51 protein-coding genes (1 of these 51 running past the window's edge) are annotated in these 57,671 nt (G+C 58.9%); 31 read left to right on the top strand and 20 right to left on the bottom strand.

From position 1 onward, the window contains the following. A partial coding sequence (locus DWA01_RS05715) for a GlxA family transcriptional regulator (protein ID WP_114284885.1) occupies positions 1 to 686 on the top strand: 686 nt, incomplete at its 5' end. A 32-nt stretch (positions 687 to 718) separates the two neighbouring features. Here DWA01_RS05715 and DWA01_RS05720 read toward each other — a convergent pair. From DWA01_RS05720 to DWA01_RS05730, 3 genes are read right to left on the bottom strand one after another with little or no spacing between them, the layout of a single operon-like run. Continuing rightward, positions 719 to 1,504 (bottom strand): carnitinyl-CoA dehydratase, encoded by a 786-nt coding sequence (locus DWA01_RS05720; protein WP_114284886.1) that lies wholly within the window; start codon positions 1,502 to 1,504, stop codon positions 719 to 721. Next, a complete protein-coding gene (locus DWA01_RS05725) occupies positions 1,497 to 3,548 on the bottom strand; it encodes an acetate--CoA ligase family protein (protein ID WP_114284887.1) in 2,052 nt (683 codons plus the stop codon). The genes DWA01_RS05720 and DWA01_RS05725 overlap by 8 nt, the downstream gene beginning before the upstream one ends. 9 nt (positions 3,549 to 3,557) lie before the next feature. Continuing rightward, positions 3,558 to 4,718: an acyl-CoA dehydrogenase family protein gene (locus DWA01_RS05730; protein ID WP_114284944.1), complete on the bottom strand. Its 1,161-nt coding sequence runs from the start codon at positions 4,716 to 4,718 to the stop codon at positions 3,558 to 3,560. Positions 4,719 to 4,795: 77 nt separating this feature from the next. Between DWA01_RS05730 and DWA01_RS05735 the strand changes: the two genes are divergently transcribed. Next, on the top strand, positions 4,796 to 5,743 hold the full coding sequence (locus DWA01_RS05735) for a GlxA family transcriptional regulator (RefSeq protein WP_114284888.1): 948 nt from the start codon (positions 4,796 to 4,798) through the stop codon (positions 5,741 to 5,743). 40 nt (positions 5,744 to 5,783) lie between these two features. Here the strand turns inward: DWA01_RS05735 and DWA01_RS05740 are convergent, their stop codons facing one another. From DWA01_RS05740 to DWA01_RS05750, 3 genes are all read right to left on the bottom strand, one after another. After that, complete coding sequence (locus tag DWA01_RS05740; protein WP_114284889.1) at positions 5,784 to 7,031, bottom strand: MFS transporter; 1,248 nt, start codon at positions 7,029 to 7,031, stop codon at positions 5,784 to 5,786. A gap of 150 nt (positions 7,032 to 7,181) precedes the next feature. Beyond that, complete coding sequence (locus DWA01_RS05745; RefSeq protein ID WP_114284890.1) at positions 7,182 to 8,123, bottom strand: aminotransferase class IV; 942 nt, start codon at positions 8,121 to 8,123, stop codon at positions 7,182 to 7,184. Positions 8,124 to 8,469: 346 nt separating this feature from the next. Then, entirely contained in the window at positions 8,470 to 9,153 is a 684-nt protein-coding gene (locus tag DWA01_RS05750; RefSeq protein ID WP_114284945.1) for a FadR/GntR family transcriptional regulator, read from the bottom strand. Positions 9,154 to 9,373: 220 nt separating this feature from the next. On the opposite strand from DWA01_RS05750, the gene DWA01_RS05755 reads away from it, so the two are divergent. The 10 genes from DWA01_RS05755 to DWA01_RS05800 all read left to right on the top strand — a co-directional run bounded on the left by DWA01_RS05755 (position 9,374) and on the right by DWA01_RS05800 (position 19,772). Further along, complete coding sequence (locus tag DWA01_RS05755) at positions 9,374 to 10,333, top strand: fumarylacetoacetate hydrolase family protein (protein ID WP_114284891.1); 960 nt, start codon at positions 9,374 to 9,376, stop codon at positions 10,331 to 10,333. A gap of 62 nt (positions 10,334 to 10,395) precedes the next feature. Continuing rightward, positions 10,396 to 11,391 (top strand): ABC transporter substrate-binding protein, encoded by a 996-nt coding sequence (locus DWA01_RS05760; protein ID WP_114284892.1) that lies wholly within the window; start codon positions 10,396 to 10,398, stop codon positions 11,389 to 11,391. A gap of 95 nt (positions 11,392 to 11,486) precedes the next feature. After that, positions 11,487 to 12,299, top strand: a complete 813-nt coding sequence (locus DWA01_RS05765) for an ABC transporter permease (RefSeq protein ID WP_114284893.1) — start codon at positions 11,487 to 11,489, stop codon at positions 12,297 to 12,299. 2 nt (positions 12,300 to 12,301) lie between these two features. Then, on the top strand, positions 12,302 to 13,105 hold the full coding sequence (locus DWA01_RS05770; protein ID WP_114284894.1) for an ABC transporter ATP-binding protein: 804 nt from the start codon (positions 12,302 to 12,304) through the stop codon (positions 13,103 to 13,105). Positions 13,106 to 13,115: 10 nt separating this feature from the next. Next, positions 13,116 to 13,871, top strand: a complete 756-nt coding sequence (locus tag DWA01_RS05775; RefSeq protein ID WP_114284895.1) for an ABC transporter permease — start codon at positions 13,116 to 13,118, stop codon at positions 13,869 to 13,871. Next, positions 13,852 to 14,958 carry an Ldh family oxidoreductase gene (locus DWA01_RS05780; protein ID WP_114284896.1) on the top strand — a complete coding sequence of 369 codons (1,107 nt, stop codon included), beginning with the start codon at positions 13,852 to 13,854 and terminating at the stop codon, positions 14,956 to 14,958. The genes DWA01_RS05775 and DWA01_RS05780 overlap by 20 nt, the downstream gene beginning before the upstream one ends. Positions 14,959 to 15,057: 99 nt before the next feature. Then, positions 15,058 to 15,747: a fumarylacetoacetate hydrolase family protein gene (locus DWA01_RS05785; RefSeq protein WP_419186986.1), complete on the top strand. Its 690-nt coding sequence runs from the start codon at positions 15,058 to 15,060 to the stop codon at positions 15,745 to 15,747. 161 nt (positions 15,748 to 15,908) lie between these two features. Beyond that, positions 15,909 to 17,426 carry an acyl--CoA ligase gene (locus tag DWA01_RS05790; protein ID WP_114284898.1) on the top strand — a complete coding sequence of 506 codons (1,518 nt, stop codon included), beginning with the start codon at positions 15,909 to 15,911 and terminating at the stop codon, positions 17,424 to 17,426. Then, a complete protein-coding gene (locus DWA01_RS05795; RefSeq protein WP_114284899.1) occupies positions 17,423 to 18,406 on the top strand; it encodes a 2-dehydropantoate 2-reductase in 984 nt (327 codons plus the stop codon). Before DWA01_RS05790 ends, DWA01_RS05795 begins: the two co-directional genes overlap by 4 nt. A 379-nt stretch (positions 18,407 to 18,785) precedes the next feature. Next, a complete protein-coding gene (locus DWA01_RS05800) occupies positions 18,786 to 19,772 on the top strand; it encodes a Gfo/Idh/MocA family protein (protein ID WP_114284900.1) in 987 nt (328 codons plus the stop codon). Between the two features lie 321 nt (positions 19,773 to 20,093). Here the strand turns inward: DWA01_RS05800 and DWA01_RS05805 are convergent, their stop codons facing one another. From DWA01_RS05805 to DWA01_RS05835, 7 genes are all read right to left on the bottom strand, one after another. After that, the gene (locus DWA01_RS05805) at positions 20,094 to 21,293 is read right to left on the bottom strand and encodes a multicopper oxidase domain-containing protein (protein WP_114284901.1); all 1,200 of its coding nucleotides are present in this window, start codon (positions 21,291 to 21,293) and stop codon (positions 20,094 to 20,096) included. A 12-nt stretch (positions 21,294 to 21,305) separates the two neighbouring features. After that, entirely contained in the window at positions 21,306 to 22,901 is a 1,596-nt protein-coding gene (locus tag DWA01_RS05810; RefSeq protein WP_160115965.1) for a cytochrome c oxidase subunit I, read from the bottom strand. Continuing rightward, positions 22,901 to 23,530 carry a cytochrome c oxidase subunit II gene (locus DWA01_RS05815; RefSeq protein ID WP_114284903.1) on the bottom strand — a complete coding sequence of 210 codons (630 nt, stop codon included), beginning with the start codon at positions 23,528 to 23,530 and terminating at the stop codon, positions 22,901 to 22,903. Before DWA01_RS05815 ends, DWA01_RS05810 begins: the two co-directional genes overlap by 1 nt. A gap of 284 nt (positions 23,531 to 23,814) precedes the next feature. Further along, complete coding sequence (locus tag DWA01_RS05820) at positions 23,815 to 24,186, bottom strand: hypothetical protein (protein ID WP_136057676.1); 372 nt, start codon at positions 24,184 to 24,186, stop codon at positions 23,815 to 23,817. A gap of 228 nt (positions 24,187 to 24,414) precedes the next feature. Beyond that, the gene (locus DWA01_RS05825) at positions 24,415 to 25,914 is read right to left on the bottom strand and encodes a di-heme oxidoredictase family protein (RefSeq protein ID WP_160115966.1); all 1,500 of its coding nucleotides are present in this window, start codon (positions 25,912 to 25,914) and stop codon (positions 24,415 to 24,417) included. A 340-nt stretch (positions 25,915 to 26,254) separates the two neighbouring features. Continuing rightward, positions 26,255 to 27,268 carry a D-cysteine desulfhydrase family protein gene (locus DWA01_RS05830; protein ID WP_114284906.1) on the bottom strand — a complete coding sequence of 338 codons (1,014 nt, stop codon included), beginning with the start codon at positions 27,266 to 27,268 and terminating at the stop codon, positions 26,255 to 26,257. A gap of 19 nt (positions 27,269 to 27,287) precedes the next feature. Next, positions 27,288 to 28,010: a TSUP family transporter gene (locus DWA01_RS05835; protein ID WP_114284907.1), complete on the bottom strand. Its 723-nt coding sequence runs from the start codon at positions 28,008 to 28,010 to the stop codon at positions 27,288 to 27,290. A gap of 89 nt (positions 28,011 to 28,099) precedes the next feature. Between DWA01_RS05835 and DWA01_RS05840 the strand changes: the two genes are divergently transcribed. From DWA01_RS05840 to DWA01_RS05865, 6 genes are all read left to right on the top strand, one after another. After that, positions 28,100 to 29,011 (top strand): LysR family transcriptional regulator, encoded by a 912-nt coding sequence (locus tag DWA01_RS05840; RefSeq protein ID WP_136057677.1) that lies wholly within the window; start codon positions 28,100 to 28,102, stop codon positions 29,009 to 29,011. Positions 29,012 to 29,378: 367 nt separating this feature from the next. Then, a complete protein-coding gene (locus DWA01_RS05845; RefSeq protein ID WP_114284909.1) occupies positions 29,379 to 30,173 on the top strand; it encodes a cytochrome c oxidase subunit II in 795 nt (264 codons plus the stop codon). A 133-nt stretch (positions 30,174 to 30,306) separates the two neighbouring features. Then, a complete protein-coding gene (locus tag DWA01_RS05850) occupies positions 30,307 to 32,082 on the top strand; it encodes a cbb3-type cytochrome c oxidase subunit I (RefSeq protein ID WP_114284910.1) in 1,776 nt (591 codons plus the stop codon). Further along, a complete protein-coding gene (locus DWA01_RS05855) occupies positions 32,079 to 32,783 on the top strand; it encodes a cytochrome c oxidase subunit 3 (protein ID WP_114284911.1) in 705 nt (234 codons plus the stop codon). Before DWA01_RS05850 ends, DWA01_RS05855 begins: the two co-directional genes overlap by 4 nt. A gap of 12 nt (positions 32,784 to 32,795) precedes the next feature. Beyond that, the gene (locus tag DWA01_RS05860) at positions 32,796 to 33,530 is read left to right on the top strand and encodes a heme-copper oxidase subunit III family protein (protein WP_114284912.1); all 735 of its coding nucleotides are present in this window, start codon (positions 32,796 to 32,798) and stop codon (positions 33,528 to 33,530) included. 9 nt (positions 33,531 to 33,539) lie between these two features. Then, the gene (locus DWA01_RS05865; RefSeq protein WP_114284913.1) at positions 33,540 to 33,917 is read left to right on the top strand and encodes a cytochrome C oxidase subunit IV family protein; all 378 of its coding nucleotides are present in this window, start codon (positions 33,540 to 33,542) and stop codon (positions 33,915 to 33,917) included. A gap of 100 nt (positions 33,918 to 34,017) precedes the next feature. On the opposite strand, the gene DWA01_RS05870 is transcribed toward DWA01_RS05865, so the two are convergent. Then, positions 34,018 to 34,833, bottom strand: a complete 816-nt coding sequence (locus DWA01_RS05870) for a DUF2189 domain-containing protein (protein WP_114284914.1) — start codon at positions 34,831 to 34,833, stop codon at positions 34,018 to 34,020. Positions 34,834 to 35,420: 587 nt separating this feature from the next. Beyond that, complete coding sequence (locus DWA01_RS23070; RefSeq protein WP_160115967.1) at positions 35,421 to 35,564, bottom strand: hypothetical protein; 144 nt, start codon at positions 35,562 to 35,564, stop codon at positions 35,421 to 35,423. 359 nt (positions 35,565 to 35,923) lie between these two features. On the opposite strand from DWA01_RS23070, the gene DWA01_RS05880 reads away from it, so the two are divergent. After that, entirely contained in the window at positions 35,924 to 36,676 is a 753-nt protein-coding gene (locus DWA01_RS05880; protein ID WP_114284916.1) for a DUF2161 domain-containing phosphodiesterase, read from the top strand. On the opposite strand, the gene DWA01_RS05885 is transcribed toward DWA01_RS05880, so the two are convergent. Next, positions 36,652 to 37,206, bottom strand: a complete 555-nt coding sequence (locus tag DWA01_RS05885) for a LuxR C-terminal-related transcriptional regulator (RefSeq protein WP_114284917.1) — start codon at positions 37,204 to 37,206, stop codon at positions 36,652 to 36,654. The genes DWA01_RS05880 and DWA01_RS05885 overlap by 25 nt on opposite strands. 132 nt (positions 37,207 to 37,338) lie before the next feature. Here DWA01_RS05885 and DWA01_RS05890 point away from each other — a divergent pair, with 132 nt between their 5' ends. The 8 genes from DWA01_RS05890 to DWA01_RS05925 all read left to right on the top strand — a co-directional run bounded on the left by DWA01_RS05890 (position 37,339) and on the right by DWA01_RS05925 (position 46,824). Continuing rightward, the gene (locus tag DWA01_RS05890; protein ID WP_336469998.1) at positions 37,339 to 38,601 is read left to right on the top strand and encodes an acetylornithine deacetylase/succinyl-diaminopimelate desuccinylase family protein; all 1,263 of its coding nucleotides are present in this window, start codon (positions 37,339 to 37,341) and stop codon (positions 38,599 to 38,601) included. Positions 38,602 to 38,651: 50 nt separating this feature from the next. Continuing rightward, on the top strand, positions 38,652 to 40,133 hold the full coding sequence (locus DWA01_RS05895; protein WP_200832510.1) for an ABC transporter substrate-binding protein: 1,482 nt from the start codon (positions 38,652 to 38,654) through the stop codon (positions 40,131 to 40,133). A gap of 64 nt (positions 40,134 to 40,197) precedes the next feature. Then, positions 40,198 to 41,145, top strand: coding sequence for an ABC transporter permease (locus DWA01_RS05900; RefSeq protein WP_114284947.1), 948 nt, complete (start codon positions 40,198 to 40,200; stop codon positions 41,143 to 41,145). Beyond that, positions 41,145 to 41,993: an ABC transporter permease gene (locus DWA01_RS05905; protein WP_114284919.1), complete on the top strand. Its 849-nt coding sequence runs from the start codon at positions 41,145 to 41,147 to the stop codon at positions 41,991 to 41,993. The genes DWA01_RS05900 and DWA01_RS05905 overlap by 1 nt, the downstream gene beginning before the upstream one ends. Beyond that, the gene (locus DWA01_RS05910; protein WP_114284920.1) at positions 41,990 to 43,606 is read left to right on the top strand and encodes an ABC transporter ATP-binding protein; all 1,617 of its coding nucleotides are present in this window, start codon (positions 41,990 to 41,992) and stop codon (positions 43,604 to 43,606) included. Before DWA01_RS05905 ends, DWA01_RS05910 begins: the two co-directional genes overlap by 4 nt. Further along, positions 43,596 to 45,050: an aldehyde dehydrogenase family protein gene (locus DWA01_RS05915; RefSeq protein ID WP_114284921.1), complete on the top strand. Its 1,455-nt coding sequence runs from the start codon at positions 43,596 to 43,598 to the stop codon at positions 45,048 to 45,050. The genes DWA01_RS05910 and DWA01_RS05915 overlap by 11 nt, the downstream gene beginning before the upstream one ends. 16 nt (positions 45,051 to 45,066) lie before the next feature. Next, positions 45,067 to 45,813, top strand: coding sequence for an SDR family oxidoreductase (locus tag DWA01_RS05920; RefSeq protein WP_114284948.1), 747 nt, complete (start codon positions 45,067 to 45,069; stop codon positions 45,811 to 45,813). A gap of 9 nt (positions 45,814 to 45,822) precedes the next feature. Then, positions 45,823 to 46,824, top strand: a complete 1,002-nt coding sequence (locus tag DWA01_RS05925; RefSeq protein WP_114284922.1) for a P1 family peptidase — start codon at positions 45,823 to 45,825, stop codon at positions 46,822 to 46,824. A gap of 248 nt (positions 46,825 to 47,072) precedes the next feature. Here the strand turns inward: DWA01_RS05925 and DWA01_RS05930 are convergent, their stop codons facing one another. Then, on the bottom strand, positions 47,073 to 49,109 hold the full coding sequence (locus tag DWA01_RS05930; protein ID WP_114284923.1) for an oxidoreductase: 2,037 nt from the start codon (positions 49,107 to 49,109) through the stop codon (positions 47,073 to 47,075). Between the two features lie 9 nt (positions 49,110 to 49,118). Continuing rightward, positions 49,119 to 50,681 carry a trimethylamine methyltransferase family protein gene (locus DWA01_RS05935; protein ID WP_114284924.1) on the bottom strand — a complete coding sequence of 521 codons (1,563 nt, stop codon included), beginning with the start codon at positions 50,679 to 50,681 and terminating at the stop codon, positions 49,119 to 49,121. A gap of 104 nt (positions 50,682 to 50,785) precedes the next feature. Between DWA01_RS05935 and DWA01_RS05940 the strand changes: the two genes are divergently transcribed. Both DWA01_RS05940 and DWA01_RS05945 read left to right on the top strand, forming a co-directional pair. Next, positions 50,786 to 51,433 (top strand): TetR/AcrR family transcriptional regulator, encoded by a 648-nt coding sequence (locus tag DWA01_RS05940; protein WP_114284925.1) that lies wholly within the window; start codon positions 50,786 to 50,788, stop codon positions 51,431 to 51,433. Continuing rightward, positions 51,426 to 52,214, top strand: coding sequence for a pyrroline-5-carboxylate reductase family protein (locus DWA01_RS05945; RefSeq protein ID WP_114284926.1), 789 nt, complete (start codon positions 51,426 to 51,428; stop codon positions 52,212 to 52,214). The genes DWA01_RS05940 and DWA01_RS05945 overlap by 8 nt, the downstream gene beginning before the upstream one ends. A 67-nt stretch (positions 52,215 to 52,281) precedes the next feature. Here DWA01_RS05945 and DWA01_RS05950 read toward each other — a convergent pair whose 3' ends face one another. After that, positions 52,282 to 52,779 carry a hypothetical protein gene (locus DWA01_RS05950; protein ID WP_114284927.1) on the bottom strand — a complete coding sequence of 166 codons (498 nt, stop codon included), beginning with the start codon at positions 52,777 to 52,779 and terminating at the stop codon, positions 52,282 to 52,284. Continuing rightward, positions 52,779 to 53,504, bottom strand: coding sequence for a response regulator transcription factor (locus tag DWA01_RS23435; protein WP_235008436.1), 726 nt, complete (start codon positions 53,502 to 53,504; stop codon positions 52,779 to 52,781). The genes DWA01_RS05950 and DWA01_RS23435 overlap by 1 nt, the downstream gene beginning before the upstream one ends. 756 nt (positions 53,505 to 54,260) lie before the next feature. On the opposite strand from DWA01_RS23435, the gene DWA01_RS05960 reads away from it, so the two are divergent. After that, the gene (locus tag DWA01_RS05960) at positions 54,261 to 56,030 is read left to right on the top strand and encodes a hypothetical protein (protein WP_114284928.1); all 1,770 of its coding nucleotides are present in this window, start codon (positions 54,261 to 54,263) and stop codon (positions 56,028 to 56,030) included. 111 nt (positions 56,031 to 56,141) lie between these two features. Next, on the top strand, positions 56,142 to 57,671 hold the 5' portion of the coding sequence (locus DWA01_RS05965; RefSeq protein WP_114284929.1) for a prolipoprotein diacylglyceryl transferase. Its footprint extends 1,107 nt past the window's final position; the window shows 1,530 of its 2,637 coding nt (coding positions 1-1,530); it begins with the start codon at positions 56,142 to 56,144; its stop codon lies beyond the right edge, outside the window.

Raw genomic sequence — 57,671 nt, forward strand, 5'->3', positions numbered from 1 at the left:
CACCGCAACATGCGGGAACTCCTCTTCAAATTCCGCCAGCGTCTGCCAGTGCACCGTGGCACTGGCAGACGCTGGCGGAATTTGAAGAGGAGTTCCCGCATGTTGCGGTGTCGCGGGACCGGTTTGTGGTTGATGGTGCCCGGGTCACGACGGGCGGTGCGACTTCGGTGATGGCGCTGATGCTGCATCTGATCCGGCGGGAATTTGGCGAAGCGCTGGCGTTTGATGTGTCCAACCTGTTTCTCTATGACGCCGAAAGTGGCCAAAGGGCTGAGCTGCGGGCCGGGCTGCAGGACGGGCTGCAGGACGGGCGGCGGGAGGGCGCGGCAACGGGGCTGCGTGCGCCGCATTTGCAGCTTGCAGTGGAGCGGATGCGCGACACGGTGGAAGACCCGGTTCCGGTCGCAGAAATCGCCCGCGCGTCGGCGGTGTCCCTGCGCACACTGGAGCGGTTGTTTCAGCGCGAGTTGGGACTCAGCCCGGCGCGCTATTACCTGATGACCCGGCTGAGCGCGGCGCGCAATCTGGCGGAAGAAACCGGGCTGAGCGTGGCTGAGATCGCCGCCCGAACCGGTTTTTCATCGGTTTCCACCCTGTCGCGCGCTTTTAAGGCCCATTTTGCCCATAGCGTGCGGGATCTGCGCGCTGCACGACGGGCTCCGCCGCGCGATGGGGCCCGTCGTTGAAGTGAATTGTCGGCGCAAGTGAACCGGCGGCTTTAGCGGCCCTTCCAGACCGGGTCGCGTTTCTCGGAAAAGGCGCGGGCGCCTTCCAGCTGGTCTTCTGAAGTGTAGAGTTTTTCCACGGTCTCCAGCTGGCTGAGGGTGACTTTGTTCATCGCGTCCTGGAACTTCATGCCCTCGGCTTCGCGCACCACTTCTTTGATGGCGGCAAAGACCAGCGGCGGACCAGATGCCAGTTGCGTGGCCAGATCGCGCGCCGCCTGCATCAGTTTGTCGGCGGGCAGCACCCGGTTGATCAGGCCCCAGCGCGCGGCCTCCTCGGTGTCGAGCCAGCGGCCGGTGAACAGCATCTCCATTGCGATGTGATAGGGGATGCGTTTGGGCAGTTTGATCGAGGCGGCGTCCGCCACGGTGCCGGAGCGGATTTCCGGCAGCGCAAATGTGGCGTGTTCCGCGGCCAGGATAATGTCGCCGGAGAGCGCCAGTTCAAGCCCGCCACCACAGCAAATGCCGTTCACCGCCATGATCACCGGTTTGTTCAGCCCGCGCAGTTCCTGCAGGCCGCCAAAACCGCCGACCCCATAATCGCCATCCACCGCGTCCCCGTCTGCGGCCGCTTTCAGATCCCAGCCGGGGCAGAAGAATTTTTCGCCAGACCCGGTGACAATCGCCACCCGCAGCTCGGGATCATCGCGGAAATCGCGAAAGATATCGCCCATGATCCGGCTGGTGGCGAGATCGATGGCGTTGGCCTTGCCACGTTGCAGTGTTACTTCCAGAATATGGCCGTCTTTCTCGACTTTGAGCGGGGTGTCAGTCATGTTTTTCTCCGATTTTGATCAGCACGTCGGCTGCAATCGCGCGGTCCGGGCCGCACATTAAAGGGTTGATTTCTGCCTCAGCGAGGCGGCCTTGTGTCTGGGTTACGTAGGTCTGCAGCGCCATGATTGTGGCGGTGATTGCGTCCATGTCCGCAGCGGGCGCGCCCCGGTAGCCGTGCAGCAGGGCAGACAGTTTCAGGCTGTTGAGCGCGGCCTGGACCTCTTGTGCACTGGCGGGCACGATCAGGGAGACCGAGTCTGCCAACAGTTCGGTTAGTGTACCGCCGGCGGCGAGCGTCAAGACGTAGCCATGCGCCGGGTCCAGCACCACGCCCACCAGCAGTTCCGCCAACGTGCCGGTGATCATCTCCTCAATCAGGAAACTGTCGCAGGGCATGGAGGCGGCGGCGGCACGTACCGCCGCTGCGGTCGTCAGGTTCAGCGCCACCGCGCCGGCTTCGGTTTTATGGGCAATGCCTTCGCCTTTGAGCACCACCGGAAACCCGATCTTTTCCGCGATTTCCCCTGCCGCTGAGGCGCCGGTAACCCGGGCAGATGCGGGCACGTTCACACCATATTTTTGCAGCGCCGCTTTGCCGTCTGCTTCTGACATTGTTGTGGTGTTCAATACCGGACAGGGCAGCAGTACCGGTTCGGCCAATGGCCTCGTCTGACCGATCCACGCCGCGACAGCAATCGCCTCAATCGATTCTGCTATGCCGGACAGGGGCGCAATGCCCATGCCGACAAGCCGCCGCGCCACGGGTTCCGGCATAGTTTCGGGCAGGGAGGCCAGGATCGCCATCGGCACGCCACGGGCATTTTGTGTGGCCGCAACGGCGTTGATCACCTTGTCCCATTCCCTCGCATTACACCGGTCGGCGCGCGGAAAATCCAGTACCACGCAGCCAAGCGCCAGCGAGGGGTCCATCATCGCGCTGAAGGTGGCGGTCATCGCGGCCTCGTCGCCCCAGATGTAGGTGTTGTAATCCAGCGGGTTGGCGAGCGCCACCATCGGTCCCAGTGCAGCGCGCAGGTCGGTTGTTTGCCGCGTATTCAGCGGCGGATAAGTCACGTTGTGGCCGACAACGCTGTCCGCCATCAGGCTGGCTTCGCCGCCGGAGCAGGACATCGACACGATGCGCGCGGAGGAAAGCGGCCCTGCCACATGCAGCAGTTTCAGCGTTTCCACCAGCGCGGCAATGGAAGTGACCTGACCGATTCCGAGCCGGCGCAGAAGCGCTGTGGCGCCGGCGTCGCTGCCGGCGAGGCTGGCGGTGTGGGAAATGGTTGCCACCTGTGCCTGGCTGGATTTTCCCACCTTCAGTGCCACAATCGGTTTACCCAGGCTGCGCGCGGTGTCTGCAAGCGCTTCAAACGCGCGCAGATCGTCGATGCCCTCAATATGGAGCCCAAGTGCGGTGACACGGTCGTCCTGCAACAGCGCGGTGCCGATTTCCGACAGGCCGGTCTGGGCCTGGTTGCCGGCGGTGACCACATAGGCAATTGGCAGACCGCGTTGCTGCATTGTCAGGTTGATGGCGATGTTGGAGGACTGGGTGACGATGGCGACACCCGATTGGGTGGTGGTGCCGCCGTGCTGATCGGGCCACAACAGAGCGCCGTCCAGATAGTTCACAAAGCCGTAGCAATTCGGCCCGATGATCTTCATGTCCCCGGCGGCGTCCAGCAGTTGATCCTGCAGCGCTGAAGCGCCAGCGTCTTCCTCTTTTGCCTCGAGAAAACCAGACGCAAAACACACCGCGCCACCGGCACCAATGGCGTTCAGATCGCGCACCACCTGAATGGTCGTGTTGCGGTTAACACCGACAAAGGCCGCGTCTGGCGCGCCGGGCAGATCGGCGACGCTGGCAAAGGTTTTGAGCCCGGCGATCTGGTCTTTTGTCGGGTGCACTGGCCAGATTTCGCCCTGATATCCGATTTCGCGGCATTTATCGATCACGTTCACCCCCCAGGGCCCGCCACCAACCACAGCGATGGAGCGGGGGCGGAACAGACGCTGCAATCTGTTGGCGCTTTGCATGTCCACGGATCAGGCTCCCAAAGGCCGCAGCAGGTTGCGGCTGATGATATGACGCTGGATTTCCGAGGTGCCGTCCCAGATCCGTTCCACCCGCGCGTCGCGCCAGAAGCGCTCAATGGGGAAATCATCCATCAGCCCCATGCCGCCAAAGATCTGCAGGGTGGTGTCGGTGACCCGGCCCAGCATTTCGGTGGCATAAAGTTTGGCGGAGGCGATTTCACGGTTGGCGGGCATGTCATTGTCGAGACGCCAGGCGGCGGACAGGGTCAACAGGTCGGCGGCGTCAATTTCGGTGATCATATCGGCGATCTGAAAGCTGACGCCCTGAAATTTGCCAATCGGCTGGCCGAATTGTTTGCGTTCGGCAGCGTAGTTCAGAGCAAAGTCAAAACAGCGCCGCGCCCGGCCCACAGACATCGCGGCCACGGTCAGACGGGTGGCATAGAGCCAGGTATTCATCACCGCAAAACCGCCGTCGACTTCACCCAGGATCTGTTCTTTGGGCAGGCGGCAATTGTCGAAATACAGCGTATAGTTTTTGTAACCTTTGTGGCTGACGGAGTTGTAACCGTCGCGGATTTCAAAGCCGGGTGTGCCCCGGTCTACCAGGAATGTGGTGATGCGTTTTTTCGGACCGCGCGGGGTTTCATCCACGCCGGTGGCGACGAATACTATAAAGAAGTCAGCGTGTTCCGCGCCAGAGATAAAGTGTTTGCTTCCGTTAACCACCCAGTCGTCACCGTCCGGTCTGGCGGTGCATTTCATGCCGCGCACATCAGAGCCCGCGTCGGGTTCAGTCATCGCCAGCGCGTCCATCTTTTCGCCACGCACCGCTGGCAGCAGGTATTTTTCAACCTGTTCGCCCTCGCACGCCATCAGGATATTCTGCGGCCGGCCAAAGAAGTGATTGAGCGCCATGGAGCCGCGCCCCAACTCGCGTTCCACCAGGGCAAAATCCAGATGGCTCAGGCCGGCACCGCCGACACTTTCCGGGAAATTGCAGGCGTAAAAGCCCAGATCAATCGCTTTGCGTTTGATGTCGTCGCCGATTTCCTGCGGCACCTGACCGGTGCGCTCCACCATCGCTTCATGCGGGTAGATTTCATTTTCTACAAAGCTGCGCACGGTCGAGACGATCATCTCTTGTTCTTCGGTCATCCCAAAATGCATTGCATCCTCCAACATAGGTGTTGTTTTGAAGAGAGCAGTGCTTGCCTTTGCCTATCATGCGGAATTAGTCTTGCATCATGCGAAATTGGCACTCATTTTCCGAGCAGACAGAAAATATCGGCATTCTCCTGTTTGACCGGTTTTCAAATCATTGCCTCGCCAATGTGGTTGAGCCGCTGCGCGCGGCCAATGAACTGCTGCGTCGGCCTGCCTATCGCTGGAGCTTCCTTACCATTGAGGGTGGGCTGGTGACTTCGTCCTCCGGGATGCCGGTTTTGCCCGAAGGCAAACTGTCGGATGCCGATGGCGGCAGCTGTTTGTTTGTGCAGCCAAGTTATGAGTACCGCAGGCACGCGACGCCGCAGACCAGCGCGGCGTTGCGCGCGGCCAGCCATAAGTTTAAAAGGCTTGCCGGGCTGGACACCGGCAGCTGGCTTTTGGCCCATGCGGGTCTGCTGGACGGGCAGCGCGCGACGATTCACTGGGATGTTCTGGTGGAATTCGAGGAAGCGTTTCCAAAGGTCGATGTCAGCTCTGAGCGCTATGTTGTTGAGGCGCGCCACCTGTCCTGTGGCGGCGCGATGACCGCGTTTGATATGGTGCTGGAACTGATCGCGCGGCGCCATGGAGAGGCGCTTCGTCTTGAAGTTGCAGCCTTTTTTATGCAGGGCGACAGTGGGCGTGACCATGATCCGATGCGGCGCAGCACCGGGTCTGACCTGGTGGACCGCGCGGTGGCGCTGATGCGGGTTAATCTTGAAACGCCGGTGAGCATGCCCGATCTTGCGCGTCAGACCGGCTGCAGTCAGCGTCAGATGGAGGCGCTGTTCCGCGCCCGGCTGGGGACTTCGCCGAAAGGGGTGTACAAACGGTTGCGGCTGCTTGCTGCACGGCGCTACGCCGAACAGACCCGGTATTCCATTGCCGAAATCGCTGTGCGCTGTGGTTATGTCAGCGCCAGTTCTATGACGCGCGCGTTTGTCGAAGAATTCGGCGCGCCGCCGACGGAGTACCGCAAGAACTAAGGCCTTCACCTGCGGGGGCGGGGGCAGCAAACTGCCAGGGTCAGGGGTCATCTTTTGGCGGCGGGCTGGTTTTCACCCGGGACCGGCGCATCAGCCGGCCAATGATGAATGAGGTGCGCGGAGCATAGATATACCGCGTGCGATTTTCGTGGGTCGGGCGCGCCCGCATCCGGTTGAGGCCAAAGCCAATCAGCACCAGGTGTCCGGCAGCGATCATTATAAACAGCGCGTCCGGGCCATAGCCTTCGATCAGATTTGAGGCCAGGAACGGCGCGCCGATGGCGCCAAGCGCATAAAAGAACATCAGCGCGGCAGACAGTTCCACACGTTCATCATTGCTGGCAAAATCATGGGCATGGGCAGTGGCGACCGAGTAAATCGGGAAGGTGGTAAAACCAAAAAAGCCGGCATTCAGCATCACCAGAGCTGTGGTGCTGCTGCCAACCAGAATGGTTGTGCCGCTGCTGAAAATGGCGGCGATCGACAGCCAGATCAAAACCCAGCGCCGGTCGAATTTGTCGGCAAGCCAGCCGGCCGGATATTGGGCCAGCGCCCCGCCCAGCACAAAGGCGGCGAGAAAATAGGCGATCTGGTTGGTTTCAAGCCCGACCTCCTGGCCATAGACCGGCCCCACCATACGAAAACTGGCCGAGGACAGTGCCGCCACCACAACACCGGCGGCGGCGAGCGGCGAGCGGGTCACTGCCAGCATCGGGCGCAGGCGCGGTGCAGACGGTGTGATGGGCTGGGTGACCTTGGTCAGCGTCAGCGGCAGGATCGCAGCACAGCATAACAGGGCCAGAATGTTGTAGGAGACATAGGACGCCGGCTCCAGAACGCTGATCACCATCTGCGCTGCCAGCGAGGCGCCCATGTCGACAATGCGGTAGGTGCCCATGGCGCGGCCGCGGGATTCATTGGTGACCTTGCCCTGCAGCCAGGATTCAATCACCGTATAACAGCCGGCGACAGACAGGCCGGTGGCAATGCGCATCACCGCCCAGGCCCAGGCGTCGATAACCAGGAAATGCGCCAGAAGACCGATGGCTCCGGCGGCGGTAAAAGCGGCAAACGCGCGGGAATGGCCGACAGAGCCCATCAGGCGCGGTGCCCACCAGCATCCGATAAAGAAGCCAAGGAAATGGGCGGAACCGAGCAGACCGATCTGTGCGGTGGTGAAATTCAGCGCGATGCCGGAAAGCGCATCCAGCGGGCCAACGCCACCTGAAGACAGCTGCAGCAGGATGACGGACAGGAACAGGGCGGAGAACGAGATGATCATGCGCATAATAGTGCCTACAATGCCTGGCGGTGAGAGGCTGGCTTGCGGTTACACGACGTTTTGAGGTCGTTTTCGGGACAGCGGCGTTTTTGTGGCCACAGCCGGTTCGCAGTTGAACTGCGGTGTCCCGGCTGTGATTTTGCGAAGAGCACCAGGTCAGTGGTCCGGATAGGTGACCGGCGAGCGCCACGCGTCACTGTCATGCATCGCCCAGTACAGGTCTTTGATCCGCTGCGATACCGGCCCCGGAATTCCGGAACCTATGGCATTTCCGTTCGCCTTGGTGACGGGCATAACACCGCCCGCGGTCGAGGTGATGAACACTTCATCCGCGTTTTCCAGTTCAACCGGGGTAATGCGCCGCGCAGTACATGTCAGCTGCAGCTGCTGGCACAGGTCAAAAATGGTCTGGCGGGTGATGCCCTGGAGGATGCCGTGGTCCGGTGTGGCGATGGCACCGTCTTTGATGATGAAGATGTTGAACCCGGGGCCTTCGGCGATATTGCCCTCGCTGTCGAGCAGAAGTGCCGTTTCCGCGCCGCGCTCATAAGCGTCATAAAGCCCGCGCACCAGATCAAGCCAATGGTAGTTCTTGATGGTCGGGTCGACAGAGGGCGGCGGGATGCGGACCACATCTGTAATAGCAATATGCAGGCCGCGTTCCAGTTGTTCCGGGTTGGCTACAGAGCCGAAGGGGATTGCAAAAGCAATGAACCGGTTGATCGCATTGCGGGGGTCTCTGCTGAAATCGGGTGCGTTGCCACGGGTGCAGATGAATTCAACATAGGCGTTTTCAAGCCCGGACAGCGCCACGACGTTGTGGAGAATCTCTGCCACCTGCTCTTTGTTGTAGGGGATCGACATGTGCAATTTTTCCAGCCCCTGGAAAAAACGGTCGATATGGGCATCGAGCCTGAAAAACGCGCCTTTCCAGACATGCACCACGTCATAAGTCGCGTCGGAATGCAGAAAACCATAATCCAGCACCGAGATTTTTGCCTCTGACACCGGCAGATACTGGCCATCCGTATAGGCAGTACCCTTGGGGCTGGGGTGCGGGTCGATATAGCGGGGGGAGAGTTCGGGGAATTTGCGCATGACTCGGGTCCAGTCGCGTGGTCTTGGTGTTTCAGCGGCCAGTGTGTGACTGGCGGTCAGCGGCTTGCCCCGGCAGGTGCGGGACGGACGGCCACCGATAACGAAACAGGATGCCAGAGCGCCCCGGATGTCAACATTTTAGCGGTGAAGTTTGGACAGAGGTCTGAAACGGAACCGGGGAAGGGTGTCGACAGATCTGAAATTCAGGCATTGCTGCGCGTTCAAATTGTCCTTTTGCCCTGGTCCCAGGTTGCTGGATTCAGGGTGTGGTCCCGGAGGCGGGGGCAGCGGTGCTGGTTAATTGGCTGGTATTTTCGCGTCTGGCGTCAACATTCCGAAAGGTGTGTCAGTTCTCCATCGCAGAGAATGTCCGGTCGCGTACGGATTTCAGATGGCTGCGCATGTGATCTGCGGCCAGGTCCGGGTTGCGGCCGACGATCGCCTCATAGATGGCTTCGTGTTCGGCAAAACTTCCGTGATCCGCCGGCGGCAGTTGAGTGGACCGCAACTGGCCCCAGACAGTGGAGCGGCGCACAATATTCAGCGTATCAAACAGGCTGATCAACAGCTTGTTGCAGGTGGCGGTGGCAATGGCCTGGTGGAAATTATTGTCCCAGGCCTCATAGACACGCCACTCCCGCGCGGAGTGGCAGCGTTTTTGACAGCGCCGCATTTCGGCAAAGTTGGAGGCGGTGCCATGCACGGCAGCCAGTTTGGCCAGCTGCGGCTCAATCGCCATACGCGCTTCCATCACCTCAGTGGGGCGTGATTGCTCGCTCAGGTATTCCACATCGTTGAGATTGATCACCGGTCTGGGGCCGATGAAAGTGCCGCGGCCGACATGACGCCAGATCTGTCCTTCCGCTTCCAGCAGGGCCAGCGCCTTGCGCAGCTTGCCGCGCGACAGGCCCAGTTCAGAACAGAGCTGACGTTCCGCAGGCAGTCGGGCGTTCAGCGCCAGTTTCTGATCCGCCAGAAAATCGCGCAGAGATTCGAGGGCGGACGGGGTGGAGATTTCCGGGGAACTCATGCTGACCATTTCTCAAATTGGGTAAAATTAGGGGCTTCTATTGGTTAAGCTGTTCATATTTAATCGATGAATACAACAGTAATTGCGAAATTACTTCGAAGATTTGGGTGTAACCAATGCAGTATTGGTTACAGCCTTGTACATCAGGTGACGCGTTGGCGGATGCAGGTCTGTCCGCATGGTCCCTGGTTTGATTTTGGGAAATCCCCAGGGGGGTAAGATGCGGTTTGTGACCTTTAGTTCGGATCAACAGCACTGGCCGGGGCTGGTCATTGATGAATTCAGCCTGTTGAATCTGAAACTGGCATTTGCGATGGCGGCGCGCACAGGCTCTGCTGATACAGCCAGGCCTGCACCCAAAGATCTGCTTGCGGTGATCGCAGGGGGGAGCGATATGCTGACCGCGTGCCGGGAACTTCTGTCGACTGCCAGAGATGGCGGTCTTCCGGCGGCGATCGTCGCGGTTAAAGATGTGACGATCGTTGCGCCTATACCGCGGCCGTTGAAAAACGTGTTCTGTGTCGGCAGCAATTACCGGGCACATGTTTCGGAAGCCAACCGGGCTCAGGCTAAGGCCGACGTTGCGCCAAAGCTGCCGGTGTTTTTCACCAAGCCGCCGACCGCGGTGATTGGGCCGGGCGACAGTGTTCTGCTTGACCCGCTGGTATCAGACAAAATGGATTACGAGGTCGAGCTTGGCGTTGTGATTGGCAAAGCGGGGCGCAATATCCGCGCGGCCGATGCGCTGGATCATATCTTTGGGTTCACCATCATCAACGATGTGACCGCGCGGGATCTGCAACGGGCCCACGGCGGCCAGTACCTCAAGGGCAAAGGGTTGGATACAACCTGTCCGATGGGGCCGCAGATCGTAACAATTGATGAGCTGGGCACTGGCGCGAACCTGCGCATCCGCCTGAGCGTGAATGGTGTGACCCGCCAGGATGACACCACAGAAAACATGATTTTTTCCATCCCAACGCTTTTGGAATCACTGTCACAAGGCCTGACCCTGGAACCCGGAGACCTTTTGGCCACCGGCACGCCCAAGGGCGTCGGCTACGCGATGCAACCGCCCTGTTATCTGCAGGACGGCGACGTGGTGACCTGTGAGATCGAAGGCATTGGCAAACTGTCCAATGTTGTACGCGAAATGGCACTGTCTGCCGCTGTAGTCTGAAGGGAGTAAACCGGGCGAACGCATTACGATCACTAATAAGAATAAAATTTAGGGAGAACGAAATGTTAGGCTTAACCAAGTTAAAAACGGCCGCAGCAGTTGCCGGGGTTCTTATCCTCGCGGCGATGCCAGTTGCTGCACAGGAAAATGGCACGATGCGCGTGGCCTTCGGGGACATTCCCGGCGGTGAGATGGTCAATTTTATGATCGCAGTCGCCCGGGCCGAAGAGCGCGGTGTCAAAGTTGAAGTATCCTATCTGCAATCTGAGGATCTGGCCGCACAGGCCATTGTCAGCGGCCAGGCAGATATCGGTGTCGGCACACCATATGCACTGATCCAAAAAGTAAACGCGCCGATCCGGATGTTCTATCAGCTGTCGATGCTGCGGTTCTATCCGGTTGTAAACGGTGAAAAATATCAGACCTGGAATGACCTTCAGGGCGCTGATGTTGCGGTACACGGACGTGGTTCCGGCACTGAAGCGATTATGAAACTGATGGCCAAGGAAAATGGCGTCACCTATAATTCGGTCAGCTATGTGCCCGGATCGGGTGTACGTGCCGGTGCGCTGCTTCAGGGACGGATCGACGTTTCTATCGTAGATTACGAGCGCAGCCGTCTGCTGGAGCGTGAAGCTCCTGGCAAATTTGTATTCCTGCCACTGCCGGAAATCACCGCCACGGATGAAGCGCTTTACGCCAACCGCGACTGGTTGGAAACCGAGCAGAAAGCCGTGTCGATCCTGGTGGAAGAGCTGATCAAAACCTGGCGTGAAATCAATATGGATCCGAGCGCGGTCGCAACACTGCGTGCGAAATACAACGTTCTGCCCGACATTGAGCAGATTGAAGTAGATGAGCTGGTTCCGGCCTTCACACAGGGTGTGAGCATTGACCTGTATCCAAGCAACGGTGGCAACGCGTCCTCTGTTGTGGAAGATTTCACCTTCTTCACCAGCTCGGGCTCGCTTGATGGCGTTGCCGAAGATCTGGAAGTTGAAGATTACTGGTACCTCGCACCTGTCGAGGCTGCGGTCAAAAAACTGGGCACGATGTAAAACGTCCCAACTCACGAAGGACCCGCGTCTGCACGGCATAACGCCATGAGCAGACGCGGGTTTAACGGGCAGCTAATTTGCCCCAAGGAGGAATAATGCTCGCCGCTACTTCAGTCACTCCACATGCCAAAGGGGAAAAATCCGATCGCTTGTTTGGCATGTCAGATACTTTGTTTTACCGCATCCTTTCCGTACTGATTGTGTTTGGCGTTTGGGAAATCGCCGGGATGATACCGATCAGTATTGCGTTTCCCACTTTCAGTTCAACGATGGCAGCGATGTTCGAAATGATCTTCGACGGCCGTCTGATCTATGCCTATGGCGAGACGCTTAAACCGCTGGGCATGGGGGTCGCTATCTCGGCCTTTTTTGGTGTTACCATCGGGGTCAGTATGGGTCTTAACCGGTTGTCCCAATGGGTGTGGGAACCCATTTTTGTTGTGTTGCAGGCCTCGCCTGTTGCAGCGCTTATTCCGCTGATTACATACGCTTACGGCATTGGTATTACCGCCAAGACCGTCGCTGTGATCATGCTGGCCGCGCCGATCATCGTGCTCAACACCTATAAGGCGGTGCGCAATGCCAACCCGAGCCTGATCCAGATGTGCCGCTCGTTTCAGGGCACACGTCTGCAGGAAATCTGGATTGTGATCGTGCCCAATGCCGCGCCGGTGATCTTTGCCGGTCTGCGTCTTGGTGTGGCTGCCGGCTTCATCGGCGTCATTCTTGCCGAACTGCTGATCACGCCGACCGGGATTGGCGATCTGATCTCCTATCACCGATCCATTGCCGAATACGACTACATGTATGCGGCTGTGTTCACAATTATCGTCTTTTCCGCCGTCATGGTCGGATTTTTGGAAACCGTGGAAATCAAATATTTCCGACCAGAGAAGAAGAAGGTTTAATAATGTCTGATGTTGCCACTGCTGCGCCGCTAAACCCGGCTTCTGCAACGCCTGAGAATATTGTGGAAGTTCGCAATATCTCCAAGTTCTACGGCTCCGTTCATGCTCTGGATAAGATCAATCTGAGCTTTCCAAAGGGGCAGATGACCACCTTGCTGGGGCCAAGTGGCTGCGGCAAAACCACCTTGCTCAAGATCATTGCCGGGCTGCTGGAGCCATCTGACGGCGAAGTTCTGATCAATGGCAAGGTCGTCAATGGGCCGGGTCCGGAACGGGCCTTTGTATTCCAGGATTTTGCTCTGTTGCCCTGGGCCACTGTGCTGCGCAATGTCGCATTTGGCATGGAACTGGCCAAAGTGCCAAAAGCCGAACGCGAAGACAAAGCGCGCCATTATATCAACGAGGTGGGTCTGTCGGGGTTTGAAGACAAATACCCGCATGAGCTGTCCGGTGGCATGCGTCAGCGTGTGGGCCTGGCCCGCGCTATGGTGGTGAAAGCTGATGTCTTGCTGATGGACGAGCCGTTTTCTGCGGTGGATGAGCAGAACCGGCGCAAGTTTCAGGAAGATCTGCTGCATCTGCTGGCGGCGGAGAACAAAACAGTGATCTTCGTGACCCACTCCATCGAGGAGGCGGTCTACGTTTCGGACCAGATCGTGCTGTTGTCGCCGCGCCCCGGGCAGATCCATTCGATCATCCGGCCGGAAATCAGCCGGGATACGAGCCCCGACGACATCCGACGCGACAAAAAATATCTGGATGCGGTCGAGAACATCTGGACCGATCTTCGGAAATACCTGGATTAAGGATGGGAAAATGAGACTTTTTGGATTTCAAATTCCGCCGGTGTTTTCGCTGCTGTTCTGGATCGCCCTGTGGGAGATTGCCGGCCAGTACGAGCTGGCGTTCATCCTGCCGCCGTTTTCTGACGTTGTCAGTGAGCTGTTCATACTGATCCAGCGCGCTGACTTTCAGGATGCAGCAATGCTGACGTTCCGGGCCTTTGTCATCGGCATGGCAATTTCGATAGTTCTGGGCATCTTTATCGGCTTTGCCATGGGCAGCAGCAGGATGGCCAACAGCGTGCTGGGCATGTGGGTGAATATCTTTGCCAGCGCGCCTTTGTCCTCGCTGGTGCCGATTCTGATGCTGTTGTTTGGCCTCGGCCAGACCACGATCATCGTGACAGTGGTGCTGTTTTCGACCTGGATTATCGCGCTGGATACCTATGCCGGGGTGAACCATATCTCGCCGTCAATGTCTGAAATGGGCCGCTCGTTTGGGGCCACTCGCAGGCAGTTGCTCACTAAGGTGCTGTTCTGGGCCGCGTTGCCCGAGATCCTCGCCGGGGTGCGTATGGGCTTGATCCGTGCGGTGAAAGGCATCGTCATCGGCCAGCTTCTGGTCTCGGTGGTTGCGCTGGGGCGGCTGTTCCGGACCTTTTCGGACAATTTCCAGTTCGAGCAGTTCTGGGCGCTCACGATCATATTGTTCATCTTCGCGCTGACGTTTTCGTCGGCCATCGGCTGGCTGGAGAATAAGGTTGAATACTATGCCAACACACGGGGCTGATGCCGCGCAACCTGGCACAGACCAGATCATAACGCCGGAGCACCGGCGTTATGACGCAGCTGATATCTCCTGGTTCATCCGCAGCGCTTATGTAGCGCTGGGGGTGCCGGAAGCGGATGCAGCCACAGTGGCCGGGTTGATGGTGCAGGCCGACCTGCTGGGTTATGACACCCACGGCAGTTTCCGCCTGCGCCAGTATATCAACCGGTTGCGGGACGGCGGCACCAACACTGTCGCCAAACTTTCGCTTGCCAGTGAAGCCAGTGCCAGCGCGGTGGTGGACGGAGACAACGGCCTGGGGCATCTCGCGATGCTGCGCGCCACCGATCTGGCGATTGAAAAGGCGCGCGACAACGGCGTCGGCTGGGTCGGGGTGCGCAACGGCAACCACGCCGGTCCGGCTTCGCTTTATGTGAACCGGGTGGCTGAGCAGGACATGATCGGTATCGTCGCCGCCGTCGGTAGCGCCAATCATGTGGCGCCATTTGGCGGCATGGATCTGCTGCTGGGCACCAACCCGCTGGCGATCGCTGTGCCAGCAGGAGAGGCCCCGGTTTTTGTGCTGGATATGGCGACCACCACTGCGGCGGCGGGCAAGATCAAGGTGCTGGCCCAGCGTGGTGAAACTATGCCGGAAGGCTGGATGGTGGACCGGGAGGGTAACCCCCTGACCGACCCCAACCGTCAGTCAGAAGGGCTGATGCTGCCCATTGGCGGTGCCAAAGGCTATGGTCTGGCAATGGCGATCGGGCTGATTGCCGGCACTCTGAACGGGGCGGCGTTTGGCAAGGATGTGGTGAGCTTTTCCAAAGACACCACCAGCGCCACCAATACCGGGCAGTTTGTCGCTGCAATCTCGATCAAAGCTTTTGGCGATGTGGACGCGTTCAAAGCCACGGTGGACGGCATCTTTGCCACCATGCGGCAGTCCACACCGTTGCCCGGGCGCGGCGCTGTACGCATTCCTGGCCAGGAACGCCAGGCCCTGCTTCTTGAGCGCAGAGCCAACGGCATTCCATTGCACCCCAATCTTGTAAAAGCGCTGTCGCAAATTGCGCATGAGCTGAAAATACCGGAGCTGGCCTGAGCGGGCCCGCACCGATCTGAACTGTTCCGACCTGAGCTGACAACTCACTGACCTGATAACCATTGACGGGCCCGCCCTGTCATCTGTTGAAAGAAAACGATCATGCAATTTATTTTCCCTCCTCAAGAGCAGACGGTGCTTCCTATTCGCGGCAGCGATGAAGTGTTTCCGGTCAACCGGGTCTATTGTGTCGGGCGCAACTATGCCGCCCATGCCATTGAAATGGGCCATGATCCCAACAAAGAGCCGCCCTTTTTCTTTCAGAAGAACCCGGACAATCTTCTGGTTGAGGGCGAGGGGTTTCCTTATCCGGCAATGACACAGGATGTGCATCATGAAATTGAAATGGCCGTGGCGCTGAAATCCGGCGGCAATAACATTGCGGTCGCGGATGCGCTGGACTGTGTGTTTGGCTACAGCGTGTCGCTTGATATGACCCGGCGCGACCTGCAGGCGCAGATGAAAAAGGCCGGCCGGCCCTGGGAAATCGGTAAGGCGTTTGAACATTCCGCTCCCTGTGGTGCTCTGGTTCCGGCGTCTGAGATCGGCCATCCGGACAGCGGCGCGGTTTGGTTGAAAATCAACGGTGAGATGCGTCAGGAAGGTGATCTTAATCAACTGCTCTGGAAGATCCCGGAAATGATTTCCTACCTGTCGGACCTGTTCACCCTGAAAGCGGGCGATGTCATTCTGACCGGTACGCCCTCAGGCGTAGGTCCGGTGCAGCGCGGCGACAAGATGCACGGGCATGTGGCCGGTGTTGGCGATCTGCGTGTCGACGTGATCTGATAAGGGAAAGGCCGGGGCCGCCAGGGGCCCCGCCGCTCCCGCTCGAAAAGGGCCGGAGCGTAAGACTTAAAACATACGGCTGAGAGAACACAGTTAAGGGCGTACGATTAAGGGCAAATGGCAATAAACACGCGGCAATAAGCACTCGGGGGAAGCATAATATGGCTTCAATATATGACATCATTTGCGGCCAGACCGCGACTTCTGCGGCGATCGGAGCGCCGGGGCGCGGCCACCTGACCTATGGGGCATTGCGCGCGCTGATGGAGCAAACCGCCAGCGCGCTCAATGGGATGGGGCTCGGGCGCAAGGACCGGATTGCCATCGTATTGCCCAACGGTCCGGAAATGGGCACTGCGTTCCTCTCAGTGGCCGCCTGTGCCTCTGCCGCGCCGTTGAATCCAGCCTATACGCAGGATGAGTTCGCCTATTACCTGCAGGATCTGGGGGCAAAGCTGTTGCTGGTCGAGGCGGGCAGCACGTCTGCGGCCGTTGCCGCCGCCACCGCGCTGAAGATTCCGGTGGTGCAGATTGATTGGGCTGACACGGACGCAGCCGGCTGGTTTCAGCTTGCCGGCTTCGGTCCGCAGCGTACACCTGAGCTTGCCGGCTGGTCGCAAGGCGCGGATGAAGCGCTGGTGCTGCACACGTCGGGCACCACGTCACGGCCCAAAGTGGTGCCGCTCAGTGCCGCCAACCTGCTGGCTTCAGCGGGCAATGTCAGCACGTCGCTTGCACTTTCTCCCGGGGATACCGGGCTGAGCATCATGCCGCTGTTTCACATCCACGGGCTGATCGCATCGCTGCTGGCAACGATGTCGGCGGGCGCCTGCGTGGTCTGCACCCCGGGCTTTAACGCATTGAAGTTTTTCCAGTGGCTGCAGGCCGTTGACCCGAGCTGGTACACAGCGGTGCCAACCATGCATCAGGCAATTCTGGCGCGCGCCTCACGCAACAAGGACGCGGTGAAATTCGCGCGGCTGCGCTTTATCCGCTCATCCTCCTCGTCGCTGCCACCGCCGGTGATGGCCGAGCTGGAGCAGGTCTTTGACTGCCCGGTGATTGAGGCCTATGGCATGACCGAGGCCTGCCATCTGATGGCGTCAAATCCACTGCCCCCTGCGGCGCGCAAAGCCGGATCCGTTGGCCAGGCAGCCGGGCCGGAAATCGCGATTATGGACCCGGCTGGCGCCGTGCTGGGGCGCGGTGAAAACGGTGAGATCGTCATTCGTGGTGACAATGTGTTCAGCGCCTATGAAAACAACCCGGAGGCCAATGCGACGGCCTTCAGCAATGGCTGGTTCCGCACTGGGGATCTGGGCGTGCTGGACAGCGAGGGTTATCTGACAATCTCCGGCCGGCTGAAAGAAATCATCAACCGGGGTGGCGAAAAAATCGCACCGCGCGAGGTGGATGACGTGTTGCAGGCGCATGCGGCGATTGCGCAGATCGTGACCTTTGCGCTGCCCCATGACAAACTGGGCGAAACCGTTGCGGCGGTGGTGGTCTTCAAAGAGGGCCAGTCGGCAGAGGTGTCCGAGTTGCGCGCATTCGCGGCGCAGAGCCTGGCGGCGTTCAAAGTGCCGTCAAAGATTTTCATCCGCGATGAGATCCCAAAGGGTGCCACCGGCAAGCTGCAGCGGATCGGGTTGGCGCAGAAACTGGGGCTTTGCGAATGAGCAAAGTCTGTATCTATGGCGCCGGCGCGATTGGCGGCTATCTGGGGGCCAAACTGGCACAGGCAGAGGCGGGCGTCTCGCTGATCGCGCGCGGGCCGCACTTAAAGGCGATCCGGGACAATGGGCTGACGCTGGTTGAGGGCGATGAACGCAGCACCCATCAGGTGACCGCGACCGACAACCCCGCCGAGCTGGGGGTGCAGGATTTTGTCATCGTGACGTTGAAGGCGCATTCTTTGCCGATGATTGTTGAGCCCATTCAGCATCTTCTGGGGCCGGACACTGCGGTGGTGTTTGCCGTAAACGGCGTGCCCTGGTGGTATTTCCACGGCCTTGAGGGCGAATGGGCGGGGCGGCAGCTTGAAACGGTTGATCCCGGTGGCGTGCTTTGGAGTGGTATCGGACCGGAGCGTGCGATTGGCTGTGTGGTGCATCCGGCGGCTGAAATCACCGCGCCCGGGGTTGTCGAGCACCGTTCGGGCAACCGATTTTCACTGGGGGAGCCCGACGGGTCCCGTAGTGAGAGGGTACTGGCGCTCTCGCAGCTGATGACTGCGGCGGGATTGAAAGCCCCGGTAAGGCCGCGATTGCGTGATGAAATCTGGATAAAAATTTGGGGCAATGCCTCGCTGAATCCGATCAGCGCCTTGACCGGCGCGACGCTTGAGCAGATGACCAGCGACCCGGCGACACTTTCGATCCTGCGCGGAATTATGGAAGAAGTGCAGGCGGTTGGTGAAACTCTTGGGGCGCGCTTTGCGGTCAATATCGACAAACGCATTGCTGGCGCCGCCGCCGTTGGCGCCCATCGTACCAGCATGTTGCAGGATCTGGATCAGGGCCGGCCGATGGAGATCGACGCGTTGGTCACGGCGGTGCAGGAATTGGGGCGCATGGCTGGGGTGGCGACACCCACGCTGGACACCGTGCTTGGGCTGGTGCAGCAAAAAGCCCGGCTGGCGGGATGTTATCAGGGCTGAGCGGTGGCGTTTGGTGCCAGGCGGCTCACTGTTCTGGGCGCAGGCGCCATACTCGCGGCAGGGCGTGAAAGCAGCGCTGTACTTCGAGGTATAATACCTGGGCATGTCCACAATTGGTCCCAGAAGACTTAGTGACCCAAACAATGTTTCGATACGAGGCCGCGTCTGACCTTGGGGAGGTGCGAAGCGCCTTCCCGTGGGGAAGGTCAGGCGCGGCCCGGCGGTGCCGGGCCAAATAAATTCAAGATCAGATTTGCGCGGTAATTCTGACCAAATTCCTTTGCGGACACAGCGTAATATTTGCGTGCCACACCAGTTTGCATTGCACCAGGGCTGTCAGATCCCTACTGATCTGACGATAAGGTTTTGGAGGGGTTACATGCTGCGTTGGGGAATTCTGGGCACTGGCTTCATATCCAATGCTGTCGTACAGGCCATTCAGCAGAGCGATGGCTCTGAAGTCAAAACAATTGCTGGCAGAAATGCGGAGGCGCTGGACAGTTTCCAGCAACAATATGGCATCGCCAACCAGGCGACCGGATATCAGTCGCTGCTGCAAGACCCTGAAATTGATGTGATTTATATCGGTCTGCCCAACCACGTGCATCATACGGTGACGATGGACGCTGCAGAGCACGGCAAGGCGGTTTTGTCGGAAAAGTCGCTGTCGGTCACCATGGAGCAGGCGCATGCGCTGGTAGACGCGGTGCAAAAGAACGGCACGTTCTTTGTCGAAGGGATTATGTATCTGGCGCATCCGTTGTACCGCAGGTTGCTTGAGATCCTGGGCGACGGGCGGCTGGGGGACTTGCGGGCGGTAAACGGATTTTATGCGGCTGACATCTGGCAGTTTGCCAATCCGGCCGGCAGGGGCACTCTGTATAACCTGGGCTGTTATCCGGTGTCTCTTATGCATCTGGTGGTGCAGGCCATGTGCGGCGAGGATATGTTTTCAACCGGGCAGCTGAGCGGCTCCGGCAATGTATCGCCCCATGACGGCACCGTCTGTGATGCCGCTGTGACCGTGCGGTTTGACAACGGGGTTTTGGCCAGCCTGCAGTCCACAGACAGCTATGGCATGGCGCATGCATTTTCGATTTCCGGCGACAACGGCGTTCTGCGCTTTGTAAGCAACCCGTGGCTGCCGGTTGCCGGGCGCAATCACTTGCAATGGTGCCCCTATGAGGGAGCGATTGAGGACATCTTTGTTGAGAGCGAGTATGACGCGTTCTACCACCAGGTCCGGATGGTAGAGGCGTGCCTGGCACAGGGGCGTCTTGAGGCGGAACGGCCGTCGCCGCGGCTAAAGGACTCTCTGGAAATAATGGCGTTTCTGACCGAGTGGGAAGCGCTCTGCCTCAGCTGAGCTGCCGCGCGCACTGAGCGGAGGGCGGCCTTGCAGGACGCCGCCTGAGTTGGACCGGCACCAGGATGCAGGGGGCGCGTTTCAAGTGCCGGGTTTCATATGTCGTTTTTCATATGTCGTTTTTCCGGCGTCGCGATTGCGGCGTAACGCCGGGTCGACATGCGCAGTTGGAGATTGGAGTAAATGTGGCAGAGAGCTGCGTGCTCGATCTGACCTGAAAGTCTTGTCGTGACACCAGAAATGGCTGTGTCAGTTCGTAATCTTCATTCTTTATGTGATCCGGCCAGAAGGCCCAGCCGGATCCGTTTTCAAAAAGCAGGCTTACATTTCCATCGCCATGCCAGGTGTGGACATCTGACCCATCATGCCCATTTGCATGTGATAGGGCAGCATGCACATGAACATCCAGGTGCCGGCCTGCTGCACTTCCAGAACGAAAGTGAAGTCGCCGCCTGGCAGCACCAGCGCTTGTTCAAACAGGGCTTCGTGTTCGAACAGGCTCCAGTCCGCCCGGGTCGCCCGGTATTTGACCGCTTCCATCAGAGCCATGTTCATGAACATGAACTCATGCGGGATCTGGCCACCGTTTTTGACGTTGAACCTGATGCGCTCGCCGACGTTGACGTCGAGTGTCATCTCGGAAAAACCCCATTCGGTCATGGTCAGGTTGATTTCACGGTCAAAAGCGCCGTCATTGGTGATCAGGAGACCACCGGCTGGCTCTGCCATTTCATCATCGTCGTCATCCATCTCCATAGCCTCAGAACCCATCGCCATGTTCATGCCGCTGCTTTCGCCGCCCATGCTCATGGAATCGGAGTCTGCCGCCATGTTCATGGTTCCGCTGTCGCTGCCCATGTTCATCGCGCCGGAGTCAGCCGCCATGTTCATGGTGCCGCCGTCGCTGCCCATAGTCATGGCACCGGAGTCTGCCGCCATGTTCATGGTTCCGCTGTCGCTGCCCATGTTCATGGCACCGGAGTCTGCCGCCATGTTCATGGAGCCACTGTCGCTGCCCATATTCATCGCCCCGGAGTCCGCCGCCATGTTCATGGATCCGCTGTCGCTGCCCATGTTCATCGCGCCGGAGTCAGCCGCCATGTTCATGGTTCCGCTGTCGCTGCCCATGTTCATGGCACCGGAGTCTGCCGCCATGTTCATGGAGCCGCTGTCGCTGCCCATGTTCATCGCGCCGGAGTCCGGCGCCATGTTCATGCTGCCGCTGTCGCCGTCCAATTTCATGGGGGCGGCGCCATCAGACATGTCCATGCCGCCCATATCCATGGACTCCATGGCCGCTTCGAGCATCATTTCGTCCATGGCCGGAACGTCAAAGATGCCTTCTTCGGCAGCTTCATTTTCCTCCAGGTTCAGAGAGGCAGGCACAAAGCCTTTTTCCCGGAACCCGACCAGCAGGCTTTCAGAAGGTGGCAGTTGGGTTTCGGGCCCAACCCCAACGGTGGTGAGCCAGCCGACCACAACAGTCGAAATCACTCCCAGGATTACAAAAAATCTGATCATTTCTGATGCTCCTTATTCTGCAGGCGCGGCTGAGGAACCAGCAGGCGCTTCTGCCGGATTATTGAGGTCATGGATGACAGGCCATGGATCGTCCGCGGCCACTTTGCCGTATTTGGCGCTCCAGGCGATGTTGAAGATGAAGGCAAGGAAGCCGGCACCAACCAGATAACCACCAACGGTGATCATCATCTGGGCTTCTGCCCAGCCGGGAATGTCGAGGTAGTCGTAAACCCAGCGCGGGAAGTAGAGGTAGCCCGCGATGCCCATGCCGGTGATCTTCAGGAACAGACCGATCTGCCAGGACCAGAAGTGGAAGTTGCCCAGTTTCTGGTTGAACATACGGCCGGTGAAATACGGGTAGAGGAAGTAGAAACCCGCAATTCCCATCTGCGCCGTAAAGCCGACAAACATCGCGTGGAAGTGGGCCGGGATCCAGTAGGTGTTGTGGATGAAATCACTGTCCGGTGCGATCTGAGCGTTCAGGAAGGCTGTTGCGCCGCCGTAAACGATGAAGGCAATCGACATCACCATGAACTTAAACGGAACCGCGCGGCGCGCTGAATCCGGGATCGGGCTCATGAACAGCGTCGAAATCCAGTTGAACACGTGCAGCACCGAAGGGATGAACACCAGCATGGTCAGGATCTGAATGAAACGCTGATAATCGCCGGAAATGGTGTAGAGCGGCTGAAAGTGGTGCGGGCCGATGGGCATCGCGCCGAGCGTCAGCAGGACAAAAGCGACAACACCAGACCAGTGGCTCCACATATTGTGGCCCAGAAGGCGGGGCATCAGCGTGTAGATGACCGCGATCGCAGGTACAAACGGCAGGTAGACGGCCGGGTGACCATAGGTCCAGAACACATAAAGGAAGAACTGAACCGAACCACCACGGGAGGGGTCAAAATATGCGATTTCGCGCCACATAGACCAATCCGACAGCAAGCCGTAACCGACAAAACCCAGCGGGAACACGGAGACCATGAACAACAGGCCGATACAGCCGGATGCCCAGGCCAACAATGGCGCCTTTTTGTAGCCGCCCTTGAAGGAGATCGCATTGCGGAACAAGACCGCGCCGGCAAGGAATTCGGACACCGCCACCAGGATGATGCCGACATAGCCCATCCAGATTGAGGGGTTGCCGGTCCGCGTCGCCATGGGCGCATAAGCGGTCCAGGTGAAGTCCGGACGCCCGATGACCAGCAGCAGCGCGGCTGCGATCAGGACCCAGTAACTGGCCTGTGCGGCCGGTGCCCAGAGCAGCCGGTCATTGCCGAGCACTTTGGGCAGCAGGTAGTAATTGATCGATACCACGAAGGGGATCAGAAAGCCGAACACCATGAACATGCCGTGCAGGGTCATCAGCGTCATATAGACTTTGGCACCGAGGAACTGCTCACCTGGGATTGCAAGTTCGGCCCGGAAGAACAGCGCGAACATACCGCCAAAGGCCAGCATGATCAGAGAGGTGAACATGCCTTTGAGCGCCAGATGCCGGTAGTCATTAGAGAAGAAGATTTCTTTGACCGACATATCGCCGATCAGATTGCGTGGACGCCAGTGCGCGGCATGGCCGGCGTCTGGCTGGTACATTTCCTGGGACATCAGGCTTTGCCTCCTGTGCTGCTGAGTGCGGCAGTCTGTGCGGGCTCTTCGACAACGAGCCATGCTTTCATCTGAGCGTGGCCTACACCGCAGTAGTTCACACACTGGATCAGGTATTTGCCGGGTTCATCGGGCGCTTTGATCCAGATCTCGCGTTTGTCGTCGGGGTCGATCTCGGCGGTGATCTGTGCCACCGGGATATTGAACCCGTGGATCACATCATTGCTGACGATCTTGAACAGGACTTTTTCGCCCGGTTTCACGATCGCCGCATTGCGGCTGATCTCATCGTCTTCATTGATGAAGGCAAAGCCCCATTGAAAGGCAATTGTGGTATAGACCCGGTCAAAAGCGTCTTCGCCTTCGCCGGTGTAGTTGCCGGACACCATCTTTTCTTCCGCGTTCAGGTTTTCCTGATAGGCCGAATAGGTGGTGAAGCTGCTCAGGTCGCCAAAATAGGCCAGCGCGATCATGACGCCGACAAATACAAATTCGACAGTGTAGCTTGGCTTCCAGCGCCGTTTCATCAGAACGGCCGCCAGAAGCATGACCATCCCGAGGATTGTAAAGGAGGCCGTAATGGCCATCATGAGAGCTTGTGGCCCCCATATTCCCAATGCGTTTTCCATGTTCTCTCCAATTGACGTCGCAGGTGCGTGATCCAACAAATCATGCTGGTGTGACGTGCAAAAACTGTGGTGATGACACCTGCCCGGAACGGGGAATGGGATGCTGTTGGACAGATCGCCGGGCAGACTGAGTGCTGTGTCCGACACGCTGGTTCGCGGGTCAGGCAATAAACGCCTGACGTCAAACGGGGTGTCGGCTTACGAGTGGCAGCTTCTCAGTCGGCACGTGCTCCCGGCACGTTCCGCCGGGACAGTCCCGGTAAACACATCGCTGCTGCCAAAGATCAGGCGCGCGGTGGTTTTAACAGTGAAATTGGGATCTGAAGTCTGACGGAGTCGCCTGGTGTAGGAAAATCGACAAGGGACAGCCGCACGGCAAAGCCGGTTGTAAACGCGTGGCTTGCAAACCAATAGCCAAAACAGGCGGAATTCATCGACATGCGACAGGCATTTTTACTGGCGCAGCCTGCAAGAGAAACAGGCTGTTTGCTATGAGAACCGGTGGAAACCAGATCCTGAATCGCTTTGACACCGTCAACGGCCTGACTGGTCATCTGACCAGGCATCGCCATTGTCCCGGGCGCAGCAACGACGCTGCGTGCAATCGTGCCGGTGAGCATGATCGACAGGATCAGGAGGTACACTGTGTGTCTCATGGCGCAAAGGTATCTGACACATGCGACAAAGCCTAGCGGCTAAATTATAAAAGATGTGAAATGTTGTTTTCTCACAAACCCCTGGCGCCGTGTGGGGCCGGTCCCGCAATATGCAGGAGAGTTTGACGCAGTTACAAGTGTTTAGCGCAGACGGTCAATGTCAGACAGTAACGCGCCGGGACCAGGAGAAGCCGCAGCCTCGGCGCCAGCCCCGGCGCAACATTTGCCCTAGTCTTCTTCAACTTTGTAAAGCACCAGATTTTCCAGATACGCGATCAGCGCCAGTTTATCTTCAACACTGGCGGCGCGGAAATCGTTTACCGAAGCCGCCGCTTCGCCACCATGCCAGGCAATCGCTTCGCCCAGCGTTGTGGCGCGCCCGTCATGCATATAGGGCGGGGTTGAGCCAACCCCCCAAAGTTCCTGGGTGATGAACTGGTTGGCAGCGATGCCTTTTTCAGCCACCGCTTCCGCAAGCGCCGGGCCCATATCGTGGCGTTTGAGGTCGCTGAAAAGCGCAACAATGCCGCGGCCCTGGTCGTCGGTCTGAAAATCACCCAGCCTCAGGACGCTGCCATCTTGCCGTTCAATCACGTTGTCCGGCAAGTCAGACGTCAGGTCAAAGGTGATCGCCAGTGCCGGGGAAAGACCAAGCGCCACCGGATCGGTTTTCGCCGGAAACAGCGCATCGCGGTATAGCGCGTTTTGGCTGGGTTCAGAATACACTGAATTCTCCAGCGTCATTTGCGGGATGTGACAGACATTACAGCCAGTGGAGGCGAATACCTGTGCGCCGCGGGCTATCTGCGTTGTTTCGCGCGCTGACAGCGCTTCAATCAGCCCCAGTCGCGCCAGTTCGACCCTGGTGACGGGCCGGGGTTGTGCCGCCTGATAGATGGTGAGCGCGGTGATGTCACCGACGCTGAGTTCATCCGCAACGCCGTCACCGTCGCCGTCTTGGCCCGGCCCGGTTATTTCAACCGCCTGCATGCCAAGCTCATTGTGGCCGGCGTCACGCACAAAAGCGCGCACAGAGCCGGTCAGCCCTTTCCATTCCAGCGGTTTGAGCACCAGATCCGAGTCGATGCCATCAATGGCGGAGGTGATGACAAAGCCGTCGGGCTGGGCGATCAGGGTGCCAAAGGAGACGCCTTTGCTGACCAGGCTGATGGGCACGTCGGCGCCGGTTTCCTGTGCCTTGGCCAGGGCGGCGTCACGCTGTTGTTGCAACTCAGTGGTCATTTCCTCCGCCAGCAGTTGCAAGGCGCCAATGCCAAAGATATGCGGCGGCTGGCGGTTGATGAACTTGCTGATATCGCCGGTCATCTCTGGGTCGCGGATATTGTTTTGCGACACGTCGCCGGCACCGTCGCCAAAGGGAAGATTGTGGCAGGTGGCACAGCTTTGCGCATTGGGACCGGTAGACCGCGCGGGAAAGTGGGTGGCCCAGGCGCCCTCGGTGGTCAGGTCGGCGCGCGGCACCAGGGTAAATCGCTGGCCGTTGCCGACATTGGCGCCGCCGCCCTGCGCAGCGATAAAATTATGCTCAAAAAGTTCATCGCCGGCTTCAAAGGCAAAATCAAAGGCTTCTTGCGTTTTCCCCGCCGCGGTCAGCTGGTTGATTTCTGCCTGGGTGATGAACAGGTCTTCTGCGGCGAATAGTGGTGCGGCTAGTAGTGGTGTCGAGGTGCAAAGCAACGCGATTGCCACGCGTTTTACTGGTTGCATAACCGGTCTCCTGTTGGTGGTTGGAGCAGGTTGAACGCTTGGGGCCGGCATTTCCGTCGCGGGAAGGTTGCGGGATGTTCAGAATTGCGCCCGGGACAGGCCTGATCTGGTGCCCGAAGTCGTCAGGATATGTTGTATGGGGGGGGGGCTGGACCGGGAGGCGGGTCATTTTCACCGGTTTTATCCGACAGATTTTTGCAGCTGACCAAAGACTGAGAGACGTGGCAAAGCGTTATCAATCATGGTGATCAGGAAGCGGCGCAGAGTGGGCACAGGTCGGAATTGATTTGCGCCCGCGCCTGCAGCCCGGCAATGGTGCTGCAAGCGCGGGCACGGTTTGTTACGCCTGTGTTACTTCGTCCTGATAGGCAAACAGCGCCGGCTGGCCGCCAGTGTGCACAAACAGCACCCGCATGCCGGCGGTGATTGTGCCTTCCTGCAGCAGTCCGGTAACACCGGCAAAGCTTTTGGCGGTGTAGACCGGATCGAGGAACAGCCCCTCTTTCTGCGCCATCATATGCAATGCGGCGCGGCTGTTGTCTCCGAGCCGGCCATACGCCGGCGCAAGTGAGCCGTCCCAGGTGATGATGTCGGAGTTGGCGATCGCGGCGTCGAGCTGGAGCAATTCGGCCAGCTTGTCGCTGAGGATGCGCATGCGGGCGGTTTGTTGTTCCGCATCGCGGCGCACACAGATGCCGTAGACCGGCGTGTCACAGCCCGCCATCCGCAACCCGGTCAGAAGACCGCCATGGGTCTGGCCGCTTCCGGAGGCGACAACGATTGCGTCAAACGCCGGGCCCTGATCCAGGATTTCCCGCGCGGCATTCACATAACCCAGAGCGCCCAGCGGTTTGTTGTCCAGCCCCAGCGGGATGACATAGGGGGTACGGCCCTGCTGGCGCAGCTCTTCCGCACGCTGACGCAGGGCGCGGTCGGCGCCGTTCTCGTCTTCGCCTTCGCTATAAAACATATGTTCGGCGCCAAGAAGCTGTCCGAGGAAGACATTGCCTGAACGCGCATATTCGGCATCCATGCCTTTGACGCGGTCTTCGAGCTGCAGAATAGCGTCGAGCCCGAGTTTTGCCGCCGCCGCCGCCGCTGAGCGCACATAGTTGGACTGCACTGCACCGGTGATCAGAACGCTGTCGGCGCCTTTGGCCAGAGCATCGCCGAAATAATATTCCAGCTGGCGGATTTTATTGCCGCCAAAGCCGAGCCCGGTCATGTCGTCCCGTTTGATCCAGAGGTCGATGCCGAGATCGTCGGACAACCGGCTCAAAGGCTCAAGCGGGGTTGGGCCCCGGAGCAGTTCCGCTCTGGCAAATCCGTTCAGTGTTTCACAAATGTCTTTCACAGCAGTGCTCCTTTGTTATTCAGATCATCGCGGCGCGGTACAGCAGGATCAGCCCGGCCAGGAAAGACAGGCCACGGATACCGCTGGCAATCAGGGGCGCGGGCAGGGCCGGGCCGATCTTGCGGCCAATAAGGCTGCCGATCACCGTCACGATCAAAAAATTAGTCAGATAGGGTTTGGCAGTGATATCCTGCCAGCTGGCGGAGGCGTGCAGCGCAAGTGCGACGGAATATCCAATCAGCGCAATTGGTTGCACGAGCTTCCTCACCTCGGATACCGGCTGGCCCGACTGCAGCAGACCCAGCGCCATCAACGGGCCCGGGGTGGCGGCCCAGACCGTCGCCAGCCCGGACAGGCCAGACACTGGCAGCAAAGCGCGCCTGCCGGCGGCAGAAGGCGGGATCAGCGAGGTCAGCGCCCCGGTCACCAGCAGGGCGCCGGCAATGGCGAGCACCATCGCTTCGGTGAGCTGGGGGTAGATCAGGATGCCAAGGCCGATCCCGACGACAGAGCCAACGACCGCCAGCACAAACAGCCGGTGGCCGCCGCGCTTGAGAGAGCCCGGCGTGGCCACGGCGGAGACCACCGCATTGAGCAGCAGCAGCAGCGGCACCGCAGTTTCGGTGCCGAGCTGCAGAAACAGCAGCGGCCCGACAACAATGGAAAATCCGATGCCGATGCCGACCTGGAGGACGGCGCCAAGCGCGATTGTGGTTAAAAGCAGGACCATATCAAATGGCATGAGCGTCTCGTTCTGTTGCGTGCGTTGAAGGCACACTAACCTGGTTTTCAATGCAGTAAAAATCACATATAGCTATTCTATGATCCAAATTGGTTATCGATAAGATGCGTCTCTCCGCCCGTCAGATAGAACTGTTCCAGGCGGCTTTTCGTCTGAAATCCACCCGGCGGGCGGCAGATCTGATGCATGTGTCGCAACCTGCGATCAGCCGGGCAGTGACGGAGATCGAAGCTGAGATTGGCGTGGTGCTGTTTGACCGTTCCGGGCGCAAGTTTGAACCAACCGCCGCTGCCAGAAGCCTGAATGACGCAGTGCAGCGGCATTACCACGGTTTGAACCGGGTGATTGACGCGGCGCAGATGATCGCCAGGGGCACCAGTGGTCATTTGAAAGTTGTGGCGCTTCCGGCCATCGCCGCGGCGCTGGTCTCGCGTGCTGCGGGGCGGCTGATGGCGAAACACCCGGGCGTGCGTATTGATGTAGAAGTGCGTGGCGAAGGCGAGTGTCTGACTGCGGTGCGCTCGGGAAACGCGGATTGCGCCGTGATTTCTTCTGACCCGGGCGCTTTGGCGCTGGCCTGCCACCAGGTTGCCACCATCACGCCGGTGGTGGCGGTCTCGAGGACGGATGTTCTGGCCGGGCTGGCGCAGGTGACGCCGGAACAGTTGGTGGAAAAGGACCTGGTGATGTTGCCGCCGGACAGCCCGTTCCGGCAGGCACTGGAAAAAACGCTTTCGGATGCGGCGTTGGCGTTCACCATCCGGGCCGAGGCCAGAACCCAGGCCGCGCTGCTGGAATATGTCAACCAGGGCATCGGGCGTGCGGTTGTCGCTGCGGGGGCCGCGGATGCGCGCGCCCGTCCGGACATTGTCTTGCTGCCCTTTGCCGCATCCCTGGTCTGGCCGGTCCGCGCTGTTGGCGCCGCCTCAGAGATGGCCACGCCACTGTTGCAGCAGTTTCTGGCCGAGATGACCAATCTGGCCAGCCCTTCTAAGGAGTGAAAACGGGGTTGTGACCCTTGGGGAATCTGGCTTTCACCGACCGCATTGTCGCGGGCAGGGAAGGCTGGTGTCTGCAGTGGTGGAACCAGAGGCGGCACGCCAGCAGAACAACGTACAGGCGCGGACCGTCCGGTCTGGAATGTGGTTGGCGTGGCTAACGACTGACTGCCCGTCCGTGGCTTTGACTGGCGCAGGTAAAGGCGCGACAGGGGTGGGCCGGCCCGCTCTGGTTGACCTTTTCCGGCGCAAATATTCAGAACGCCTAGATTTCTAAAATAATTACCCTTAGTGTAACCAAAGGAATTGAAAGAAAAGAAACCTCCCCCGGGGCTTGTTGAGAGCTCAGGACTACGGAAGGGAAATCTCTATGGCTATTGCGCTGGTACTTGTTCTGGTGGTTGTGGGCTCGATTGTTTTTCATATTTTCAGCCCCTGGTGGTGGACACCGATTGCCTCAAATTGGGGCACCATCGATGCAACTCTGACGATTACGTTCTGGATCACGGGCGCGGTTTTTGCCGCAGTGATACTGTTTCTGGCCTGGTGCGTGTATCGCTACCGGCACACTCCTGGCCGGGTTGCGGCCTATCAACCGGAAAACAAGAAGCTGGAGATCTGGCTGACGGTGGTGACCGGGATCGGGGTGGCGGCTTTGCTGGCGCCGGGTCTGGTGGTCTGGGCCGATTATGTCACCGTGCCGGATGATGCGGTTGAAATCGAAGTGGTCGCGCTGCAATGGCAGTGGAATTACCGCCTGCCGGGCGCCGATGGTAAACTGGGCACTGTGGACAACCGGCTGATCACTTTTGAAAACCCTCTGGGTATCAACCCCGGAGACAAAGCCGGGCTTGATGATCTGGTGATCGAGGCGGACGCCCTGCATCTGCCGATCGGCCAACCGGTTAAAATGCTGCTGCGTTCCATTGACGTGCTGCACGACTATTACGTGCCGGAATTCCGCGCCAAAATGGATATGGTGCCGGGCACGGTGACCTATTTCTGGTTCACGCCGACACGGACCGGCACGTTTGAAGTGCTTTGCGCCGAGCTTTGTGGTGTGGGGCATTCGTTTATGCGTGGCGAGGTCATCATCGACACGGAAGAAGACTTTCAGATCTGGCGCGATGAACAAGAAACGTTTGCGTCCCTGTCTGAGAGTTGAAGACGCACAATTGGAAATAAGGCCGGGCAGACCGGCTGATCCGGCCCCGGGCCATACAGGCGCACCGGGGCCATACAGGTAAAAGGACATGAACCAGGGGCGGCTCAGACCGTCCTCAGCAGGAGGAACATTGATGGACGAGGCCAATATTCGGGCATCCAAGGACATCCCACCGGCAGAAGTGGCAGATGTTGAATTGTACCATGCGAAGAGTTTCTGGACCAAATACGTCTTTTCTCAGGACGCGAAAGTCATTGCGATCCAATATTCCGGCACCGCCGCGGCCATCGGCTTTGTGGCGCTGGTGCTGTCCTGGCTGATGCGGTTGCAACTGGGCTTTCCCGGGCTGGCGGATTTCATCACCATCGAGGCCTATTATCAGTTTGTCACCATCCATGGCATGATCATGGTGGTCTACCTGCTGACGGCGGTGTTTCTCGGCGGCTTTGGCAATTATCTTATCCCGCTGATGGTGGGGGCACGCGACATGGTGTTCCCCTATATTAATATGCTGAGCTTCTGGTTTTACTTCCTGGCGGTGGTGCTGCTGGTGGTGAGCTTTTTTGTCCCCGGAGGCCCGACTGGCGCCGGCTGGACACTATACCCGCCCCAGGCAATCCTGTCGGGCACGCCGGGCGGATCGGGCGCCGGCATCATCATGATGCTGTTGTCGCTCATCGTATTTATCATCGGCTTTACCATGGGCGGGCTGAACTATGTGGTGACCGTGTTGCAGGGCCGGGCGCGTGGCATGACCCTGATGCGGCTGCCTCTGTCGGTCTGGGGCATCTTTACTGCCTCCGTTATGGCGCTGCTGGCGTTTCCGGCGCTGCTTGTGGCCAGTGTGATGATGTTGTTTGACCGGTTGCTGGGCACCAGTTTCTTCATGCCGACGCTGATAGAGATGGGCGAGCAACTGTCGTATGGCGGCGGCAGTCCAATCATGTTCCAGCATCTGTTCTGGTTCTTTGGCCATCCCGAGGTCTATATCGTGGCGCTGCCGGCCTTTGGCATCGTGTCCGATCTGCTGTCGACCCATGCGCGCAAGACCATCTTTGGCTACCGGATGATGGTCTGGGCCATTATCGGCATTGGCGGGCTGAGTTTCATCGTCTGGGCGCATCATATGTATGTCAGCGGTATGAACCCATATTTTGGCTTTTTCTTTGCCACCACTACGCTGATTATCGCGGTGCCCACAGCGATCAAAGTCTACAACTGGGTGCTGACCCTGTGGCGGGGAGACATCCACCTGACGATCCCGATGCTGTTTTCGCTGGCGTTTATCGTCACCTTTGTCAATGGCGGGCTGACCGGTCTGTTTCTCGGCAATGTGGTGGTGGATGTGCCGCTTTCTGACACCATGTTCGTGGTGGCGCATTTCCATATGGTGATGGGCGTGGCGCCGCTGATGGTAATCTTTGGCGCGATCTATCACTGGTATCCGAATGTCACCGGCAGAATGTTGGACGAGGCGATGGGGAAATGGCATTTCTGGGTCACCTTTGTCGGCTCCTATCTGATCTTTTTCCCGATGCATTATGTCGGTCTGGTCGGAGTGCCACGGCGCTATCCTGAACTGGGAGATTCCGCCTTTATTCCGGATTCTGTACAGATGCTGAACAGTTTTATCAGCCTGGCGGCCTTCGCCGTCGGATTTGCCCAGCTGTTGTTCATCTATAATGTGATCACCAGCCTGCGCCGGGGCAAGATAGCGGAAAAGAATCCATGGCGGGCAACGACGCTGGAATGGCAGACGCCGGACATGCCTCCGACCCATGGCAACTGGGGCGACGAGCTGCCGGTGGTGTACCGCTGGCCCTATGATTACAGCGTACCGGGGGCAGCAGAGGACTTTATCGCCCAGAATGACCCCGGACCGCAGCCCGCGGGTGAGACGAAAACATGATCATTGTCCTGCTCTTCCTGCTGGTGGTCGCTGTGATCGCGGGCCGTTGGCTGTCGCGACAGGGGCTGATGTCCCAACCCTGGCTTGAGGTCGGGGTAGGAGACATTACCGAGGGGCGGGACAGGACAGCGCTGAGTGGCGCCAAACTGGGCCTGTTTGTCTTTCTGGCGGTGGTGGGTGGCTTTTTTGCGCTGCTGGTCAGCGGCTATGTCATGCGCATGGGCTATCCTGACTGGCGCAATACGCCGATGCCACCGCTGCTCTGGGTCAACTCAGCACTTCTGGTGATGGGCAGTGTGTTGCTGCATAACGCGCTGTTATCCGCGCGCAAAGGGGACCGCGCCACCACCAGGCTGGCGCTGGCAGTGGCAGGTGTGGCGGCCTTTGGCTTTCTGGCCGGCCAGCTGGTGGTCTGGCAGCAGCTTACCGACGCGGGTCTGGGGCTGACTGCCAACCCTGCGAACAGTTTTTTCTATATGCTCACCGGCATCCACGGGCTGCATATCGTCGGCGGTCTGGTGGCCTGGGGGCGAACCACCCTTGCTGTCTTTGGTGACCACCCGGTTGAGCAGCAGGTGACGCGGATCGAGCTGAGTGCGCTCTACTGGCATTTTCTTTTGTTTGTCTGGGCGCTGCTGATGGTCGTGATGCTCGGCTGGGCCGATGACCTGGTGAATATGTGTAATCAACTGCTGAGGTAAAGGATCACAACTATGACCGACACTTCGCTACCGACTGAGACCGGCGACGATCAGGCGCGTCCCGCACTTCCTTCTGGCTGGGCCGGTGTGGTCTCAGACTACTCGTCAGACCAGCGCACGTTTAAAAACGTCAACTGGGGCAAGGCGATGATGTGGGTCTTCCTGCTGAGCGACACATTCATCTTTGGCACGTTCCTGTTGGCTTATATGAATGCGCGCATGTCCACCAAGGTGGCCTGGCCCAATTCCAGCGAAGTCTTTGCCTTGCATATAGGCGGCGTGGAGCTGCCGCTGCTGCTGATCGCGATCATGACGTTCGTTCTGATCAGCTCCAGCGGCACCATGGTGCTGGCGGTGAATTATGGCTATCGGCGGGATCGTAAAATGACCGCCCTGTTCATGCTGATCACCGCAGTGCTGGGGGCAAGCTTTGTTGGCATGCAGGTGTTTGAGTGGAGCAAGCTGATTGAGGAGGGCGTGCGGCCCTGGGGCAATCCGATGGGGGCGCCGCAGTTTGGCGCGATCTTTTTCATGATCACCGGATTTCACGGCACCCATGTAACCATCGGGGTGATTTTCCTGCTGATCTACACGCGCAAAACCTGGCGCGGCGATTTTGACACCGAGAGGCGCGGCTATTTCACCAGCCAGAAAAGCAAATATGAGAGCATCGAAATCATGGGGCTTTACTGGCACTTTGTGGATCTGGTCTGGGTCTTCATCTTTGCATTTTTCTATCTTTGGTAGGGGGCGGCTATGACGGAACTATCACAAGGCGCACTGGCGGCAGAGCCCGGGCAGACGACGGACGATCATCAGCAACATCCGCTGAAAGTGTATTTTATCGTATGGGGCTGGCTGTTTGTGCTCAGCGCCTGTTCCTATTTCGTTGATTATGTCGGCTTTCAGGGCTTGCTCAGATGGACGCTGATCCTGCTGTTTATGATGGCAAAAGCCTCGCTGATTGTGGCGTTTTTCATGCATCTGAAATGGGAACGTCAGTCGCTGTCCTGGGCGATGTTGCTGCCGCCGGTGGCGGTGCTGGCGTTTGTCGGCATCATCATTTTTGAGGCCAGTTATACGCTGATGACCCGGGAGGTCTATTTTGACATCAGCAATGTTCCCGGGTTCTGATCCGGCGTTTGATCCGGTGTGAAGCGAAAATAAGGGGACCGCAAACACGACGCGGTCCCCTTTTTTATTGCGTAATTATGAGCGCTGCCGGCCGGTCAGATCAGGCGTCGCGGCGCTGTTTAGGTGCTTCGACCATTTTGCGGTAAACATGCCAGGTGGCGTGGCCAAGTACCGGCAGCACTACGATCAGACCGGCCAGGCCCGGTAATGCGCCGAGGAACAGGCCGCCTGCCACAATCATGCCCCAGAGCAGCATCGGCACCGGATTGATCCAGGCCGCTTTTATGGACGTGCGCACCGCGGTCGTCGCGCCGGCATCGCGGTCCAGCAGCAGTGGAAAGGCTATCGCTGTGGTACAAAGCACAAACAGGGCAAACGCAAAGCCAACCGCGCCACCCAGGATGATCAGGGTCCAGCCCCGTGCAGTGCCGAGCACATCATAGAAAAACGGCATCAGTTCGGCGGGCGGGTTTGGCCCGTAAAGCGAGGTATAGATAGCCTGGGCTGCATAGAGCCAGAGGATGAAGACGCCAAGCAGCATAATGCCAATCGCAACGATTGCCGGAATGGCGGGTGATTTTCGCACGTTAAACGCATGGCGCCAGGAGGTGTCACGTTTTTGCTCGAGCCGGCGGCTGATTTCATACAGGCCGATGGCCGCAAAGGGGCCGATCAGCGCGAAACCGGTGACAAGCGGGAATAACATTTGCAGCGAATTGTTGCCTGCGGCCCATTTGACCATAGCAAAACCAATGATGGGGTAGATGATCACCACGAATGCGTAATGCGAGGGCCTGGCCATGAAATCCTGCCCTCCCTCCCGGAGCGCATCCCAAATGTCCTGCACACCAATCCGTCGGATGACGGGCTGGTCGGCCGTCGCATTGCCTGCCGCAAATACGTGAAATTCTGCCATACCAATTTCTCCCAGTTTATGTTGGGTTCAGTGGTCAGGCATTGCTTTTCTGTGGGCATGTCTGGCCACGCGAAACCCTCTCAGGATAGCGTGAAATAAGGGCTTTGTCGCCCACTTCTTCCCTGGAAGTTATTATGTATATTTTATGCAGGTTTAGCGGTGAAACCCCGCCGTGGGATAGCTGAAAAGAGACCGCGATCAGCACCCGGATGTTTAGCCCGGGCGATCAGGCCTGCCAGTCCTTTGTGCTGGCCCTGGCCGCCATGATCCGGGTGCGGGTCACCAGGCAAGACCAGGTGGAGGACCCGTCGGCTTTAAGCGTGCCACCATCGCGGTGTGGTTGTGGCAGGCAGATACATTACATCGGTATCTTTGATAATCGGATCGAAGTTGGTAACCGGCACAGAGACACTTGACCATGTCGCTGTTGCACAGCACCACTTGGCTGTCGGGGATTGGGGTGGTGTAGCCGTTGCGCTTGCCATCAAAGTCCGAGTGGAGCGGAGCAAGGCCCAGTTGGGGTTCAGTCATATCGGAAGAGCAGGGCCAGGCACAGTTTGAGACCGATTCCAGTTGGTCCCGATCGATCACGGGTAAAAGCGGTTCATCCGGGTGAAAGAGGGCGCCTCACCGGCGGCCACAGCACTCAGCCGGCGGTTCTGACGGTGGCGGAACCGGACCGAAATGTCGCGCTGGTTCAGCTGAAGGCAGTCAAAAATGCCGCCGCGCACATAACCTGAGCCTTTGTAAGAACAGAGACCGCGCCCCGCCAGAAGAATGGCCCGTTCGCCCTCTTGCAGCCAGCTGCGCAGGTTGCGGTCATCGGCATCGCCCGTCAGTCCGTGGCCAACGGAGGGCGCGCAGACCAGCGCGGCATACAGATCGATACAGCTGTCGCCCGGCGCGCCCTGTTCCTAGACATTGAACACAGGTGTCGGGGCTGCCATTTTTTCCTGTGCAGTGGGTAACCCGATGTTTTGACATGGGATTGGCACTGTGTTGCGCTCTTATCTGGTGTTCCGGATGCTGCGGTGGGCAGTTTTTGTCACAGGGCGTTTGAGCATCCTGCGCCGCTGCTCTACACAGGGTTATGACAACAAAACCCCTCCGTGAAACTGATCTGTATGCGCCGGTCAAATCTCTGCTTCAGACGCAGGGATATGAGGTGAAAGGCGAGGTGGGTGCGGTCGATATCATGGCGGTGCGCGGCGATGAAGACCCGGTGATTGTCGAATTGAAAACTGGGTTCTCGCTGTCCTTGTTCCACCAGGCGATTGAGCGGCAGAGCATCACCGACGCGGTTTATATCGCCGTGCCCCGCAGTAAGGGGCGCGCTTTTGGCGCGGCGTTGAAACGCAATATTGCGCTGTGTCGCCGTCTTGGGCTTGGGCTGATCACCGTGCGCCTGAAGGACGGGTTCAGCGAAATCCACCTTGATCCGGCCCCCTACAAACCGCGCCAGGTCGTGAAGCGCAAGACCCGGCTGTTGCGGGAATTTGCCCGTCTGACCGGCGATCCCAATCCGGGTGGATCAAGCCGTCGCCAGGGGCTGGTCACCGCCTATCGCCAGGATGCACTGCGCTGTCTGCAGGTGCTGAGCGGGGAGGATAGTCTGAAGGCCAGCGTTGTTGCCGGACAGGCACAGGTGCCCCGGGCGCGCGAGATTATGGCGGCCAACCATTACGGCTGGTTTGAGCGCATTGAACGGGGCATTTATGCGCTGAGCCCGAAAGGGCGCCAGGCGCTTGCGGAATACAGCCAGGCTTTGCAGGCCCTCTCCGAAATTATCCCGGTTGAACCCGCGCCATCTGAGTTGTCTCAGCCTTCGACATTGGTGAAGTGAGACAGCATTTCCGCGGCGTTTTTCGCTTTGAATTTTTTCAGCAACCGCGCCCGGATGTCTTCTACTGTGCGGCTGGACAGGGCCAGGTCATGGGCGATCTCTTTGCTGGTCAACCCCTGGCTGAGCCGCATCACCACATCGCGTTCACGAGGCGTAAGCGCCGGGCGGTCTGACAGGTCTCCCAGATGCGCATAACTGAGAACGACCCGCGAAATAGGGTCCTCCGGTGTCAGTGTTTTGGCGCGGAAGTTGCACCAGATTGCAGTGCCGTCTTTGCGCTGCAGGATACGCTGATCCGAATAGTTGCCCTGGTGGCTCAGTGCCGCAACCCCGACATTTCCGATGGCTTCAAATTCTTGCGTGCTGGCGTATATTTTGCGAAAACTTTGCCCCAACAACTCGCTGCTGTCATAACCGCTCATAGTGCAGAACGTGTTGTTACAGGCTTTGATCACCCTGTTTTCAGCCAGCACAATCCCCACCGGCGCGGCCTCGAAAGCCAATAGATTCAATTCATTGTCCAGGTTCATACGGTCTCTCCACTGCAGGAACCGTGTATATACGGTATTGATACCGTAGATGAAAGGGGGGTAGCCTCTGATAACACATCAACACCGGCCGGGAACACAATGCAAAACAACTCAGATTTCAGTGACGCTCTCATGACACGGATCAGCGCGAAACGGGATGATCTGATCGCGCTGACCCAGGATCTTGTGCGCATCCCGACGCTGAACCCACCAGGTGAAAACTATCGCGAGATCTGTGAATATCTGAAAGACCGGCTGGAAGCGCGTGGGTTTGCGGTGGAACTGGTGCGGGCGTATGAGGCGCCCGGTGATTGCGAAAAATATCCGCGCTGGAACATGATAGCGCGGCTGGAAGGGCCCCGCAGTGGCGAGTGCGTGCATTTCAATTCCCACACTGATGTGGTGGAGGTCGGCCATGGCTGGACCACCGATCCGTTTGGTGCTGAACTGAAAGACGGCAAAATCTATGGACGTGGCACCTGTGATATGAAGGGCGGCCTTGCTGCTTCAATCATCGCGGTGGAAGCGTTTTTGGAAATTTGCCCCAATTTTGCCGGCGCGGTGGAGATATCCGGTACTGCGGATGAGGAGACCGGCGGTTTTGGCGGCGTCGCGTATCTGGCGCAAAAAGGTTATTTCGCGCCGGAGCGGGTGCAGCATGTGATTATTCCCGAGCCGTTGCAGAAGGACCGCATCTGTCTGGGGCATCGCGGCGTCTACTGGGCCGAGATTGAAACCCATGGCGAGATTGCCCATGGTTCGATGCCGTTTCTGGGCAATTGCGCCGTGCGCCATATGGGGGCGGTCCTGACGGAAATGGAAGACACGCTTTACCCCGCTTTGGCACAAAAACACACGGCAATGCCTGTTGTGCCGGAGCGCGCCCGCCAGTCCACGATGAACATCAATTCATTCCATGGCGGCCAGGCTGAGCCTGAAGCCGGCTTTACCGGGTTGCCGTCGCCCTGCGTGCCGGACAGTTGCCGGATGGTGGTGGACCGCCGCTTTCTGATCGAAGAAAATTATGAGGATGTGAAGCAGGAGATCAAGGACGTGCTGGAGGTGGTGAAATCCCGGCGCGACGGCTTCAGCTATGACATCCGTGACATGATGCGGGTGCTGCCGAGCATGACCGACAAGGATGCGCCGGTGGTGGGCAGTGTCGCACGCGCGATCAGTGAAGTGCTGGGGAAGGAGCCGGAATATGTTGTATCTCCGGGCACTTATGACCAGAAACACATTGACCGTATCGGCAAGTTGAAAAATTGTATTGCCTATGGGCCAGGCTTGCTGGAGCTTGCCCATAAGCCTGACGAATATATCGGTGTCGACGATATGATTGATGCGGCACAGGTGATGGCGAAATGCCTGATGGAACTGTTAAAACCTGAATAACGCCCCGGGCAAACCGGGCAAATTAGCGAAACAATACGGAGGACAGAATTATGATGAAAGCAATTTCCCGCAGCATGTTCGCTGCCTCAATGATGCTGACGGCCGGCGCGGCTTTCGCTGCAAATACGGATGTCACAGTCGGGCTGCAGCTTGAGCCACCACATCTGGATCCGACCAGCGCTGCGGCGGGTGCGATTGACCAGGTGCTGTATTCCAACGTCTTTGAAGGGCTGACCCGGTTTGGACCTGATGGGTCGGTCAATCCGGGCCTCGCGGAAAGCTGGACCATCTCGGACGACGGGCTGAGCTATACGTTCAAGCTGCGCGCGGGGGTTAAATTCCACGATGGCAGTGATTTTGAGGCGACCGATGTGGTGTTTTCGCTGGATCGCGCCCGGGCTGAAGATTCAGTGAATGCACAAAAGGCGCTGTTTGCCGGCATTGCCAGCGTTGAAGCGCTGGATGCGGGCACCGTGAAGGTCACCCTGTCGGACGCAAATGGCAGTTTCCTGTTCAATATGGCCTGGGGCGATGCAGTGATGGTGGCGCCCGAAAGCATTGACGATATCAAATCCAATCCCGTCGGCACCGGCGCATTCCGCTTTGACAGCTGGTCGCGCGGCGACAAAATCGAACTGGCGCGCAATGAGGACTACTGGGGCACGCCTGCCAGGATTGAAGCGGCGACGTTCAAATTCATCTCGGACCCGACGGCGGCTTTTGCGGCGATGATGGCGGAAGATGTGGATGTGTTTTACAGCTATCCGGCGCCGGAAAACCTGATGGCATTTGAGGCTGATGCGCGGTTCACCATCCTGTCAGGCTCGACAGAAGGCGAAACCATTCTGGCGATGAACAACAAACAGGCGCCGTTTGACAACGCAAAGGTGCGTGCCGCGGTCAGCTATGCGATTGACCGCAATGCAATCATTGACGGCGCGATGTTTGGTTTTGGCACCCCGATCGGCACCCATTTTGCGCCGCACAATCCCGATTATGTCGATCTGACCGGCAATTCTGCTTATGACCCCGAAAAGGCGCGTGCGCTGCTGGCTGAGGCCGGGCTGGCCGATGGGTTCAAGACCACGCTGAAACTGCCACCGCCCAGCTATGCGCGACGCGGTGGTGAAATTATCGCCGCGCAACTGCGTGCTGTGGGCATTGAAACCGAAATCAGCAATCTGGAATGGGCGCAATGGCTGGAGCAGGTGTTCCGGGGCTATGACTACGGTCTGACCATTGTGTCGCACACCGAGCCGATGGACATCGGCATCTATGCGCGGCCGGAGTATTATTTCCAGTATGACAACGCCGATTTCCAGACGCTGATCGCGGATCTGGCGGTGGAAGCGGACCCGGGCAAACGATCAGGGATGCTGAAACAGGCGCAGACGGTGATTTCTGAGGATTACGTCAACGCCTATCTGTTCCAGCTCGCGATGGTGAGCGTGGTGAAGACGGATCTCAAAGGGATTTGGGAAAATGCACCGACCCAGGCGATTGACCTGACTTCTGTCTACTGGGCGGACTGACCTCACTTAGCCGGCGGCCCTGGTCGCCGGCTTCCCCTGTGCTATGACCGGATCTTCAACCGACATGTTAATCTATGCGCTAAAACGGCTGCGTTCGCTGGTGCTGAGCCTGTTGGTGGCCAGTGTGGTCATCTTTGCGGTGATCGAAGTGGTGCCCGGTGATCCGGCCGCCTTTATGCTGGGCATCAATGCGCAAGAAGATACCATTGCGGCACTGCGTGAAGAGTTGGGGCTTAACCTGTCGGTTTACCAGCGTTATTTCAACTGGGTCGGTGGGCTGCTCAGTGGCGATTTCGGCATATCCTATACCTATCGCAGCCCGGTGGCGGAAATCGTGACAGAACGGCTTTGGGTGTCGCTGCCTCTGGCCGCCTATGCGCTGAGCCTGACGGTACTGCTGGCCTTTCCCGCCGGGATCCTCGCCGCCAGCCGGCGCGGCTCGGTCACGGATCTCTCAGTAATGGGCTTCACCCAGCTCGGCGTTGCGATCCCCAATTTCTGGTTCGCGATGCTGATGGTGCTGGCTTTTGCGATCAATCTGCGCTGGTTTTCCGCCGGGGGGTTTCCGGGCTGGGACGAAGGGTTCTGGATCTCGATGAAGTCCCTGACACTGCCGGCCATTGCGCTGGCGCTGCCTCAGGCGTCCATTCTGGCGCGGGTGATGCGCTCCTCGCTGCTGGACACGCTGGGCGAAGACTATGTCCGCACATGCCGCGCCAAAGGGCTGAGCAAGGCCCAGGCGTTATGGCGCCACGCGCTGCGCAACGCGCTGATCCCGGTGCTGACCATCATCGGGCTGCAGTTTTCCTTCCTTCTCGCCGGAGCGATCATTATCGAGAACGTATTTTTCCTGCCCGGCCTTGGGCGGCTGGTGTTTCAAAGCATTTCCCAGCGCGATCTGATCGTGGTGGAAAGCGTGGTGATGCTGCTGGTCTTTGCGGTGATCCTGGTGAATTTTGCTGTCGATATCGCTTATGCGCTGGTTGATCCACGCCTGCGCAGGGGCCGGTGATGGCTGAAAAATCTATATTACGCCTGGCGCTGTCCTCAAGAAACCTGATCATCGGCCTGGCGTTGTCACTGGTGTTTGTGATTGCCGGTCTGCTGTCCTTCCTGTGGACGCCCTATGATGTGACGATGCTGGATATCCCGTCCAGATTTCAGACGCCGTCCGCAGCACATTGGCTGGGCACTGACCATTTTGGCCGCGATATCCTGTCGATGATCATGGTCGGCGCGCGCACTTCCATCGCAGTGGCGCTGGTGGCCGTGGGTATCGGCATGGGCCTTGGAGTGCCGCTCGGACTGGCGGCTGCGGCGCGCAAGGACAGCTTGCTGGACGATCTTATTATGCGTGGCAATGACCTGGTGTTTGCTTTTCCTTCGCTGTTGATCGCGATCCTGATCACCGCCGTGTTCGGCCCTTCAGCGTTAAACGCGATCATCGCCATCGGCGTGTTTAACATCCCGGTGTTTGCCCGCCTGGTGCGCGGCGCGGCGCTGTCGCTGTGGACGCTGGATTATGTGTTGTCGGCGCGCGTGGCCGGCAAAGGGGCGGCGCGTATTTCCTTTGAGCATATCCTACCCAATGTCGCCAACTTGTTGATTGTGCAGGGCACCATCCAGTTTTCGCTGGGCATTCTGGCCGAAGCTTCGCTGAGTTATGTCGGCCTTGGCGCTCAGCCGCCGATCCCCAGCTGGGGGCGGATGCTGGCCGACAGCCAGACCATGATCAGCCTGGCGCCGCATATGGCGTTGTTTCCGGGGCTGGCGATTGTGCTGACAGTGCTGGGGCTGAACCTGGCCGGCGACGGGTTGCGTGACCTGTTTGACCCCAAACTTCGTAAGGCGCGCACATGAGCTTGCTTGATATTCAAAAGCTGTCGCTGTCGATCCACGGCACCCCGATCCTTGACAATGTGTCGCTGTCGCTGCGCCCTGGCGAAATCCTCGGTGTGATCGGGGAAAGTGGGTCGGGCAAGTCGATGACCGCTTTTGCCACCATGCAGCTGCTGCCCGACGGCGCCAATGCCAGCGGCAAGATCCTGCTGCAGGGGCAGGATCTGCTGACCACGTCTGAGCCGGAATTGTGTGCCATCCGGGGCAAAGACATCGGCATGGTGTTTCAGGAGCCGATGACGGCGCTGAATCCACTGCAGAGCATTGGCAAACAAGTGGCGGAAACTCTGCGCATTCACGACCGTTCGCTGAGCCGGGGCGAAGCGATGAGACGCGCTGCAAACACGCTGGAGCGCTGCGGGTTGCCTGGCGATCAGTTCCCGTTGTCGCGTTATCCGTTTGAACTGTCCGGTGGCCAGCGCCAGCGGGTGGTGATCGCCATGGCGATCGCGTTGCAGCCAAAGCTGTTGATCGCGGACGAGCCGACAACGGCGCTGGATGTGACTACCCAGGCGCAGATCCTGGTGCTCTTGAAGCGACTGGTGTCTGAGGATGGCATGGCGTTGATGATGATCACCCATGATCTGGCGGTGGTCAGTGGCATGGCGGATAGGATCTGTATCATGCGCGCGGGCAAGGTGATTGAAGAGGGCGCCGCGGGTACACTTATCACTGAAAGCAAACACCCCTATACCCGCGCGCTGTTTGAGGCCTCCTCCCATCAGCCCGACCGGATACAGGGGGCACATAATGTGCCGCTGTTGCAGGTCAGAAATGTGGTGCGCGACTATGCGCTGCCACGCAAAGGGCTGTTTGCCAAACCGGGCCGCCACCGGGCTGTCAACGATGTCAGTTTTGAACTGCATCATGGCGAAAGCCTGGGCCTGGTCGGGGAAAGCGGTTGCGGGAAATCCACCCTGACGCGGGCGATCCTTGGGCTGGAAGAGGTGCAGGGCGGTGAGATCCTGCTGGACGGAGAGCCGGTGTTCGCTGCCAACCAGCCCAATCACAAGGTGCGGCGCAAGATGCAGGTGGTGTTCCAGGATCCCTATGGCTCGTTCAATCCGCGCCACAAGGTCGCGCGTCTGATTGCGGAGCCGTTTCACCTGCTGGAGACCCAGCCCCGCGGCGCTGAGCGGGAGGCGCTGATCGATGAGGCGCTTGAAAGTGTTGGATTAACACCAGTCGATAAGCACAAGTATATACACGAATTTTCTGGCGGACAGCGTCAGCGTATTGCCATAGCGCGCGCCTTGATTATCAAACCAAAGCTGATCATTCTGGACGAAGCCGTATCGGCGCTGGATGTGTCCATTCGGGCGCAGATCCTGGATCTTCTGGCGGATCTTTCGGCGCGCTTCGGACTGACCTACCTGTTTATTTCGCACGACCTCTCGGTGGTGCGCGCGATCACTGACCGGGTGCTGGTGATGCAGGACGGTGAAATCGTAGAGCAGGGCGAAACCGGCGCGGTGTTTGATGCACCTGCCCATGCGTTCACCCGCACCCTGATTGCAGCCGCCCCGCGTCTGCCCGACATCCCTGCACATATAGGAGACACCCATGGCGCTTGAAGATCTGTGGTTTAACCCAGCGCTTTGTTTTATCAATGGGGCCTGGGTCACGCCGGAAGCCGGCCAGACACTTGGCCTGTCCAACCCGTCAGACGGGTCAGACATCGGCGAAATTGCCCGCGGTACCGCGGCAGATATTGACCGGGCTGTACTGGCTGCCGAAGCGGCGCTGGCTGGTGAGTGGGGCCGGATGAGTGCGCCGGAACGCGGCCGCGTCTTGTCCCGCACCGGCCAGCTGGTGCTGGAGCACGCCGACCGACTGGCCCGCATTGAAGCGATGGATGTGGGTAAACCGTTAAAACAGGCGATGGCCGATGTAATGGCGCTGGCGCGCTATATGGAGTTTTATGGCGGCGCTGCGGATAAGTTACACGGCAGCACCATCCCTTATCTGGACGGTTATACGGTCTACACTCTGCGCCAACCGCACGGGGTGACCGGGCATATCATCCCGTGGAATTATCCGATGCAGATCATCGGGCGTTCTGTTGGGGCGGCGCTGGCCACCGGCAATGCGGCAGTGTTAAAACCGGCGGAACAGGCCTGCCTGACGGCGCTGGCCTTTGCCGATCTGGCGCGCCAGGCCGGGCTGCCTGCGGGGGCGCTGAACGTGGTGCCGGGCCTTGGCAACGAGGCCGGTGCGGCGTTGACCAGCCATCCAGGCGTGAACCATATATCATTTACGGGCTCGGTTGGCGTCGGGCGGTTGATCCAGGCGGGGGCGGCGCAAAACGTGGTGCCGGTGACTCTTGAACTGGGTGGCAAGTCGCCGCAACTGGTGTTTGATGACGCTGATATTGACGCGGCGCTGCCGTTTCTGGTCAATGCGGGCATTCAGAACGCCGGGCAGACCTGTTCGGCGGCCTCGCGTATTCTGGTGCAGCGCGGCGTTTATGATCAGGTGCTGGCGAAGATGGCGGCGCGTTATTCTGCGCTGCGGGTCGGGCCGGCGCTGCAGGATCTGGATGTGGGTCCGCTGATATCTGCCCGGCAGAAGCAGGTCGTCGATGGGTTCCTGACCCGTGGCGCCGATCTTGAAGTCGCCGCCCGGGGGCAGTTCGTGGCGGAAGCGCCGATTGGTGGGCATTATGTGGCGCCGACCCTGTTTGCCGGGGTCAGCCCGGATCACAGCCTGGCGCAGGAGGAAATATTCGGCCCGGTTCAGGTGGTGATCCCGTTTGAAGACGAGGCGGAAGCGCTGGCGATCGCCAATGGCACCGCTTACGGCCTGGTGGCATCGGTCTGGAGTGCGGACGGGGCGCGGCAGATGCGCCTGGCGCGTCAACTGCGGGCCGGGCAGGTGTTTTTGAACAACTACGGTGCGGGCGGCGGCGTCGAGCTGCCCTTTGGCGGCTCCGGCCTGTCGGGTCATGGCCGCGAAAAAGGATTTGAGGCGCTGTACGGGTTTTCAAGCCTGAAGACTGTCGCCGCTTTTCATGGATGATTTGAAGGATAAGAACATGCGATTAGAGGGAAAAACAGCCATCGTGACCGGCGGTGCTTCGGGCTTTGGCGCCGGCATTGTGCGCAAATTTGTCGCTGAGGGCGCGCGGGTGATGATTGCCGATATCAATGGCGAGGCGGCCGGTAAAATGGCGGCTGAGATCGGTGGCGGCACGCAGTCCTGTCAGGTGGATATGGCAAAATCTGATCAGGTGAAGGCGTTGCGCGATGCCACGCTTGAAGCCTTTGGTCAGATCGATATCCTGGTCAACAACGCCGGCATTACCCATCTGCCAATGCCGATGGAAGACGTTAGCGAAGAAGAGTTTGACCGGGTGTTCGCCGTCAACGCCAAATCGGTGTTCCTCACGGCGAAACATATCATCCCGCATATGAAAACGCGCGGCACGGGGGCGGTGCTGAATGTGGCGTCAACTGCCGGAGTCAGCCCGCGGCCAAAACTGAACTGGTATAATGCCTCCAAAGGCTGGGTGATCACTGCCACCCGCGCTATGGCGGTGGAGCTGGCGCCACTGGGGGTCCGGGTCAACGCGCTGAACCCTGTGGCCGGTGAAACGCCGCTGCTGAAATCCTTTATGGGTGAAGACACGCCGGAAATGCGGGCAAAGTTCCTGGCCACCATCCCGATGGGCCGGTTTTCCACGCCGGAAGACCTGGGCAATGCCGCCTGTTTCCTGTGTTCCGATGAGGCCAGTATGGTTACAGGGGTCTGTATGGAAGTCGACGGCGGCCGCTGTATCTGAGGAGTGAACATGAGACCAGGAACGAAAAATCTGATCACCGATGTTGCCGGGCTGCGGGTTGGCAACGCCAGGGACGCCGCGTTGAAATCCGGCACCACGGTGCTGACCGCGGATCGACCCTTTGTGGCGTCGGTGGATGTGATGGGCGGCGCGCCGGGCACGCGGGAAACCGACTTGCTGGCGCCGGACAAATCCGTCGCTATGGTGGATGCGCTGGTGCTGTCGGGCGGTTCTGCGTTTGGTCTTGATGCGGCGTCCGGTGTGACAGATGCGCTGCGTGACGTAGGGCGTGGTTTTCCTGTCGGAGGTATCCAGGTGCCTTTGGTACCGGCGGCGATCCTGTTTGATCTGGTCAACGGCGGTGACAAGTCCTGGACGCAAAATCCCTATAACGCGCTGGGGCGCGCGGCGTTTGACGCGGCCTCGGATGAGTTTGAACTTGGCACGGCCGGGGCCGGGACGGGCGCGACGTCTGCGACGTTAAAAGGCGGGCTTGGTTCGGCCTCGCTGGTGCTGCCAAGCGGCATCACTGTTGGCGCTCTGGTCGCGGTCAATCCGTTTGGCGCGGTGACCACGCCAGGGGAGCGTCATTTCTGGGCGGCGCAGTTTGAACTGCAGGGCGAATTTGGTGGCCTGGGACCTGATGTCACGCCTGACATTGCCAGTCGCAGGCTGCCGGTGAAATCCGACATGTTTAATGCGCGCGGCAATACCACCATCGCGATCATCGCCACCGACGCAAAGCTGAGCAAAGCCCAGTGCAAACGCATCGCTGCGGCGGCGCAGGACGGCATCGGGCGGGCGATTGTACCGGCGCATACACCGATGGACGGTGATCTGGTCTTTGCCCTGGCCACCGGCGTCCATGAGCTGAGCGACTGCAGTATGGATGTGATGGAGATCGGACACGCCGCAGCGCTGTGTCTCAGCCGCGCCATCGCGCGTGGGGTGTATGCAGCAGAGCCGGCACCGGGCGATCTGTTTCCAACCTGGCAGGGGCGCAACGGTTGATCACGACGTATGGGCACGAAGGTCAGGCGCCACGGCTGATCGCGACGGTAGAGCACATAGGCTGAACACATCGGTTGAGCGAAGCGGCTGAAACTGACGGCTGAACATGACGGCAGCGCGAAACAGCTGAATGCGACGGCTGAGCACATCGGTCGTTTGCAAGGGCTGAACACAAAGCCTGAACACTTGGGCAGGCGTGCAACGATTGCAGGCAGTGGCTGAGCCCATAACGGGCTCAGCATGCCGGTTCAGATGTCTTTCACCAGCCGCAGCGCGTCATAGATCGCTGCATGGGTGTTACGCGCCGCAACCGCATCGCCAATCCGGAACAGTTGATAGCGCCCGTTCGGGTTGCCGGTGATCGTCTGTGCCCGCCCGTTGATGAAAGCGTCCTGATCCAGTTCGCCCAGATTGGAGGACCCAGGTTTGAGATCAAAATACAGCTCGTCCAGCGGCAGGGTGCCGTGGTTCACCACCACCTGGTCAAACAGCCGGCTCTCCACGTGGTCAGAATAATCGGTGCCGATCACGGCACGCAGTTGATTGCCCTCTCGTTCCACGTCCAACAGCCGGTAAGTCACCGTAAAGCGCACGTCACGTTCTTGCATGGAGCGCATATAGGGCACCAGGTTCATCGCCATCACGTCGGGTGCAAAACTGCGGTCAGAGGTCATCACTTCGACATGGGCGCCCGAGAGAGCGATCTTCTCGGCCGCCTGCAGGCCTGGATGGTCACCGGCGTCGTCAAACACCAGCACATTGTTACCCGGTTTCACGTCACCCGACAGGATATCCCAGGTCGAAACCACCAAATCATTGCCGGTGGTGAGGATCTCGGTATGCGGCAGGCCACCGGTGGCAACAATCACTACGTCCGGGTTTTCAGCCGTGATATCAAAAGCCTCTGCCCATGTGTTAAAGCGGAACTCAACGTCGCGCGCAGCACATTGTGCCATCCGCCACTCAATGATCGATATCATTTCACGTCGGCGTCCGGTCTGTGCTGTCAGGCGGACCTGCCCGCCTGGTTCCGCCGCCGCTTCAAACACCACAACCTGGTGACCGCGTTCAGCCGCCACCCTTGCGGCTTCCAAACCGGCGGGGCCAGCGCCGATGATCACCACTTTTTTGCGCGTATCTGCACGGGGAATATCATGGGGCATCGACAATTCGCGACCGGTGGCGGCGTTGTGAATGCACAGCGCGTCCCCGGCCTGATAAATGCGGTCAAGGCAATAGGTGGCGCCGACACAGGGGCGGATATCCTCTTCGCGCCCCTCAATGATTTTTTGCACGATCATCGGGTCGGCCATATGGGCGCGGGTCATGCCGACCATGTCCAGCAGCCCGTTTGCCACTGCATGGCGCGCAGTGGCCACATCCGGAATGCGCGCGGCGTGGAACGTGGGCATACCAATTTCGGCACGCACGCGGCCGGCGAAATCCAGATGCGGTGCGCTTTTCATACCCTGCACCGGGATCACATCGGTCAGGCCGGGATCGGTGTCGATATGACCGCGGATAACGTTGAGAAAATCCACGTTGCCAGAGTCGCGGAACGCGCGTGCAATGTTCAGACCTTCGGCCTCGGAAATGCCACCGGGCGCGTTCTCATCGGCGGTATAGCGTACGCCGACGATGAAATCGGCGCCGACGCGTTTGCGGATCGCGGCGAGCACTTCAAGCGAGAAGCGCGAGCGGTTTTCAAAACTGCCGCCCCAGGGTGCCTCCAGCGTGTTAAAGCGCGATGTCCAGAACTGATCCATCAGATGGCCGTAACATTCCAGCTCAATGCCATCGAGACCGGCGGCCTGCATGCGTTCTGCCGCATCCGCGTAATCAGTGATAATGCGGGCAATGTCCCAGTCTTCCATCTTTTTGGGAAAGGCCCGGTGCGCGGGTTCGCGGGCGTGGCCAGGCGCCACAGCGGGCAGCCAGTCGCCCTTGTTCCAGTGGGTACGGTGGCCAAGATGGGTCAGCTGCACCATCACCGCGCAGCCGTGTTCATGGCAGGCGTCGCTCAACTCGCGCATCCAGCCGACAACCTCGTCCTTATAAGCGAGAATGTTGTTGAACACCGGCGGGCTGTCACGCGACACCGCAGCGGATCCGGCGGTCATGGTCAGGCCAACGCCAGCTTTTGCCCGGGTCACGTGATAGGCGCGGTAGCGTGCCTTTGGCATGCCGTCTTCGGGATAGGCCGGTTCGTGCGCGGTGGTCATAATCCGGTTTTTGATCGTCAGGTGTTTTAGCTGAAAGGGCTGCAGCAGCGGGTCTTTACTCATGGGTTTTCCTCAGTACCAGGCGTCTTGCATCGACGCTTTTTTGGTGGCGATAAAGTCCCGCAAGGCGCGGTCAATCTCGGGGTCCAGCGGCGGCGCTTTGTAATTCGCCAGCGTTTCTTTCCATTTGGCGTTGGCGCGGGTCATGGCGTCAACACATCCCTGTTCATCCCAGGTCTCCCAGGGCTGATAATCATCCAGGCCGCTTTCCCAATAGGCGGTCTTGTAATGGCGCAAGGTGTGTTGGGCGCCAAACAGGTGCTCACCGGGGCCTTTTTCGGCCAAAGCGTCAAACGCGAGCGTTTCTTCACTGACTTCAACGCCCTGCATATAGGCGTGCAGCGCGCCGCACATGTCGGCGTCCAGCATGAATTTTTCGTACGACATCGACAGCAGCCCGTCGAGAAAGCCAGCGGAATGCAGGATGAAATTGGCGCCGCCCTGAACCGCCGACATCATCGACATCATGGCCTGGCTCATCGCCTGGGCGTCGGGCAGTTTGGAGTTGGAGAAATTGCCGGCGCAGCGCAGCGGCAAATTGAGTTTGCGCGCCAGTTGCCCCATGACCAGGCTGCCGGTGGCGGCTTCTGGTGTGCCGAAAGTGGGGGAACCTGAGCGCAGCGACATTGTCGCCAGAAAGGCACCCAGCACTGCCGGTGCACCGGGGCGTACCAGCTGGGTCAGGGCGCAGCCGACCATGCTTTCCGCCAGACTCTGCGCGATCGATCCCGCCATTGTCAGCGGCGACACTGCGCCACCGAGCAGGAAGGGCAGGTGGATCGAACCCTGATTGGCTGCCGCGTAGGCACGGATGCCCCGGGTCGAGACCCCGTCCCAGACCAGCGGCGAGGTGGAATTGAAATTGCCCATGATGACGCAGTTCTGGTCGACAAAACCGGCGCCAAACAGGATGCGGCACATCTCAATACTGTCCTCGGCCCGATCCGGAGCGGTGATGGAGCCCAGAAACGCCCGGTCAGAATAACGGATATGGGCATAGACCATATCAAGGTGGCGTTTGTTCACCGGCACGTCGGTGGGTTCACAAATGGTGCCGCCGGAATGGTGCAGATGCGGGCTGGACTGGGCCAGACGGACGAAGTTTTCAAAGTCCTCAATGGTGCCGTAGCGCCGCCCCCGGTCCAGATCCATCACAAAAGGTGAGCCGTAGGCCGGGGCAAAAACCACTGCGTCACCACCGATCTGAACCGAGTTGGCCGGGTTTCGGGCGTGTTGGGTAAAGCTGGCGGGCGCAGTTTTCAGGATGTCGCGGATCAGCCCGGGGGCAAACCGGATGTTCCATACGTCCTCAGATTTATGGGTGACCTGACCGCCTGCAGCCCGAAACAGTTCGACCGTCTCGATATCCTCCCAGAAATTGATGCCAATTTCAGCGAGGATCCGGTCAGATGTGGCCAGGATCTGATCCAGCTTGTTGTCGCTCAGCAGATCATAGGTTGGCAGGTTGCGGGTGATATAGGGGACGCGTTGCTCAGCCGGGCCAGCGGCGTCTGCAGCCTGGCGGGCGCGGCGCCCACCACGGCTGCGTGTTCTTAATTTTGTATCTGCTATCATGCTGTCCCTCCCGGAGCGCAACGGTTCATGACACATGTGTCGAGTACTATTACACACCTGTCAAGTATCTTGCATCGCCGGGCCAGGGCTGCTATCCCGTCGTCATGGCAGGAAAACCGACAGGCAAACAGACCGACAGGCAACGCGGATCAGCGGCGCTCTGGGTTGACGGGGCGTATAAAGCTCTGATTGAAGGCGGCATTGACGCGGTCAAAGTGATGCCGCTGGCCAAGGCGTTGAACCTGTCGCGCACCAGTTTTTATTGGCATTTTGAGGACCGCGGCGCGCTGTTGTCCGCCTTGCTGATGCGGTGGCAGGACAAGAACACCGGCAATCTTGTGGCCCGGACCGAAGCTTATGCCGAGAGCATTTCTGAAGCGATGTTCAACCTCTATGACTGCTGGATCGACACTGCGCTGTTTGACACTGAATTTGACCGGGCGGTGCGCAACTGGGGTCTGACCAGTGACGCGGTGCAGGACCTGATCCAGCATGCGGATAATACACGACGTGATGCGGTTAAAGCGATGTTCCTGCGCTATGGATTCAGCGAAAAACAGGCCGACTCCCGCGCCGCCACAGTGATATACACCCAGGTCGGCTACATTGCGATGCTGGTGCGTGAGCCGCTTGAACCCCGGGTCGGGCGGATGCCGGATCATATCGAAATCTATACCGGGCAAGTGCCGTCCGCGGCTGAAATCCGCCGGTTTCGCGCCCGCCACGGGATGAGTGAAAATATACATGCGTAAAATCGGCATTATTGGTGGTGAAGGTGAACTGGGTGGCGCGCTGATACGGGCGCTGTTGCGCAACGGGCGCTGCACGGCTGGCGATTTGATGATTTGCGGCCGCAGCCAGAAGGAACACCTGGGAGACGGCACAGCGACAACGGCATCCGCGCAAAAGTTGGCTGACATGTGCGAGGTGGTGATCCTCGCTGTGCCACCTGCCGCGTTTTCCACACTGGCGTTTCAGACCAGCGGGCTGGTGATCTCGGTGATGGCCGGCGTCACTCTGGAACAGATTATGCATAAATCCGGCTCCCGGCGGGCGGTGCGCGCAATGTGTGGTCCGCTGGCGGTGGATCAAGATCTTGGCTTTGCCACCTGGTGCGCCAGCGCCGGGTTGACAGCAGAGGACCGTAACCGGGTCAACCAGGTTTTTGTGTCCGGCGGTCAGGTGGCCGAGGTTGATGATGAGGCGCAGATCGACTTTTTTACCGCGTTAAACGGCCCGGTTCCTGGCATGCTGGGGTTGGTTGCGGACATGCTGATCCGCGAGGCCATGTCCCGGGGCATTGCCGGGCACATTGCGGTCAGGGCGGTCAAAGCGCAGATGGAAGCCAGCGGGCAGATCATGGCCAACGCTGACTTTGATATCGCGGCGTATGTGCAGGGCATGATCCGGTATGACGGCACCACCGCGGCTGCGTTTACCAGCCTGGAAACGGGCGGGTTGCAGCCCGTTCTGGCCGGCGCGTTTGACGCTGCTATCACCCGGGCGACGGAACTGGCAGATTTTTCCGGATAGACGCGTCGCAGATCTTTGCTGGCATTTCGCAGTTACCGTTGCGATGGCACCGGGCCGGAAACACCGGTCAGACCGGGTAATTGTGGCGCTGTACAAAGGCCCAGATGTCGCGGTTCAGCTGCCCCAGATTGTCGATAGCTTCACTGATACCGGTCAGCATTTCGTCATCAATGTCACTGATCTGGCCCATCTTGATTGTGTCCTTGCGATCGGCAATCCGCATCAGGATGGTTTTGGGATGACCGCCCTCCGAGTCAAAGGCGTAAATGCAGTGATTAAAGCGGTTTCTTAAGTGGGAAAGTTTCACCATACGGGCGGTGAGTGCGAGGATCGCTTTGCGTTCAGGCACGCTGTGGCGCGTCATTTTTGACAGACGCTCCACCAGGTCAATCCGGGCGCGTGAAGTGTTCAGGGTCAGAAAAATAACCACCGCCGTTTCTTTGTCCATCCGGGTCAGACCGGCGATCAGATGGATGAACAGGCTTTCGGTATTGGTCCAGGCATAGTTCAGCCGTCCCACCAGCAGCAGGAAATCGTCAAAAGAAAGTGGCTCAGCCACCGCCATTATGGGGTCGCCGCGATATGGGACAGAAACCAGACCGTTGCTTCGGTGCGGTTCTTGACCCCCAGTTTGCCGATAATGTTGTGAAGGTGAAGTTTGACCGTGTGTTCAGACAGGTTCAGATCCCCGGCGATGACCTTGTTTTGTTTGCCTTCTGATACCAGCGACAGAACTTCGTTTTCGCGCTGGGTCAGCATGGCAATATCAGTGTTGAAGGCCGGGGAATGATGATGGGGCAGGCTGGCTTCCAGCAGCAGGTCGCGCGGCACAAAGCCTTCACCGCACAATGTCAGCCGCATGATGGAACACCACATGTCAAACTGCGCATTCATCGGCAAAAAGCTGACCCCAGCCAGTTCGCGCTGCACGTGTTGCTGCGCCAGAATTTTTCGGGCGGGTTCGGGTGAAGTGTAGGCCAGCACGACCCGGCCCTTTGGCGCGGCTTGCTGAAACGCCTCAAAATCACTGACCAGATCAGTATACAGAGAGTCCTCAACCACAAGGGCGCGGATTGTCAGAGGATCAAGGTCCGGCTGTACTGTGACCTCTTGCAGGCTTTCCAGCCTGACAATGTTGATGTCATCGAATTCGCGGCAGGCCATGCGGATCATCGCATCTGAAAAGCTGAGCGTGTGGCCGACAAATACCGCAGACGGCTTCAGGCATTTATGCGGCGACAGCGCAGATTTGGGTGCGGATTCCTGGGCGGTTTTCCCCTGATCTTTCATGTGGTCCCCCGGTAACAAAATTACATGTAACAAACAGCCCGGTGAAATCCGGGGGGCCGACAGAGCGCATTTTACAAAATGGTTTACGAAAACCGGCCCCTTCTATCATACGCCTTATGAGCAAAGTCGCGATATTATCCAAAAGTCTAGGTCTGCTTAGGCTTTAGTCCACAGTCCGAACAGGCAGTATTTTCGCTGCGCAACTCCGGCTGGTTAATATTTTATTAACAAGAACAGAATGTTACGCCGGACAGGCGCTGGTGACTGCTCTGGGTCGCGCTGGGACGCACTAAACCTAGAGGCGAGTGCTGCACGATTCGAGCAGTATTTTCGGCTTCGAATCGATTTACGCCAATCGTTGAAACTTAAAAACCATTCTATCCCGCTGGTTTAACCTGCCCACCGGGGTCTAGATCGTTGGCCTGGCTATCAGTGGCAGCGCGAAAGGAGAAAACTGAGCGCGCCGTGATCTGCTGCGGCGTATTTCAGACTCCGGTTGTTTATTTGCACAATCAAAAGCCCATGCCACGGAATATCCAGAGGATAACGCGTGGTGTGTATTTGCTTTTTTGAACCTGCAATTCTGACCGGCAGCAAGAAGGAGGGCAATGCACGGATATGCGTCTGCGGCGCCGGTGCGATCTCACAATGTCAGCACTGATCAGCCGCACAATTCTCGTTTACCTGTAATCAGCTTTCCGATGACTGCGTTAGAATGACTGGCGGTCCGGCAAGCCCATTTCTGGGAGTATTCCTATGTCTAGGAGAAGTAACTGGACCCCTTGGGGCAACAATTCCAATGACAACGACAATGAGAACGACAATGATAATGGGAACGGCAACGGCAATCTCAATCTGAATGGGAACGGCAACGGCAATCTCAATCTGAACGGGAACGGCAATCTCAACCTGAATGGCAATGGCAACCTCAATCTGAACGGCAACCATAACAGCAATTCAAACGAGAACAGCGCCGACAATTCTGCCGACAATGAAGCCAATAACAGCGCCGACAATTCGGCCGAAAATACAGCCACCAACACCGCAACCAATGACACGGATGTGACCACCACGGTGACCACAAATGTGAGCGTTGGTCTGGATGGTTATGTGCCCACGGATGATGACTTTGCCGATTTCTATCTGGATGATTCCGAGATTGATGACATCACGATGGCAAACGGGAACATGGTTTATGACCCCGGCAATGATCAGAGCATCGGTGACATTCTGAATGATGCGCTGAACGGCTTGGGCAATGACACCGGTACTGTCAACGTCATGAACAATACGCTTGAGGACAACGATTACCTTGAGGGCGCTGAGGTGGGTGGCCACCTGTATCAGTATAACGATTCTGAAGGTGGCGATGCCGAAGCTGATGAGGGCATCGAAGTTGAAACCGACGGTGGCGACGGTGGCGATGATGCCGGGTCCTATGGCGGCAATGCAAAAGGTGGTTCTTCCGAAGGCGGCCACGCGTATGCCGGTGGCGGTGACGGCGGTAATCAGTACACCAAAGCTGATGGTGATGATGGCGGTGACGGCGGAGATACCGGCGAAACCGGCGACGCCGGTGCGGTGGCGCTCGGGCTTGGTCTTGGCCTTGCCGGGGCGGGTTCATATGCCGAAGGTGGCAACACCAGCGGCAGTGCAACCTCTGTCGGCGCCGGGCTTGGACTGGGGCTTGCCGGTGCGGGGTCTGATGTGGATGCCGGTGACGGTGCCAAAGGTGGCGACGGCGATAATGACGGCGACGGCGGCGCTGGCGGCGACGGCGACGCTGACAATGATGGCGGCGATGCTGGTGACGGCGGTGACGGCGGCGATGCCGGTGCAATCGGCGTCGGGCTTGGCCTGATCGGTGCCGGACTTGCCAATGCTGAAGGCGGCGACGGTGACAACGGCGGCGACGGTGGCGATGCTGCTGCTGGCGGTGACGGTGGCGACGGTGCTGCCGGCGGTGACGGCGGCGACGGTGGCGACGGTGCCGAAGGCGGCGATGCCGGCGGCTTTGCAGCTGCTCTGGCCGGCGGTCTGGGTGTTGGCATCGGTGACGACGCCACAACCGGCGATGCCGGCGCTGCTGACGCGGCGGCTGATGCGTCCAACACGTCTGACGGGTCTGCGACTGCGACCGCCACAAGCGGTGACAGCGGTGACGGCGGTTACGGCGGCGAGGGTGGCAGTGCGCTTGCCATCGGCGGTCTGACCGGTGACGGCTATGGCGGTCATGCCTGGGGCGGCGACGCCATGGCAACTGGTGGTGCCGGTGGTGCTGCTGGGGACGCCTATAATGGTGACGGTGGTGCCGGTGGCAGTGCTGGCATGTGGGGGTCAAACAACGGTGACGACGGTTATGTCACCGGGACCAGCGCAGCGAGCGCAGATTCCGCAATCAACACCACAGCGTTCAACCAGTCGATTGTGATGGGCGCGAATGTGCTGGGCAACACGGTGGATATGACCGTTGTGGGTGGCAGCCTGAGCTCGACCTATATCGGCGACGACAGCGACGGCGTATAAGCCATATTCTCTGAACGGGGCCGGTAATTCCGGCCCCGTTACACTTGCAGATCACATGCAGGAATACCCGACCTCTGAGGCCAGCGCAGGGTGTATTAAGGGGTAATTATTATGGCTTTTGACGCCACGACGGAAATCGTCAACCACTTCATCGGCATATTCGCCACCGTTGTAGAAGAGCTGCGTATGCGGCAGGTCTATGATGAGTTTAAAGCGCTGAAAAAGCTGGATGCGGAATTTGGCAAGTTGCTGAACGTGAAAGTGACGATAGACTCCCCGTATAGTACCGGTGATTTTTCCACGTCTTTCAACGGGCTGCAGTTTAAGGCGCTTGCTGTTGAGCCGGCACGTTTTTGGGTGGAGAATGCGTCAGAGCTGCCGGACATCTATATATCCACCGGTCTCAGCAAATTTGTGCGCCAGTCCGACGGCGAAATACGGATTCCCCCGCCGGGGCCGGAGTTTGATCTCCAGCCGGCGAGTTCTCTGCTTGCGGTGACAGTGCAGCTGAACACGCTCAGCGACAACGATATATATGGTGATATTTTTGATGAAGAAGGGGCGCTGACATTCGTGGCGCCAAAGGATTTTGACACCCAGACCGAAGGGATGATGATCCTGGCCGGCAGCCTGACCGGGTTTAGTGCTGCCATTATCGGCCCTGCGCACGGAGGCATTGCAGGCTATGCGAGCTACGTCGCGGAGTTGCTGGACGCGGTTGCGGATCCTGGAATTGAAGGTGCCAGCGTCACCATCCTGCGCGGTGCGGATGCACTTGGGAAGCACGAAAACGGAGGGCACGTCGAAGAACTGACCGAGCTTGACGATGTCAGGCCGGCGTATTTTGAGTCTGAGGAGACAGAAGGGCCCGAACACGCTGATCCAGGTGAGACAGAGCAGCAAGAAAAAGCTGATCCAGGTGAGACAGCGGCAATTGTCGCGGACAACAGCTCTGACGGCGGGGGGGCTCACGACGGGGATCCACATCTTGCACATGCAGCGGTGGCTGCAACTGTCGAAGAGGTTTCAGCAGCCGCAGCGCCAGAAGCACAGCCAGACGCGGATGCCGCTGCCGGTGGTGCTGCTGAGCGGGTAAAAACCCTGGATATTTCAGATGGTGAAGGCCTCACGGTTATCGCAGGGATCGAAACAATTGCGGAGCTTATCGAAGCGCCTGTAACGGGTGTCAGTGCGGCTGTTGCGCATGTCGAAGAGCTTGCTGTGGCGGCGGAAGCTGTAGCCGATGCCGGGCTTATTGAGCCCGCGGACGCTGAAAAAATCATTGATGTATTAGGGGATGCCGGCGCAGCAGACACTGCAAACGGCGCGTTTGTTGCAGGCGATGAGGAGGTTGCCCGTCAACAAGACAGCGCAGGTGCTGCTGACGCCGGATACGAAGACGAAGCCGCCGCTGACGCCGCCGGCAGTGACGGCAATGACGAAGGCACCGGCGATCAGGGTGCCGACGAACAAGCTGCCGACGATCAGGACGACGATGACGATGACGGTGAAAACGGGGACGATGACGGTGGGGATGACGATGAGTCCGAAGGCGGCTTCTGGGATGTCGAAGATGGCCACGCTGTTGTGGCCGGGGCCAATCAGCAGCTGAATGAGGTCGCGATCCATTCGGCCTGGCTG

The sequence above is a fragment of the Candidatus Halocynthiibacter alkanivorans genome (genome assembly GCF_003333265.1).
Classification (GTDB): domain Bacteria; phylum Pseudomonadota; class Alphaproteobacteria; order Rhodobacterales; family Rhodobacteraceae; genus Halocyntiibacter_A; species Halocyntiibacter_A alkanivorans.

Coding starts and splice junctions, on each gene's coding strand:
- DWA01_RS05720 (WP_114284886.1), bottom strand. CDS start 1,504: ATGACTGACACCCCGCTCAAAGTCGAGAAAGACGGCCATATTCTGGAA.
- DWA01_RS05725 (WP_114284887.1), bottom strand. CDS start 3,548: ATGCAAAGCGCCAACAGATTGCAGCGTCTGTTCCGCCCCCGCTCCATC.
- DWA01_RS05730 (WP_114284944.1), bottom strand. CDS start 4,718: ATGCATTTTGGGATGACCGAAGAACAAGAGATGATCGTCTCGACCGTG.
- DWA01_RS05735 (WP_114284888.1), top strand. CDS start 4,796: ATGCGAAATTGGCACTCATTTTCCGAGCAGACAGAAAATATCGGCATT.
- DWA01_RS05740 (WP_114284889.1), bottom strand. CDS start 7,031: ATGCGCATGATCATCTCGTTCTCCGCCCTGTTCCTGTCCGTCATCCTG.
- DWA01_RS05745 (WP_114284890.1), bottom strand. CDS start 8,123: ATGCGCAAATTCCCCGAACTCTCCCCCCGCTATATCGACCCGCACCCC.
- DWA01_RS05750 (WP_114284945.1), bottom strand. CDS start 9,153: ATGAGTTCCCCGGAAATCTCCACCCCGTCCGCCCTCGAATCTCTGCGC.
- DWA01_RS05755 (WP_114284891.1), top strand. CDS start 9,374: ATGCGGTTTGTGACCTTTAGTTCGGATCAACAGCACTGGCCGGGGCTG.
- DWA01_RS05760 (WP_114284892.1), top strand. CDS start 10,396: ATGTTAGGCTTAACCAAGTTAAAAACGGCCGCAGCAGTTGCCGGGGTT.
- DWA01_RS05765 (WP_114284893.1), top strand. CDS start 11,487: ATGCTCGCCGCTACTTCAGTCACTCCACATGCCAAAGGGGAAAAATCC.
- DWA01_RS05770 (WP_114284894.1), top strand. CDS start 12,302: ATGTCTGATGTTGCCACTGCTGCGCCGCTAAACCCGGCTTCTGCAACG.
- DWA01_RS05775 (WP_114284895.1), top strand. CDS start 13,116: ATGAGACTTTTTGGATTTCAAATTCCGCCGGTGTTTTCGCTGCTGTTC.
- DWA01_RS05780 (WP_114284896.1), top strand. CDS start 13,852: ATGCCAACACACGGGGCTGATGCCGCGCAACCTGGCACAGACCAGATC.
- DWA01_RS05790 (WP_114284898.1), top strand. CDS start 15,909: ATGGCTTCAATATATGACATCATTTGCGGCCAGACCGCGACTTCTGCG.
- DWA01_RS05795 (WP_114284899.1), top strand. CDS start 17,423: ATGAGCAAAGTCTGTATCTATGGCGCCGGCGCGATTGGCGGCTATCTG.
- DWA01_RS05800 (WP_114284900.1), top strand. CDS start 18,786: ATGCTGCGTTGGGGAATTCTGGGCACTGGCTTCATATCCAATGCTGTC.
- DWA01_RS05805 (WP_114284901.1), bottom strand. CDS start 21,293: ATGATCAGATTTTTTGTAATCCTGGGAGTGATTTCGACTGTTGTGGTC.
- DWA01_RS05810 (WP_160115965.1), bottom strand. CDS start 22,901: ATGTCCCAGGAAATGTACCAGCCAGACGCCGGCCATGCCGCGCACTGG.
- DWA01_RS05815 (WP_114284903.1), bottom strand. CDS start 23,530: ATGGAAAACGCATTGGGAATATGGGGGCCACAAGCTCTCATGATGGCC.
- DWA01_RS05820 (WP_136057676.1), bottom strand. CDS start 24,186: ATGAGACACACAGTGTACCTCCTGATCCTGTCGATCATGCTCACCGGC.
- DWA01_RS05825 (WP_160115966.1), bottom strand. CDS start 25,914: ATGCAACCAGTAAAACGCGTGGCAATCGCGTTGCTTTGCACCTCGACA.
- DWA01_RS05835 (WP_114284907.1), bottom strand. CDS start 28,010: ATGCCATTTGATATGGTCCTGCTTTTAACCACAATCGCGCTTGGCGCC.
- DWA01_RS05845 (WP_114284909.1), top strand. CDS start 29,379: ATGGCTATTGCGCTGGTACTTGTTCTGGTGGTTGTGGGCTCGATTGTT.
- DWA01_RS05850 (WP_114284910.1), top strand. CDS start 30,307: ATGGACGAGGCCAATATTCGGGCATCCAAGGACATCCCACCGGCAGAA.
- DWA01_RS05855 (WP_114284911.1), top strand. CDS start 32,079: ATGATCATTGTCCTGCTCTTCCTGCTGGTGGTCGCTGTGATCGCGGGC.
- DWA01_RS05860 (WP_114284912.1), top strand. CDS start 32,796: ATGACCGACACTTCGCTACCGACTGAGACCGGCGACGATCAGGCGCGT.
- DWA01_RS05865 (WP_114284913.1), top strand. CDS start 33,540: ATGACGGAACTATCACAAGGCGCACTGGCGGCAGAGCCCGGGCAGACG.
- DWA01_RS05870 (WP_114284914.1), bottom strand. CDS start 34,833: ATGGCAGAATTTCACGTATTTGCGGCAGGCAATGCGACGGCCGACCAG.
- DWA01_RS05880 (WP_114284916.1), top strand. CDS start 35,924: ATGACAACAAAACCCCTCCGTGAAACTGATCTGTATGCGCCGGTCAAA.
- DWA01_RS05885 (WP_114284917.1), bottom strand. CDS start 37,206: ATGAACCTGGACAATGAATTGAATCTATTGGCTTTCGAGGCCGCGCCG.
- DWA01_RS05890 (WP_336469998.1), top strand. CDS start 37,339: ATGACACGGATCAGCGCGAAACGGGATGATCTGATCGCGCTGACCCAG.
- DWA01_RS05895 (WP_200832510.1), top strand. CDS start 38,652: ATGATGAAAGCAATTTCCCGCAGCATGTTCGCTGCCTCAATGATGCTG.
- DWA01_RS05900 (WP_114284947.1), top strand. CDS start 40,198: ATGTTAATCTATGCGCTAAAACGGCTGCGTTCGCTGGTGCTGAGCCTG.
- DWA01_RS05905 (WP_114284919.1), top strand. CDS start 41,145: ATGGCTGAAAAATCTATATTACGCCTGGCGCTGTCCTCAAGAAACCTG.
- DWA01_RS05910 (WP_114284920.1), top strand. CDS start 41,990: ATGAGCTTGCTTGATATTCAAAAGCTGTCGCTGTCGATCCACGGCACC.
- DWA01_RS05915 (WP_114284921.1), top strand. CDS start 43,596: ATGGCGCTTGAAGATCTGTGGTTTAACCCAGCGCTTTGTTTTATCAAT.
- DWA01_RS05920 (WP_114284948.1), top strand. CDS start 45,067: ATGCGATTAGAGGGAAAAACAGCCATCGTGACCGGCGGTGCTTCGGGC.
- DWA01_RS05925 (WP_114284922.1), top strand. CDS start 45,823: ATGAGACCAGGAACGAAAAATCTGATCACCGATGTTGCCGGGCTGCGG.
- DWA01_RS05930 (WP_114284923.1), bottom strand. CDS start 49,109: ATGAGTAAAGACCCGCTGCTGCAGCCCTTTCAGCTAAAACACCTGACG.
- DWA01_RS05935 (WP_114284924.1), bottom strand. CDS start 50,681: ATGATAGCAGATACAAAATTAAGAACACGCAGCCGTGGTGGGCGCCGC.
- DWA01_RS05940 (WP_114284925.1), top strand. CDS start 50,786: ATGGCAGGAAAACCGACAGGCAAACAGACCGACAGGCAACGCGGATCA.
- DWA01_RS05945 (WP_114284926.1), top strand. CDS start 51,426: ATGCGTAAAATCGGCATTATTGGTGGTGAAGGTGAACTGGGTGGCGCG.
- DWA01_RS05950 (WP_114284927.1), bottom strand. CDS start 52,779: ATGGCGGTGGCTGAGCCACTTTCTTTTGACGATTTCCTGCTGCTGGTG.
- DWA01_RS23435 (WP_235008436.1), bottom strand. CDS start 53,504: ATGAAAGATCAGGGGAAAACCGCCCAGGAATCCGCACCCAAATCTGCG.
- DWA01_RS05960 (WP_114284928.1), top strand. CDS start 54,261: ATGTCTAGGAGAAGTAACTGGACCCCTTGGGGCAACAATTCCAATGAC.